Origin of the sequence: Flavobacterium hydatis, assembly GCF_000737695.1 — a bacterium.
Lineage (GTDB): Bacteria > Bacteroidota > Bacteroidia > Flavobacteriales > Flavobacteriaceae > Flavobacterium > Flavobacterium hydatis.
Genome location: NZ_JPRM01000030.1, coordinates 1 through 47807 on the forward strand (window position 1 = coordinate 1; position 47807 = coordinate 47807).

Below are 47807 nucleotides of genomic sequence, written 5' to 3' on the forward strand. Positions count from 1 at the left end.
ACTTGTAATATAATTATAATATCTTATTAAACTATGAATTGCATTATTATTGATGACGAAGAAATGGCAAGATCCATAATAGAAAAAATGATTGAAAATACATCTCAATTAAACTTGTTAAAAGAATTCTCAAATGCTATTCATGCCATAAAGTATTTAAATGAAAATAATGTCGATTTAATTTTTCTAGACATCCACATGCCTGATTTTACAGGTTTTGATTTTATTAAAACAATTAAAAGTCCACCCAAAATTATACTGATAACTTCTGATAAAAATTTTGCTATCGAAGCTTTTGAATACGAATGTATTGTAGATTATTTAGTAAAACCAATTACCGAAGATCGCTTTCAAAAAGCAATTCAAAAAGCGAATACTACAACAACAATTTTAAATAGAAGTGCTAATGAAGATAATGCAAACGAATTTTACATCAATATTGATCGCCGTCTGATCAAAATTGAATTTGCTTTCGTCAATATTATAGAAGCTAAAGGAGATTATATTCATATCAAAACGGAAAACAAAAACTATGTGGTCCACTCAACCCTTAAAAAAATAGAACACAAATTACCTAAAGATTTGTTTTTGAAAGTGCATCGTTCCTTTATTATCAATACAAAAAAAATTATTGACATTGAAGACAATAGTGTCTTAATTGGCAAAGACGTCATTCCTGTAAGTCGCGCCAATAGACCAGATTTAATGAAACGACTGAACTTATTGTAGCATTTTTATAAAAGAAAATACTACTTCTTTAATACTAAGTTGAAAAAAGCTCTTATTTCTCGTTTTTCTTCACTTTGAATACTGGTTTAGATGTCAACATCCATCTAAGACGCAAACCTACTTCTGTATATTGAAACCCGGCAGCAGTAGCAGACGCAATATTACTTTTAACACCATAAAAATTCGCCAAAAAACGATCTGAAAATTTATAGCCAAATTTAGCTTGCACTCGATAAGTCGATTGCTTGCTATCATTTTCAATGTATTGAAATCCTGTTGCAGCACTTAGTGTGTAAAAGATAGCATTGTTTTCAGCCGATTTTTCATCTTTCAAAAAATCAACAAAAATCTCATAAGCATTAAATTTACTTGGACTAAAATAAATTGTTGGCAATTGTTTTTGAAAGGCAATAAATTGATAATTAAAGCCTGCTTTCAAAATTGGTTTTGATAAAAAATTATAATATAATGAGGTAAATAATAAGTTTCGCTGGTTACTATCACTTTGCGCGCTGTAATAATATTGTGTAAACCATCCTAATTTGAAGTTTGTGCCAATATTATAATTGAAATAAAAATTATTAGCTGTTATCTCTCTACTTACCAGATCAGCATTGAAGTTCTGAATATCTCGCTTATACCCTAATTCTAAATCTTGCAATTTTAAGGGCTTTATTTTGAAAAATACGTCTACTAATAATTGACTATAATTACTAACGAAAGATCTTGCATTACTTGAACCTACTAAAACATTAAAATTTATTTTGGGATGAAATTGCCATTGTGCGCCGACCTTGAAGTCATTAGAGACTGCCGAATTTTTAGTGACTGTATTTTCAGTTTTTCTGTATTGATACATTCCTAAAAAAGCCCATTTCGTCGATATTGGAAAATTCAAAACTGTATTATTAGCGTAGGCTTCATTCTTTCCATTATCAAATGAATAACTTATTATCTCCTCTACACTTGGTGTGAAATTTTCATTTAATTTTTTTAGAAATCCAATAGCATCTTTTTGGTTTTCAAATATTTTCAAGGTAGTATCAACTGCTTCATAAGCTTTTAATGGTTCGCCATCTGCAAAGTAAGCATTCGATATTCCTAAGTTTCCATCAAATGATTTTGCATCGTTGACCAATATATTTTGGTAGTCAGCAATACTTTCTTTAAAATCACTACGATACATTCCTAAAGTTGCAGAAAGCGCTAATACCCAATTTTCATTGGGATTACTAATTTGGTATTCCTTTATTTTTGCTGCTGCTTCTTTGTACTTTCTATTCCAAATTAGTGCCTGAACATAGCGTTCTTTTGTTTGATTTTGTAATTTTATGTCCTCAATAAATTGGCTATTTTTTAATGCTTTTTTGGCTATAGATAAAGCTTCGCTATCTCTTTCGGCTATATGCGAAACTAATGACAATCCGTTTAAAGAAAACAAGCTATCCTTTTTGGATACTGCTAATTCTCGATATACCTTGGTTGCATTTTTTTTATCCTTAGTGATTAAATAAATATTAGCTTTATTCATTAATGTTTCCTTGTCTTTCGGAAAATCCTCAAAATTTTCATCTAATAAAGAAAGTGCAGTTTTATAATCTTGTTGTTGTACCAATTGATTGGCGTATCCCATGCGAATGTATTTCTTAGAAACTAAGGCATTTGGATTTTTAACAGAAACTGCCAAAGCTTTATTTACATAGATTAAAGCCTCCTCATATTGTTTTAAATTAGACAAAGTATTTGCATAGCCTAGTAAAGCCGGAAAACTTTCGGGATGCTTTGCTATCAGGCCAAAGTAATAAGGTTTTGCCTCAGAAAAATTTTTATTCCATAACATGCATTCAGCATAATTCAACTGGATTTCAAAATCATCTGGATACTTTTTTAGTAGTTCAGAAAAAATTACTGTGGCTTTTTCAGGACTTGAATTTAAACCGACAGCTCTACCGTAACATAGCTTTGCCGTTTTATTATCTGGATATGTCTTTAAAATTTTGCTGAAAAAAATTTCGGCTTGAGCAAATTCTCCTTTCTCTAAATTGGTAAAACCCTCTTGCATATCTTGCGCTTGAATTGATAATCCAAGAAGAAAGCAAAAAACTAAGACTATTTCCTTTTTAATGTTCATTTTTAAACATATCTTTTGTAATTAACTGCAAGTTAAGTATAAACATTGATTATTCGTCTACAGTAAAGTGCGGATAATCGAAAAAAAATAAAAAAAAATCTTATAACGAACGTATATTTGTATCAGAATTAAGAAACAAAATAGTAAAATTAATTATGAATAACAGATTTAGCTTGCTGAGTATGTAATACTATTAAGAAAAGAAAGAATTTTAAGAGCTGTCTGAAAGATGACAAACTAAAACACTTTTTTTTATTTCATTTATGTCACTGCCATTAACCTGTTTGTACCAATATTATGCGACTACTTAGAGAATTACATTGCCCTTTATTGTTGGACTTTTGCCTTTTTAAAAATCAATTTTAAAATTGCCTGCAAATTCAAAAAAGACTTGCTAAGTATCAAAAATATGATCTCCTTTTTTGCCGCAAAAGCTATACGTTTTTTTAAAATTAAAATCAATAAAGGCGATGTAATTCTAGTGAAGTACTATTTTAAAAGTTAATTCAATGTCAAATAAAAAGACTTAATTGTTTTTATTTAAAAATTAAAATCAATAATTTATATACAAAAAAGAAGGTTTGTTTTTTCCTTCTGAATCGATGAATCCAAACTGTTTTTGTTTGTTTTTTATCCACGGCCATTTTCCAGCAACTTTATCTGGAACTTTCGGAAAATCATATAAAGTCCAGGAAACAAATGCAAGTTGCTTCTTTTTGAATATAGATTGCATTTTTTTATGATAATTAGCCTGCTTTTCTTTTGAATTACCAAACCAACTCCACAGTCCTCGATTGGACGAAAGCCCAAATTCTTGCATTACCAAAGGCTTTTTGGCTGCTTTTTCTAAAACAGCAAGTTTGTCTTCAAAAAGTGAAATATCTTCATAATAATGATACGATACAAAATCTACCTTATCTTTTAGTATCTCTGCCGATGCAATATTAGAATATCCAATAGTGACCAAATGATTAGCATCGAATTTCTTGACTGCTGCAATCATTTGTTCCAACCAAGGCTTTACATTTTGTTCCCCACGTGATTCAAAATCTAAATCAGGTTCGTTTTTAATATCCCAAGCAATAATATTTTTGCAGTCCTTAAAAGTCGTTACAATTTTCTCTGCATGTCGATGAGTTAAAGTCCAGCTTTCTGGAGCATAATCTCCATAAAAATCGAATAATGTAACGATTACAGCTAGTTTTTTTTCTTCGGCCAAGTCTAAAACTATTTTTACCTTATCTAATTTCTCTTTTGAAACCTCTGCTTTACCAAATTCTTCATAAGGAACAAAAATCCTAATCGTATTGAGTTTTGCTTTTGTTATTATATCAAAATCAGCAGCTATAGTATCTTTATTAAATTTATTTCCAAACATATCCCAAGCAGAATTTTTAGGATAATAATTAATACCTTTTATGATATAGGGAGCACCATTTTTTAAAATTTCATTTCCTTTTACCGTGTATATTTTTTTATTCAATTCTACAGCAACCAAACTCTTTTCTTTTTGCATCCGAACATAGTGTCGAATACGCCAAAAACCATCCTCTAGCAACATTAAAACCTTATAATTTGCAGTATCCCGAACAGAAGTTATAAGCTTGTTATCTTGATAAATATTTTGAAATTCAACTACATTTTTATCGGTAATAACGACTTGTTGGCCGTCTTCGCTATAAAAATCTAACGATGCATGATGTTCTATTATTGTACTCTGGATCGAAATTTTTTTGGCCTTATTATAGGCTATAATTTGTTCTAATTGCTTTCTCGAACTTTCTGTAAAATAATCGTCAATTCCATCATTGACATTGTTTTTAAGAGCATTATTTTTTATTACATAAGAAAACAAATAATGCTTCTCAATTTTCTGGATGGTTTGATTTTCCATCCGTCTACCTTGATTTTTGAAGGTTTCCCACGTTACTTTGGGTAAATATGTATCTAAAGTCTCTTTCTCTAAATGCAGCATCGAACTTCTATCTGCTCCCGAATTTAAGTAGCCCAAAATTTCACTCATTCCAAATAATACCAAAATATTAATCGCAATAAATGAAACTATTAAAATTGCCCGATAATTATTTTTATTGTTAATTACTATCATAATTTTTTTCTTCTACTTTTTGAATACTTCCTAAGGTTGAAATTTCAAATGAATATTTTTTTTCTTTATAATATTCAGATGAAATAGTAAAAACAGCATGGCCTTTTACGCTATCTTCTTGCAAAGTCGCTATGAGTTGATTATGATGATACACTTTTAGAGTCACTTTAATTCCGTCTGGAACTAACTGATTTATAAAACTACGCAACGGGCCGACTATTATAGTGCGCTTATCTTTTGAAAATTCAAATTCAATTTTCGGATTAATCGGTTCGTAGTTAATTGCTATAGAATTACTTTCTGCTATTCCCGCTACATACGCTTTTGCAGTATAAACATCTTGGTGATCAGGATGCAAAATCTGAGCAGTTGCAACTCCGTTTATAGTTGTGCCAAATGATTTTAAAACCATATTATTAGCAGTAGAAATCACAAATGAGACCATGGTTCCGTCGCTTACAACGTTACCAAATTTGTCTTTAATAACAGCTGTTTTTAAGGTCGTAATTTGATTTCCATCAGCATATTGATGATTTCTAGTAAAAGAAATTATGAAATTTGTAGCGATTCCAGGAAAAATTACAGCGTTAAATTCTTTAGTAATGGTAGCATTGCATTGAGCAGAAACCAAAACTATTCCAGATTTTGTAGGAGCATCAATTATTTTCCAAGCAATGAGATTTTTCGTTTTTACCGTTTGATTTGTAATAGTATTTAAAAACTGACTTCTAAAAATTACAGGAGTATTTTCTGGTTTCGGATTATCAAAGCCATCTGTCGGAATGGTAACGTACATTACAAAATGACCATCACCTACCAATGTACTTGGTGGACCTAAATAATTTTCGATATCCGTTTTAGTGTCGTTATTGGGCAAAATTTCAAAGTTTCCCTGTAGTTTATTTTCTCCGTTTACAACCAAAAACCAATCAATACGACCCGATTTTTTAGCATAACTTTTAGGGAGGGCAAAAGTTAATTTATCATTTTTAACGGTGGCATCTAAAAGTGTTTTTCCTAAAGAATGAATTAAAAACAACTGCGGTCTATTTGACGTATTGACCTCAAAATCTAAAGCTATTTTGGCACCTGCTATAAAAGTCTTTTGTTGCGTAATTAGTATAATAGCGCCCGTTTGTTTTTTAGGCAATAAAGTGACTGATACCAATAATATGGTAAACAAACAAAAACAAAATATATAGATTTTATTCTTCATTATCTAGGATTTCCAATGTAATTATTAATTTCAATTTTAATAAACGAATACCCTTTATGTCCTTTAACCCTTTGCATTTGTGCACTTTCTTGTTTACTGTTTCGTACCGGAATTACCGCACGAGCAAGAGCTTCTGATTCTAAACCATTTACAAAACAATTTTCTGTTGAAGATTTTATAATCACAGGATTCAAATCTCTTAGCAAATTATAGGTAAAATATTGCTTACGCTGAATGCGAACACCCTCTTTTATAAACTGGTGATCAACATAAACCAATTCTTTTTTATCATTGTAATACGAAATTAAGAGCTCTGGAATGGTTACTTCTTGAATTCCGTAATTGAATAAAGTACCTTTGATCTGGTTGTTATCTATCACTAAATCTGAAATAGCAACCGAATTATACAAGTCGGTGGTTGCGACATTTCCAGCACTTTGAATATCAAATGTAGCGGGAATATTTTTCAATTCTTTTGGTGTAAATTCATTGGGGTTAAAAGTTGTTGGCTTTACATCAGTTGGCTTTAACCACGCAATATCTTCAAAATTCACCTTAAAACTCGTGACTTCTTTTGGCATCAATTTATGTTTAATAGTATACTTTGCGTTGAATACGGCAATCGATTTATCATTTCTGTCATATAAAGTAGCTTTCAAGACCACATCTGCAGGAACATTATCTATATTTTGAACTTCACCAATCACTATATATTGACTGTCAATTTTTACCAAACTTGCCGATATAATTTCTAAATCTGGTTGGCGCAGTACATCTTCATGATAGGTCTGCTGGGTAGTTATCTTTCGTCTCCCTTGCTTGTAATACGAATTAATATTCTCTGACATGAATTCGTGCGGAGGAATATCGGTATCTTTTTTATCTGGAATGATAAACCATTTCCCGTTTATTTTCTGAACGTCATGTATGTACTTTTTTTCAATTAATTCTAATGGTGTAACCCACTTGGTCGTTGCAATAACTCTAGCTTTGTCTTTACTTTGCTGAACAATTTTAGTTTCGATAGCATCTAACTTGGCGTAAGAATTAAGAACACCATCCGAAACAGAAATTTCCAGCATAAACTGAGCCACCGAGTATTCTTTATTAGGAACAACATAAGAGTGCGCTTTATTATAAAACTTAAAATCTAGAGCATCATAATATGCTTTTACAACATTTTCAGGACTAATCTGTACAGCATTTTTGATATAAATGCGATATGCTCCAAAGCTTATAATTAGTAGTAAAATCCCTGTCCAAATGTGTAGAAATTTTATCATCGCTCTTGGAAAATTAGCATAAACAATTCCATACTTATTGAAAGAAGGTTTTTCTAAAGGCTTTATTTTTAAGGCCTGCAACCAAATCATCTGAACATTAAGTATAAAAGCCAGAAGAATGGTTAACATCGGAATAATTCCCCACATTAATTTCAAATAGATCGGTACTTCATCTTTTGGAAGAATTTTAGACAAGGGCTGCACATTTAGTTTTTCCCACACCATTATACCATTTTCTAATTGTGATAATCGATGCCAACCGCAGAAATAGAGAATTGGATCGTAAAATTTATCGTTAGAAAAAACATATTTCAAATTATATTTTTCAGGAACCGTTAGAAATTGCTGCAATGAACCAATACCTTCAAGTCCTCGAAATTTGGAGTTTTCCAGCCGTTCTACTGCACGAGAAGTCAATTCTGGTAATCTTCTTGCCGAATGGTAATTTCCATCAACCGTCATTGCCTTTGTTTGTGTCGATAAGTAGGCCATCTGATCACCAAAACCTAATGGCAAAAACCTCCAGTGATCGTGTTGATCCTGATTTAAGAAATTGACAATTGGTAAAAAGTTAATTTTTTGCGGTTGCAATGGTCTAAAATACCCTAACGTCATGGTAAACACTGCAAAAAACAAAAAGCAACCAGCAAATAATCCGCCTAGGATCCTCCTATAAACACTCCCAAATTTTACTTGCAAAGCCGTTCTTAAGTCACCTTCAACTAATCGGTACACAAATTCACCAAAAATGGGCAAACTCATTATAGAAGCCCAAAGTGTAAAGCGATCCAAGGTTAGGATATTAAAAGCATTTTCTCCTAAAATTGCTAAGGGAATTGGAGTTGTGCCGCCCGTTCCTAAAACAGTGAGCAAGGTTAAGGATAATCCGAAAAAAATATACCTTTTGCTGTAATATCTATAAAATATATAAGGCAATATAAAAAGTAATATTCCCCAAGGTATCAAGAAGAACATCAAGCCAGAAGAGGTTACTTCTATAAAATTGTCGCGACTTCCATGCGGAATAGGAACCTGAGTGATGGGATTGGCTTTAGAATTAATCCAATACGGCAGTATACAAAATACTAGCAGAAAAACGGCGCTACCACAGAAAAGAATAATCCGTTTTAATAATGATAGAAATGTTTTATAGAATATTTTGAATGTGATTTCCTTGAATGAATTGACATTTTCGCGAGCGGTATCCATTACTATCATACCGATTAAAGGCGAAACAAAAAATACCATTCCAAATAAAGGTGTAACATGATGCGAACAAACGGTTACGGCCATCAAAGACAGAGAGGTGAAGTAATATTTCTTTTTGCCTGTTTTGATAAAAAGATAAATCTCTGGAAGTGCATGCATTAAAACAGAAACTCCAATAATACTGGGAAGCTGTCCAAAAATATGCAATGTTTCTACAAAAGAAGAAGAAACCACTGCCAGAATAGCAGAATAACCTGCAACGGTTCTATTTCCAGTTATTAAAAGTGAAAATCTAAAAGTTCCTGCAATGAATAAAATAATCCCAACGATGGCAACAGTAAACATACCAAATTTCAAACCTCCAATTAAAGAAAGTAACCCAATGGTTTGGTGCACTAATGGAGGATAACTCATCACATTAAAACCCGTATACCAACTATAATTCCAAGGTTCAAACCAACTGTGGGCATAATGATTTCCGAAAAACATGTGAATTAAAGCATCATAAGAACTTTCTAAAGTAAAAAAAATAGCGCTGCCATGGAAAGTCAATCCAAAAAGTAAGGCTACTATCAAATATTTATTAGAAGTTTCTTTCAATCACTCTTATTTTACATTATTGTTTTTGTAAATATAGGGATATCGTCTTATAGAAGAAAACGATATAACTGTACAAAATGTCCTTTCATCGAAAGAAACAGTACCAAACATCTAAAATATCAAAAAAAGTCATACAAGAGCTCTAATTTTACATCAGAATAATATTCTAAAATAAGTATTGCCAGAATCATGTAATTAGAGCATCACAGTGATGTTATTTTCAAAAAAACAAAACATCTTTTGTTTAAATCTCTTGTAGAGACTTTCGTTGAAAGTACTTTTTAATTTCAAAAATTACAATTCATAATAAATATGTTGATTTAGTTAATTGTTGCCGAAAAGGAATTTATCTTATAAATTCCTTTTCATTTTTGTTAAAGTTTTCTTATTTTTCTTATATTTGTTTATAAGAATAAGCTTTTTAAAATTTCATCATACTATTTTTTTAATACTACACACTTGAATTGAATATTAAAAATACTTATAAAAAGATCACTGCGGAAAAATTTTTTATGCTTACAATTTTATTTGTAAATGCAGGAAATTATTTGTACAATTTGCTATTAGGAAGAATACTTGGTCCTTCTGAGTTTGCTGACGCTGCGATCTTAATAACTTTGCTTTTAGTATTGTCTTTTGTTGGAATGACATTTCAGGTTACTGCGGCTAAATATGCCGTTTTGCTAGAAGGAACGCAATTGCATGTTTTTTTAAAATTTATTTTTAAGTATGCACTCCTCTTCGGTGTAATACTGGGATTTACAGTAGTAGTATTCAGCCATCAATTGCAAGAAATTTTTAAAACCAAAACCTCACTAATGTTCGTTTTGTTTGGTTTGGGACTTCCAATGTATTTTATAATGAGTATTAATAGGGGTTTATATCAGGGGAAAAATGATCTGAGAAATTTGTCAAAAACCTACTATTTTGAAATGTTATGTCGTTTGATTTTGACACTTTTGTTACTCTACCTTTTACCTCAAATTCAATCTTCTATTATCATCGCAGTAGGAATTTTAATTTCTTTTGTCTTTGGTTTGATTCCCTTTCAAAAAATAATTAACAGCAAAAACAAACAGACTCTAAGTGACAATTTAGATACAAAATCCATTATTACATTTTTCGCTTTAACAGCCTTCTATGAATTAACGCAAATCATCATTAACAATAGTGATATTATTTTGGTTAAACATTATTTTGATAATGAAAAAGCGGGCTTATATGCTTGTTTAGCATTAATAGGCAGGGTAGTATATTTTGTCGCTTGGATGTTTGTAATGCTCCTTTTGCCCAAAGTAATACAGTTAAAAAAACAGGGTGAAGATACACTTCCGATTCTATTAAAATATGTTTTATATATTGTTTGCTTGTCTACAATAATTGTTCTAAGTGCACTCTTATTTCCAGAAATTGTAGTGCGATTAATGTTTGGCGAGAAATACCTACCCATAGCTTTTTTGTTGTGGAAATATGCATTGGCAACTTCAATTTTTGCTATCGCAAATATTTTTGCTTACTATTTTCTTTCTATAAATAAGTATGTGCCTGTTGTAATATCAGCCTTTCTGGGACTTACACAAATAATTCTAATAGTCCTCTATCATAATTCACTCGAACAAGTGGTTGTTATGCAAATCATCGCGATGGTGGTATTATTATTATTTCAATTGTTTTTTTTCTTTTTTAATAACAATAAAAAGTAACATTTTAAATATGAAAGTAGCTGTAGTCACTGCATTTCCGCCAAGTAAAGTTACACTAAATGAATATGGTTATCATTTGGTAAAAAACTTTGTTCAAAACTCAGAAGTATCCGAATTAATTTTATTATCCGATAAAACATCTGAAGCGAAACAATTAGACTTTGACCAAAAAGAAAAGGTAAAAGTAAAAGAATGTTGGAGATTTAACAGTTACACCACTATTTTTTCTGTTCTTAATGCAGTTCGAGAAGAACAACCAGATGTGATTTTGTTTAATCTTCAGTTTGTAAAATTTGGAGATAAAAAAACACCTTCTGCCTTGGGATTATTGTTACCCATGATTTTGAGATTTTTTGGATACAAAACAGTGGTTTTATTACATAACATTTTAGAGCAAGTTGATCTAGAAAAAGCAGGATTCACAGAGAGTAAATTCATGCAGAAGATCTATAATTTTATTGGAACTAACATTACCAGATGCATTTTGAAAGCCAATAAAGTTGCTGTAACTATTCATAAATATGTGGATGTTTTAAATGCTAAATACCATACCAAAAATGTAATGCTAATTCCACATGGGACATTCGAATCAGTCAAAAATCCTAATTTTGAAATTAAATCTGGCCCTAAACAAATTATGGCTTTTGGTAAATTTGGAACCTACAAAAAAGTCGAAATTTTAATTGATGCAGTCGAAATTGTTAGAAAAACAAATCCAGAAAAATTAGAAGTCGTGATTGCTGGAACAGATAGTCCAAACACACCTGGATATTTAGATGGAGTACAAGAAAAATACAAAAACGTTGAGGGAATAATTTTTACCGGCTATGTTGAAGAAAATAATGTAGAACGAATTTTTACTGATAGTACAATTGTGGTATTCCCTTATACATCTACTACTGGTAGTTCTGGAGTTTTGCATCAAGCAGGAAGCTACGGCAAAGCAGTTATCATGCCTGATTTAGGTGATTTGGCCTTGCTAATTAAAGATGAAGGGTATAAAGGAGAATTTTTTAATCCGGAAAGTGCCGATTCTTTAGCTATAGCGATTGACAAAATTATTTCAAACGATACCTATCGAAAAGAATTAGCAATTGCTAATTTTCAGGCTGCAAGCGCCCTATCAATGGACAAAATTATAATGATGTATATAGAATGTTTTAAATCAATACAATAAACTTAAATGTAATATTATGAAAATACTAATAGTAGATGATCAGCAATTGGTCTTGTTGTCTTTAGAAAAATTGCTAAGTGGTTTAGGATATGAAGTTATAAGTACAGACAATATAATCGATGCCATAGCTAAATATGACAGTGAAAAGCCAAATTTAGTTATTGTTGACATTAATATGTCTAATCTCTCTAATACAGAATCTTTAAATGAGCATCAATCTGGTTTGGAGGTAGTCAAACATATCAAGCAAATCAAAAAAGACAACACTCCTGTAATGGTTTTATCTGGTAATACTGATGAAGAAGTCATTATAAAAGGTTTTGATTTAGGTATTGATGACTACATGAAGAAGCCTTTGAGTTTAAGCGAAATTGGTGCGAGAGTAAAAAGATTAATAGGCTCTACTATTGAAAAAAGTGTTACGGAAAAACCCAATTCGAAAGAGCGATATATCCAAAACAAGTGTATTGGAGTTGTTATTCCGTGTTATAACGAGGAAACTCGTTTGTCTAGTGATGAATTTAAGTCTTTTGTACATAAAAATTTAGGTTACCATTTGTGTTTTGTAAACGATGGAAGTAAAGACAATACACTAGCTGTATTGCATGAATTAACAAAAGGAAAAGAAGAATATATTAGCGTTTATGATTGTAAAAAAAATGGTGGAAAAGCCGAAGCTGTCCGTCTGGGAATGTTACACTTGGCCAAGCAAAATCAATTTGATTACATCGGTTTTTTAGACGCCGATTTATCGACCAATTTCGATGATTTTCAAGATTTGGCAGATACAATTTATAACTCTAAATACAAATTGGTTTTTGGCTCCAGAATTTCAAGAATGGGAGCTGATATTACCAAACAATCCGCAAGAGCTATTATTAGCAAAACTATAAATTATATCATTAGAAAAATTCTTGGAATGGAAATTAACGATACACAATGTGGCGCCAAAATAATGACAAAAGAAATTATAGAAAAAACCTTTAATGAAAAATTCATAACAAAATGGGTTTTTGATGTAGAGATTTTTATGCGGATGAAAAAAATATATGGCTCTACGAAGACTCAAGAGTTAATTTTAGAAAAACCCTTAAACAGATGGATTCACATGGATGGTTCGAAATTGTCATTTAAAGATTCCATAAAAATTATTGGTCAAATTGGCCAAATCGCACTTCATTACAGGTAAAAAACTACAACCAGTAAAGTATAGAGCAAGTTAAAACCATAACTTGCTTTTCGCTTTTTTTATTAAAAAAGTACTTTTATGACAAACGGTTAAAGATTATTTTGACTCTATTTGTTTTTTAATATCTCTGACATATAATAGGAGAATGTAAAGTATCATAATATATGTATTAACTGCCAATAATAATACCATTCGTAAACTAAGCTTTTTTACAAATCGTTTACAAAATTTTGCATTAACTGTAAAATACTTTCAAATTTGTCTTCAGATCCAAGTGTGCCATTTAATAAGTAATTTTCGTATTCATGAGTAATATCATAGCTTTTTTCAAGGCCTAAAATAGATATTTTATGCTTTAATTTATGAACACACTCTGCTGCCAGCTTATAATGCTGCTCTTGCATACATTTATGATAGGAATCTATTTCAAGAGGTAGTTCTTTTTTAATAATTGCAATCATTTTTTGCTTAAATGCATAGTCTTCTCCGCAGAGTTGGTCAATATAATTTAAATTAGGCTGTTCCATAGTTTTTAGGTAAGGTAAAATAAAATGTTGTTCCAATGTTTTCTTTACTTTCAAGCCAGATCGAACCTTTATAATACTCAATAATTTTGTTAACTATAGAAAGCCCTACTCCTGAATTTTGATTGTTGCTTTCTAATTTTGTGAATATTTTAAAAATTTTGTCGTGGTATTTTTCAGCGATTCCGATGCCATTATCTTTGATGTAAAATTCAAAATCTTGCTCTTTTTCTCTACAACCAATTTCAATTTGGCCTTGAGACTTATCATTATAATGGATGCTATTTTCAATTAAATTTTGCATTAATTGTTTGAATCGCCATGTATTTCCTTTTATTTTTGGTAAATCATTGATTATCGAAATTTCAATATTTTTCGGAATATGAATATCTCTCTTTATTTCGTCAATTACCTCATTAAGATCAATTAATCTTTCTTCAGATTCTAACTTGTCTACAGTAGAATAATCTAAAATTCCTTTGATGAGCAAATCCATTTTTTCGACATTAAAAAGTACCTGATTAAGCGAGTTTAAGCAACTTTCACCCATTTCTTTATTATCCTCAATGACCCAATTAATAAGGGTGTCTATATTTCTGAGTGGTGCTTTTAAATCATGAGAAACAACATGAGCATATTCGTTAAGTTCTTTATTATGATTTTCTAAACTCTTTAGTAATTCTTCTCTTTGCTTATTCATAGTCACAATTTCTATAGATTGTTTTTTTAAGAAATCGGATTGATTAAAATCTTTTTCATTACCTAATTTTTCAGCATCCAAATTCATAGAATTCAATATTTCTGTCAAATTTGAATTTATTTCTTTTAAACTATTGGCTTCATCGCGTAGTTTTTTATTGGCTTGGAAAAGTTCATCAGAACTAATTTTCATTGCTCGCTGCAACATGTTCATCTGATCCTCGTGATTATCATAAGATTCATTGACTGCCTGCAAAAAATGCTTTAAATCTTTTAAGTGCTCAGGGTTTATAAATTTAGCAATTTGCCTTTTTAAAAGAGTATTCATTATTCGCTGATTAGGGTTAAAGTCATGGTTTGATTATGTAATTCACAAAAAGTATTCTCGCTAAATGGAGCCATTTCGCCATACGAGTAAAACCCGGTAATTGCTACTTCATTTCCTATTATTTCTTGCACTTGCTCTATTTCCTCTTCAACCCGTTGATTCATAACTAATTTTCTTCCTACGCAACTCACTAGTAAAGCAAGTTGTGGGTGATTTATTCTATTTTGCATTGCTAACATTGCCGCTTGTGAAGCTCCCTCGGCGATAGCATCTACAGAAGCCATCATGAGCTGTACTTTGGCATTTTCAGGCACTTCTCCAGCTAAAATCATCGACTGATCTTCGTTATTGATATTTAAAATGGTACGAACTACAGCTTGTGATTTACCTTCGGGCGTAACATTTAAAGGATATAACAAAGAAGCTTGCGGCAACTCATTGGCTTTGTCTCCTAAGTATTTTTTATACAAATCTAAAGCAGGTTGTCCATCGATTTCATACAATACATTGGCTTCTGATCTGGTAATAATTCTTTCGGGACCAAATGAGCTCCATCCTCCAAAACTGGAAAACGAAATTTCTAAAGTTTCTCCATAAAACCCAATTAAAACGACTTCTCCTTCTTTTGGATTTTCTTTATAAGAAGCCAATGTCTTCTCAAATTTTGCATCGTCTCCACACATTCCTCCTGAGATAGGCACTTTATTTTGAATGCCATTCTCAAGACCCTCAATAAGTGAGCTTCCGTTTACGAAACTACCTTCTGAAAGTACAAATAAATGCTTTAAGTTTTCTTTGGGTATTTGTTGGTAAAGAGATTCCCCTAAAGCATTTGCATCTTTATTATGATTAAAAATATTATCGGTTTTAATTGCAAACGTACTTTTTTCAAATTCTATAGCACTAACAACAATAGAATCATCAAAGACATTTGCATCTAAAATTTCACCCGCTGTAGAGCCAAAAACCAGATGTTCATAAGGAAACTCGTTTCTAATAGCATCAATGACTTCTGGAAGCTCTAATTGCATCCTATTGGCAAAAACAAGTACCAGCGGATTTTTTAGTTTTTCCTTATTTGTTAGGTACTGCCAATTTTCATTCTTTTTTTTATAAGCTTGAATTATTTTCATAGTTTCTATTTTGGTAATTTAATAAAGAAGGTTGTACCTTTAGTCAGTTCACTTTCTATCCAAATGTTTCCTTTGTAATTCTCGACTATTTTTTTTACAATAGACAATCCGATACCTGTTGATTTTTTATTAGATGTAAAAGACTGAAATATTTTAAAAATTTTTTCCTGATTCTCTGCAGCAATTCCAGGACCATTATCCTTAATAGCAAAAATATAATGCTTTTTTTCCTCTTCAAAACTTATTTGAATAATTCCGAGAGGCTTATCAATATAATTCACCGCATTGCTGATGATATTTAGAAACAACTGTTGCATTCTAAATCGCTCAGCTTTGATTGTCGGTAGTTCTTTTTTTACTATAACTTCAATATTCTTAGGTATATGAATAATATCAATTATTTTATTGATTTCAACATTCAAATTAATATTCTCAGTAATCATCTCAATATCATCTACTTTAGAATAAGTTAGAATTCCTTCAATCAAATGATCCATTTTCTCGACTTTGTCTTCAATCATATCAAGATATTGACTCGTTTGCGCATTAAACTCTTTATCATTATCTTCTTTAATCCATGTAACTAAAGAATGTATGCTCTGTAGTGGTGACTTTAAATCATGCGATACAATTTGAGCATAATCATTGAGCTGCTCGTTCTGTTTTTCTAATTTTTTAAGTAATTCTTCTTTTTGCAATTCTAGGCTCTTTTGTCGAGTTATGTCTAAATGTATAACTATCGAACCAATTACTTCACCATTTACATTATAATTTGGAGCGCCGCTAATTAACCAATATCTTGTCTCTCCTTTTTTATTGATAGAAGTAACTTCATACGAATCTGACTTACCTTTAACCCGTTCTTTATTTTTAAAATTTACTAATTTTTTATCCTCAGGATGCAACAAAATTTCAGATGCATTGTTGCCTAACAAATCAATTAAAGAGAAACCACTCATATCACAAAAAGACTGATTGGCTAATTGTATTACGTCATCCATATCTACTTCCAATAAACCCATATTCATATTGGCAATAATATTTCTATATTTTTCTTTTTCTGCTTCTAGACTTTCTTTGTACTTTTTCTTGATGGTAATATCTTCAAAACTCCATAAATGACCATCATTTTTCTTGCCTTTGGCTATCGGAATAAAACTCCTTTCGTAAACGCGTCCATCGGCCAATTCAATTTCTTCAGAAAAGACGTTTTTTTTATTTCTTAAAATTTCTTCTACCCTTTCAATAAATTCATCTGATCTTTTAAAAAAGTGTTTATTTTCTTCAGTAGCCATTTTAGAATCAAAACCTATCATCTCTTCTGGTTCTCCTTTAAAATCGAATAAATTACAAAACCTTTTATTGGCAATTAGCACCTTTCTATCCTCATCTTCTAGTAAAATGCCTGATTGAAGATTGGTTATTAATGACGTTAAACGATTCTCAGAATCTATAAGCTGTTGATTGAACTCTTTTTCTTGGCTTATATTTTCTTCGATAGCAAAATATTTAATCACCTCTCCTTGTTTGTTATGAAGCGCCTGTCCTTGTACTCTAACCCAGTATTTCTTTTTATATTTTGTATAATTTAAGATCTCACAAGTAAAAGGAAGTCCTTGTTTTATTTGATTCTTTAAATAAGCAATCGTTTTTGGATTGGTTGCTTCACCTTGTAATAAACGACCAGGACTCTTACCAATCAATTCTTCCTTGGAGTAGCCAGTCATTGTGGTAAAACTACTATTGGCCCACTCAATTTTACCTTCACTGTCGCAAATAATGACTGCACTAATATTTTTATCTGCTATCGAGGAAAGTAATAAAAGTTGTTCTTCTTTTTGTTTATCTTCAGAAATATCCTCAATCATTGCAAAATATTGAATCACCTTTTTGGAGGAATCAAAAATGGGTTGTCCCACTGTTTTAGACCAAAAAGTGCCACCGTTTTTTTTAGCATGCAAAATTTCTACTTCAAAAGTATTTCCCTCGTAAAATGCATTGATCATTCTGTGGATCTCCTCTTTATTCGATAGAGCGTCCGAACCTACTTCAACAGGTGTTTTACCAATGATTTCATCGTTCTCATATCCTGTCAATTTAAGATATGCATCATTACACCAAAATATCTTTCCATCCGGATAAGTGAATACAATGCCGTTTTTATTCGTTTTTGCTACCAAGGACAACTTATTTAGCTCTTCTTGATTTCTTTTTTGTTCTGTAATATCTCGTCCATAGATATTTACACAGCCCTCTTGTTGCAGACTTTTACAAACAAAAGAATAGCACTTACCATTATTCTCCGCCTCAAACATCCATCTTTCTTTTCTCTTATCAATTTGATGAATGATAAATTTTAAAAAATCCTCAATTTCATAATCAATTCCCTGAAATATAAGATTTTTTAAATCTTCGGCTGCTGGATTCATTTTTAATAGATGTCCCTCAAAATCAATCCGAATTAATGGATCTGGACTTTGAGTAGTAAAAAGAGCAATATCAACAATTTTCTTATTGGCTTCTTTTAATTGATTTTCTTGCTGATGTATTGTATTCAAAGAATTTTGTAATGCTGCATCGTAGTTAGCGAAATCATAAAGAGAGATTTTTTTTTCTTCAAAATAATTCAAGGAAGTATGCGATAGGCTACCTATAAATAAATAGCCACTTTCATAGTTTTCAAATTGTCCTCGAAGCGAAATTTTATCTTTAACAGATTCTATTATAACTAATTGATTGGTAACTTTATAAAAATTGTCAACATTTAGCTCTTCGATAAATGGATTGGTAATTGTAAATGATCTCAGGAAATATCCTCTGCATTTTAAGTCCGGAAGTACTTTGATTAAACCTTCACCTCGGTCTTGAATAAGTAAGTTGTGGTCTAGTAAAACATAAAAAGGGAAAATCCTATTGAATGTTTCACTATCAAAATGAAATTGAGAATTTTCCATGTTGTTACCTCCTTAGTTTTAAAAATTTCATGAATACGGCATCTGGATACATTCTATTATTTCGAATGTTTTTGATTACGAAAAGTAGATAAGACTACTGCTAAACCCAACTCAAATTCCAGCTATTCAACTCTTTTAGAATTGTAACGTAAAGTACTACTTTTTTTCTTACACTACAAATGTTTTAAATCTCAAGTGGTTTTCAATTTGTTTATGACATAAAAAACAAAAAATATTTTAAAGCTTTAATTCTTATCTCTAGTACTAGATTCAAAAAATAACGCTACTTATTTTTACTGAGAAATTAATTCATTCGTGCTCCAATAGTCTAGTATTTTTTTTATCCTATCTACATAATCCTCATATTTCAAAGGCTTTAAAATGTAGCCCGCAATACCTATTTTATAACACTCCATCACGTCTCTATGATTGTTAGAAGTAGTTAAGATAATTGCTGGTATATATTTTAATACATCATCTGCTTTTAAGATAGATAAAAACTCGATACCGTTTAGTTTAGGCATATTAAGGTCTAAAATAATAACATCTGGTATTATTTCTTTCCTTTTTAATAGATCAACTGCTTCTTCTCCATTATTTGCTTCAATGATTCGATGATTGAGTTCTAAACTTTTTAGTACTCTATTGAATTTCATTACTTCAATTGCATCATCTTCTATTAATAGTATATTCAACGATTTTGCCATTTTATTAATTTTAAAGTTTGATGCATACTTATTCAACTTCAAAGGTATTTTATTCCTTTTAAAGCAAGAGTCTTTTTTAGTTAATTCATAATATAGTGTAGACAACTGCAAAAAAAGTGTCGACGAATGGTATTTTATATGTAATTCATTCATAAAAAATATCCGGAAGCCAGTAAAAAACGACATCTAAAAAGGGATCCTAATACTTCAATCTAATTTTTATCGAATAGCCATTGCATCTGATTTTTAAAATTTCTTATATATAAGTAGAACGTCTGTAACTATATAATAAGTAAACTGAATATTAAAAAAAACAAAAAAAAGGACGATTTCCATTTTTAATATTAATTTATCGACACAAAATCATAATCAACTGTAATTCAAGCATAAAGATTGATTATTGATCGACAACAAACTGCTATTCATCGAAAAAACAAAAAACAATTCTTATAATCGTCTTAGATTTGTGTCAGAATTAAGGAACAAAAAAAATAAAAATTAATAAAATAATTATTTCCAAAAACAATTTAACAATGTCAGCAGTGATTGCAACTTCGATAGATAATCTATTCGATTTAGTAAACACTCAAAATTAAAACTATTTATCAACAAGAAATGAAGTTTCATTCAAATACCACTGAAAAATGAAAACAGCAATTACTTTAGCAAACACAATTCCTATTGGAATCAAATCTGAGCACTATTTAGTATTCTCCATGATTATTATAACTATTGGAAAAAACCTAGAGCCAAAGATCCCTATCGAAGCAAACACTTTGATTATGATTTTTTTAGCCATTTCATTAATCGGAATAACACTTCAAATTGTTAATAACCGTTTAAAAAAGAAAATTTTATTCGATACATTTCAAAAACGGTATTAGTTACCATAAGTTATAGTATCAAGCAAAGAATTTTTTATAAGTTATTTGAAAAATGACAAACTAAAACTAATTTTTGTTTCATTTTTGCCACTGCCATTACCCTGTTTGCGCCAATATTGTTCCACTATTGCAGTTACTTCCAGAATTACATTGCCATTTATTGTTGTACTTTGCGCTTTTAAAAATCAATTTTGAAATTGCCTACACCTTCAAAAAAGACTTGCTAAGTACCAAAAAATATTACCACCTTTTTTGCCCAAAAAGCTCTGAGCTTTTATCCAAATTAAAATCATTAAAAGGCGATGTAATTCTAGTGAAGTGCTATTTTCTTGCTTCACAAACAAATTTTCGATACTACTTTTATTAAAAGAAAAAGTAAAATGCTTGTTGTAGGCTGATAAAATCTTCCGTCAAAAATTAACAGTTATACTCTTTTGGTAAAACAAAACAAAAGCAAGCACCTTTTTTATTATCTTCTCTATTCTTCAAATAAATAGTACCCACTACTCGATCTACTATGGCTTTTATTGTTGACAAGCCAATACCGGCATTTTTACCATATTTTGAGTTAACTGTTTCAAACAACTCAAATACTTTTAACCAATATTTTTCTGGTATACCTGGCCCATCATCTTCATAAACAAAAGAATAATTAGTTTCATTTTCTGTTAGTGAAATCCAAACATTACATTCTTCTTTGTCGGTATGTTTCGTTGTATTTGATAAAAGATTTTGAATAATTTGAACAAAACCTATTTTTGAATGCCTTATAAAGGTATCGCAATTCCTAAAATTTATATGAGTCGGAATATGTAAAGCACCATTATTAACTATATATTGAATAGTGCTTTCGACATTAAAATCTTCAAAACAAATTTGATCGTTACTAACTTTTGTATATTCTAAGATTCCATTAATTAAGAAATCCATGTATTCATTTCGAGAATAAATTAAATCGATGCAAGCTTCTAATTCTGTGTCTTCAAGGAGTGTTTTATAATCTTCTTTTATAAAAATTAATAATGAATTTATACCTCGTATTGGTACTTTTAAATCATGAGTAAGCCGATAAGCAAATTGGTCCAACTGCACATTTTTTTTAATAATTTCATCATTCAAATCTTCTAAAAATCTATTTTTTTTACGAAGTTCAAATTGCGAAATCACTTGATTGGCCAATGCCTTTAATGATTCTTGTTGGTTCTCTGTAAGACCTTCTCTTGGTTTTGTATCAATAACACAAAGCGTCCCTAAAGAATAACCGTCTTTGGTATTTAACGGAGCGCCTGCATAAAACACTACGTTTGGGTCATTAATTGTTAACGGATTATCATGAAACCTTTCGTCTTTAGTGGCATCCGGAATAATAAATAATTCATCCGGTGTGTTTATTGCATGTGCACAAAAAGCAAAATCCCTTGGAGTTTCGGTTGCATTTAAACCATGATGCGATTTGAACCATTGTCGATTATGATCAACTAAAGTGACCAATGCGATGGGTGTACCACAAATTTGTGCTGCTATTTTGGTTAAGGCATCATACTCATCTTCAGGCAATGTATCTAGTATTTTATAAGCATCTAAGGCTTCGAAACGAAGATGCTCGTTATCAGGTATTTCAGGTTTTTGCATATAACTGAATTTTTATTTTTTTCTATTATAACAAACGTAATTATGTAAGGAAGTTCTATTTCTTTTAACGATAAAAATAACTAATTTTCCTTAATAATATACCTAATTATTTTAAAACTAGCCTACATATAAAATTCAATCTTGTTCAAAGCGAATTTGTTTGTATCAAAATGAGGCTTCATTTTGTTCTTACTATCCCGTTTACCCTAATGCTAATTTAAATATATTAGTTTTTTTTTCTTACAAATTATCAAAAGGTTTTCTATTTAATCGGATATATATTCCTTCAATAACTCAATTCTACATAAACAGGCAAATGGTCGGATGGATATTTTAAGTCTTTTGAATCACTTAAAACAGCAAATTTTTCTACTTTAAAACCAGTATCTTTAGATATCAAAATATAATCCAGCAATCGTGTTACGGGTTCATTGTGCTTAAAACCGTTAAAAGTTCCAGAAGGACCAAAAGGTAGTGTTTTTGAAACTTCTCTGGTATCTTTCATTTCTTTCTTTAGAAGAAAAATGCCCTCTGATTCAGGCTCTGAATTTAAATCTCCAGTAAAAATGACCGAATAATTTTTATTATTCACTTCTTTAATTTTAGCAAGAATAAGTTTTATACCATTTATTTTTGCCTGTTCACCAACATGATCTAAATGGGTATTGAAAATCCAGAAAAGCTGCTTTGTTTTTAGATCTTTAAACAAAGCATAGGTGCAGACTCTTTTATATGCCGCATCCCAACCCAAAGAAATTTCACCGGGTGTTTCTGAAAGCCAAAATGTGTTATTTAAAAGCATTTTTAAACGCTCTCTATTATAAAAAATAGTAGAGGATTCCCCTTTTCCAACACCTTCTCTTCCTATACCAACAAAACTGTATTGAGCAAGGTTACTTGCAATATCATTTACCTGATTTGGTGCCGCTTCCTGAATTCCAAATACATCGGGCTGATAAAACTGAATTTGGGATGTAAAAAAATCTTTGCGGTGGCTCCAGTCATTATCACCATCAACTGCTAGGTCTACACGAATATTGTAAGTCATTATTTTTAAATTCTGTCCATTGATTTGCATGGCCAAAAGAATCACTATCAAAAATTTTACTTTTCTCATAACTTTATTTTTATTCTGTATTGAATTAATTTATTTTTAAATCTTTAAAATTGATTTCTTATTTTCTATTATTTGCCAATAAAAACGCTGCTCTAATTATAAAGAGCAGCGTTCAAAAAAATAAAAAAACAAAACTAATCAATATGACCTTTTTGCTAATTTGCTAAAAGCCACATTGTCTTATTAATTTCATCATAACCTCCAAATTGACGGTTTAAGGCCTCCATCAACTTTTGACTGTTATAATTCAATTCCGAAGAAGGATATAAATATCTTATAGGCATACTAGTAGGACTATTAACGTTTAGGTTTGTTGTCGGGTCAATATTAAAATCCGGGTATTTATTTCTTCTGTATTCAAAATACGCAGTTTCTGCATCAACTAAAAAATTGAGCAAATATCGCTGCATCCAAACTTGCTTCAATTGCGTAGCTGCATCTGCCGAAAATGCTGCTTCACCGATAAAATAAGTATCAATATCATTTTGCACAATAGGATTTCCATGTGCAAAAGAAGCATCTGTACTCATAAGATTTTTTAAGGCAGCTTTCACTCCATTTTCATAATAAAGCTGTGCATTTGATGCAGTAATCCAGCCTTTAATGCTCGCTTCGGCCAAAATCAGTTCCTGCTCTGCATAGGTAAGCAGCCTTCTTGGATCGCTATTTTGTTTGGTTTGGTATCGCAGGTTTATTTTAGAATATTTGCCACCTGCATAATTAGCGTTCATTAGTCCATAATCTAATGAAGTTTTTACACCAGTATAAGCCATAAAGCTGTTTTGAGCTAATCCTTTTGCAATTTGATCTGCTGAGGGTTCTGCAAAATAAAACAATCTTTTATCGTTTAGTCTTTTTAGATTGTCTACTACAATATCACTTAAAATAGTTCTTCCGGTAAACATATCATTTGTACTGTATAATGGATGAAGGTTTACGGTATTATACTCTAAGCCAAAATAATCAGAATCATCTTGAAGAAGTATATTTTCATTAACTATACTGGCAAATTTCTCTTTAATTTTTAAATCAGCATCACTCTCTTTTGCACTGAGAGTCATTAGAACTTTAAGTTCAAATGCATTGCAGGCTCTTCTCCATCTTTGAGGATTTCCTTTAAAAATGGTTGGATCTCCATCAAAAGTCAAACCTTGTGAGAATTCAAGACGTGCTTGTTCCAATTCACCAAGAATCCCCATAAAAACTTCTTTTTGAGCGTCGTATTTTGGTTTATAATTGCCTTGCAGTCCAAGATTTGCTTCACTGTATGGAATATCTCCCATCTTCATGGTAAGGATATAAAAAGTATACGCTCTTATAAAATGACCTATTCCTTTATATGAGTTTTCTGCCGGGCTGCCTTGAGCAGCAAGTAACATTTTATCAATATCAGGTAAAATGGTCATTTTGTTAAAACTTGAATTGGCTATTAAGTTATATTGAGTTCCTAATTGTCCTTCATTAGCATAACCAACATATTTTGGCAAAGCATTTTCAGAAATATATTCTTTTGAATCAGTGCCTTGATATTTAGCAATACTCAGAATTATATTTGTAGCTAATAGTGAAGCACTTACCTGGGTAGGCGTATTAGGGTTGGTATTGATTTCATCAAAATTACTACAGCCAGAAAACATTAGCATACCTGTAATTGCAACGATTATTTTTTTCATATCAATAATTTTAAATTATGTTTACTTTTAAATTTAGAATTCAAGCTTAATATTGCAACCTACAAAACGCTGTGAAGGATCGCTAAAATTATCAACTCCTCCATCTGGATCAGAATATTTAAAATCTTTTGCCCAAAGGAATAAATTTTGACCTATTGCTGATACTGTAGCATTTTTTGCTTTTATAAAACTATATACTGACTTAGGAACACTATAAGTAAGTGAGACTTCTCTTAATTTCAAAAAAGTAGTGCTGTAAGTATCCGCAGGAGATGAATTACCTCCCCAGGCTGTACCTTTATGAATTCTTTTTACATAGTTCTCATAAGTAACAGGAACATCATTTGAAGCATATTGTCTGGTATCACTGGTAATATTTCCGTAAGCATTATAAGTTACTGCACCTGAAATTACTTTTACTCCATCTCCTACATAATTACTTGTACCGGTAGTAATATCTTTGTAACGAATATCATTTACAGAGTCAGGATGGTTTCCAGACTGCCACATATACATTTCGGTTGTAGTTTGTGCCAAACCTCCTACCCGTCCATCAACAGAAATATTCAAAGTGAAATTTTTATAACAAAGTGAAGATGTCAGCCCCCAAATCCAATCAGGATCACCATATCCATAAACGGACTCATAAGGAGAATAGACCGGTAGCCCATTTTCATAAATAACAGCACCATTTACACTTTTCTGAAAATCGTTTAAAACAAAAGCATCAACTCTGTTTCCAACTTTTACCCAGGGTCTATCTGCCGAAAATTCTTTGTCCAACTTGGTATAATAGCGTGCATATTTAGACCAGTTTGCCATTACATCCCATTGCCAGTCTGAAGTTTTTATTGGTGTAAAGTTTAGTGTAAGTTCAACTCCTCTTCGGGTAATTTCCTGATCTATATTGATATAATTTGAGCTAAAACCTGATGCACTGCTGACATTGGTAGCGGTTAAAAAGTCGTACATTCTCTTTGAATAATAAGTAAAATCAAATGACAAACGTTTTTTAAACAAATTGGCAGCTGTTCCCATCTCCCATGTACTGGCTGACTCGGGTCTAACTTCGTTTCCACGGATAACATCAGGATAAGATGCCGAGTTTAAACCTCCCCAGGAATTGGTTGTAATATTGTAAACCGAATTAATATCATAAACTCCTGCCGGGGTTTTAGATGAAGTCCAGGAACCGCGAAGTTTCCATAAAGTTAACCAATCAAATTTTGGTAAAACTTCTGAGACTAAAAAACTGCCTGAAACAGATGGATAAAGATAAGAACGTGTAGATTCAGGAAGAGTTGAACTCCAGTCCTTTCGTAAAGTACCTTCAAGAAAAGCCATTCCCTTCCACGATCCGGCAAGTCTTCCATAAAAACTGTTTACCTGTCTTTTATAAACAGAAGAATTCACAACAGCATTAGTAACAGAAGCCTTTAAAGAATAGAACCCAGGAACAGAAAGTCCTCCCTGGCTTCTGGCCTCAATACCTTCGTCCTGTGTATAATAAATAGTTCCTCCAAAAAGACCGTCAATATCAAAATCATTGATCTTTTTATTTCCATTTAAGATAAAATCAGTATTAGAACTATAACCACTTCCTAGGCCTTCATTATAAGATCCTTTTAGAGATTCACCCCAAATCTCAGTCCCGTTAAGAATAACTGTAGAGACACCGGCACCAACCAGAGACCCTTTTGAAACCCTAACTGTCTGTTTGTTATTATAGGTATCAAAACCAGTTCTGACAGTAGCATTAAGCCAGGGCGCTATTTCATAACTTGCCGAAACAAAACCGTTAAAAACATTGCGGTCTAAACTGTGTAATCTTTCAAATCTGTCAAAATAAGGATTATTATTTGTACCGGTATAACTGTTATTTTGCGACTCATTTTTTACAAGCCAGTAATCTTTATATTTTCGTATGTCGTAATCCGGAGATGACCAAACCAGAATATTATACATTGGATCATAGCCTTTATAACCATTAAATCCAATATTTGGCGAACTTTGCTTATTTATCGATATTGAAGATGATAATTTGAATTTATCTACACTAATATCTCCACCTAATGCATAAGTATATTTATCATATTGAGAATTTGGATATTGCCCTTTATTGCTAACCCAGGTTGCAGATGATCTAAGATTCCCGAATTCTCCTTGCTGTGTTACACTTAAGTTATTATTTAAAATGTAACCCTGATCCAGAAAGTTTTTAAAATTATCCTTTCCTACTGGTAAATAAGGCATCGATTTATACGATTTACTAACCGGATCCCACTGAACAACTTCTTGTCCTTCCATTGGTACTCCCCAAGAGCCTGTTCCCTTATACATATTGGTAGTAGCATCTATCTGTCTTCCAAAAGTCGTTTGGGTTTCGGGAATTGCCAGATAACCCGCTGTAAACATCGTACTGCTGTTTAACGATACCGTAAGGCCTTTTTTAGAACTTCCTTTTTTGGTTGTTACAACAATAGCACCGCTGGCGCCACGATAGCCATATAAGGCTGATGCAGTTGCTCCTTTGAGTACGCTTAAAGATTCTATATCATCAGCAGGAATGTCCCTGAGAGTCATGTTTCCATAAGGTACTCCATCAATAACTAATAAGGCACTTTCGCCTCGAATTTCAACAGTAGGGGATTCTGCAAATTCAGTACTGTTTTTTACAAGTAAACCTGATACTTTACCAGTTAATGACGTTGCAACATCTACACCTTTTACCGTTTGTACTGAAGAGCCATCGACTTTTTGTACAGCATATCCAAGAGCCTTTTCTTCTCGTTTAATTCCTAAGGCAGTAATTACTAACTCGTTTAGTGCTTCAGCTTCCTCTTCAAGGGTAATATTGATTGTCCTATCTTTTTCAACTTTTTGTTTAACGGTCTTAAATCCCATATAAACAAAAACTAGTATTTCTCCTTCTCCGGCCTCAATACTGTATTTTCCGTCTAAATCCGTTTGCACCCCTACTGATGTTCCTTCAATCAGAATTGTAGCTCCGGGAATTGGTTTACCTAAATTATCCGTAACTGTACCTGAGATTTTTATTTGCTTTGCGACATTTACTGCCTTTTTACCTTTAGCAGGATTATTCATTTTAAAAGTAATCAAACCATCATTTATCTGATAAGCAACTTTAAATTTAACAGCAGCTTCCTTAAGTAATGCTGCTATTGTTTGTGTTCCTGAACTAAAAGGAACTTGAGTTTTAAGTTTTGCAACCTCATCAGAATAAAGAAGTGAAAAATCAGTTTGACTTTCAATAGCTTTAAATAAAGCTTTGAGTTCATAAACATTTTTTGAAACTGATACTGGAGTAGATTCTGTGCTTTGCGAGGTAAATGCTGACGCAAATGTCACTTGTGTCCATAACGTAACCAAAAAAAAGAAAAGTATATTCTTTTTATTATTGTTTTTATTTGTTACAAGATACATAATTTGAATATATTTGTTTTATGTTAATTATTTGCAATTAATGTGACCCGATGATTGGTGGCCGCCATGTTCGGGTTTTTTTTATATTTTTTGAGTAGTTTTTCAGTTTTGCATAGGCGCTAGTTTTTACAGGGTTTTAGTTTAATTTTTATGGTGTCATTTTTAATTGTGCTATATTCCATATCATTAATGAAACGAATACTGCTTAAGATTTTTTCGATGTCATTGCCTGAGAAATTTCCACTAATAGTATTGCATTGATAAGGTTTTGAATCCAGTTTCAGTACCACATTGTATTTTCTCTGTAGTGTTAGCAATACCTGATCTATCTGAGCGTGATCAAAAAAGATTCTTCCCTCTCTCCATGCCAGGTAATTTGATGATTCGATATTATTAGATCTTATAAAAGCCCCTGAAACATCATCATAACTCACTCTCTGATTTTTAGTGATAATTTCGGATTTAGATGAATGCTGATCTGTAACTTTTACCTTTCCGGAAACAACCGTTACTGACGCAAGACCTTTTTCATAATTGGTTACAATAAATCTGGTTCCCAGAACCTGCGTTTTAAAATGAGCTGAAGAAATTATAAATGGATGTTTTTCTTTGTGTACAACTTCAAAATAAGCTTCTCCTTTTAAAGTAATTTCTCTGGAATCTTCTCCAAAGTGTTCCGGATAAACTATACTGCTTCCTGAGTTTAAATAAACCACTGAGGAATCAGGTAATCGTACATTTTTTTGCTCACCAAATTGTGCAGCAACAGTAATAAAATGATTCGTTTTAAAAATAGAATTAAAAGTAAACAGCAACGTTCCTAAAAGTATAACAGCCGCAACAGATGCCGAAATTCTATAATAATAGGTTTTCTTTTTTCTTTCTAAACGTTCTTCTATTTTAAGCAAAATACGATCTCCCAAAACATTATCAATATTCTGTTCTGTAATACCGTTATATTGAATTTTGTTAAAATAAGTATCTATTATTTTTTTTTCCTTTTCAGAAGATTTCTCTTCACTGTATCTTTTAAAAAGATGCTTGTACTGTTTTTGCATATGACTATTTAATAAGGTCTTTATTATATAGTACACGAAAAGCAGGCAGCACCTATAAAATTTTTAAAGGATTACAATTTGTTAACATTCTTAACAAAAAGCTTGAAAAGAACTCTAGCTAAGAACAAAAAATAAGGATGTCCAATAATTTAATGAAGTAATCATTTTCTGTCTTTAACATTTTTAAAGCCTTATTAATTTGATTTTCAACTGTACTTACTGATATCTTTTTATATTCAGCAATATCTTTAATGCTCAGCTTTTCATAAAATCTAAGATTAAAGATATCAAGGCACTTAGGAGGTAAAATTTCATGTGCCTTTTGTCTGACTTGCTCAACGATCTGCTCTTTTGGAAATTCAAAAAATTCTTCCTCATCTATCAATTGTATAGATTCTTCTAAAACTTGTAATTCAAAAACTGTTAGTTTCTTATATCTAAGCCTTTTAGCGCATTGGTTTCGAACTGCCTGAAACAAATATGCTGTATAATTTTGAATATCAGTATCATTCATTCGTACCCAAAAGTCAATAAATATTTCCTGAATAATATCTTCTGTTGATTCTTTATCACGCAAAATATTAAAAGCAAAAGAATAAAGGGCTTTCCAGTTCTGCTGGTAAACTTTATTGAAAACAGGTTTTTTGTCTAAAAAAGTATTGTATTCTGCGTTCACTACATTAGTTTTAGTTTACTGCAAAACTATATGGCCCTTACCTAACTTTACTATTTATCAATATGATATTTTTATTAAATTTTTAATTAATCAGAAAACAGGCTTGATAACTTAAAAATGATCTTGATAAAGAGGTAAAATGTTATAATAATAAGTTCTATAGAATCTGTAAGCATAAAATATAAGCCTTTAAGTAATTTTAAAATTAAACTATTAATTTACAGAATGATATAAACATAGTTATCCATTATCTAACCTCCTGAATCTTTCTAGGCATATGGATTTTAATCTTTGAGAATGACTTTTTTGTTAAATACTTTTATGACTGCACTTTATTGTATTAAAGATGCTGGACACTCAGATTTGGATCACAAAATTGAATTAATTCCATTCGATAAGTTAGAGTCATTTTAAAAAAAATATTTATATTAAGAAATCTTAAGTTTTTAAAAAGTATAAATGAAGTACTGTTAAAGGAACTACAATTAAAACTAAATGAAAAGACAATTAAATAATTTAAGCTCATGAATTTTTACATCAATCCCCAACGGAACATCCAAACCAAATTCATAAAGCCAATGGAAGAAAGACACTAAATATAGTAAGCTAATCTCTTCAAACCTCCATAAATTTTGTTGAAATTTATCCCGTTCCTGTCACCACACTGCCAAAAGGCGCCAATTGAAGACAATTGACGCCTTTTTTATTATACTTTATAAATTTATTAGTCTAAAGAGCCGCACTATGCTATATTTTATTGCATCAGTATTAAAAGGTGCGTATTTAGTAGTTCTGAAAGATACGTTCCAATGTTTAGATTCTTCATTTATTCTTTGCCGAAAGTACTAATAGCTTTAAGAGAATTGCAGCGTATGATATTAAAAAAAGTGATAATTTACAAAAAATACAACAATTGGCTTCGAATATGCATTTTTCAAAAGATAAAATAGGACCTTTAGGCGGCCCTTAGCCCTGATAACAGTGAAAATCTTTTTGTGCCAGTGTTCTGCGCAAAAGATTGGAACATAAAGCGGTAAGAGCTCCAAATAATAATAATAATAATAATAATAATAATAATAAACCTAAAAAATAATATTATCTACAATTGACGATGCTCACCACTCCAAAATAAATTCCGCCAACAACTCTTAACGCCTGATTAACTCAATACTCGATTACTCAAGCCCTGCAGAACGCTCCCGGCTTTTGTACAATCAAAAATAGAAAAACTTTATTTTTTCGACAGCAAAACAAAGATCCCTAAATGTCCGAAAATAGCTATTGCGTGCATTTAAATCGGCATAAGCGCAATGTTGAATCCTAGCATAAACCACAATCACAGCCCTTATCTTCATTATTTCTTCAATATCCCGATAACTTAAAGTAAACCTAACTTTAAAATATACTGCCAGCAGAATAATTGACTGAGGATAACAATGAACTTCGGTATTCATTTTTCGCTAGGTTTAAAATTATAAAGATAAAGTTATCCTAATGCGACAGAACCATTTTTTTCGATTTAAGACATTGTAAAATAAAAAAACAGCGCGAACGGCTGTTTTAATTTTTATGCGATATTACTATAAATCTATGATTTTCTTTAAATGTTAGATAGAATAATTAACCATCAATACATCTGGTATATTATCATAATACATTTTCTTGAGATTAAAATTTTTAGATACTTAAACTTCTTCCACTATCAATAATTTTCCCAGAACCAGCTGTGTGATCATTTAGAAAAATTTGGGCATCATTTTCAGTGTTGCTAAATCAGCATTATCTTTAGAAAGTTATACTTTTAAAATTCCAGAATTAAGGCCTATTATTTTAGAATTTTTATGAAAGTTTAATTTTATATTTTTCTTCTGCTGATGAAGGGCTTATTTTCTGCGTAAACTGTCCAATTTGGAACACTTTTTCAATAAACTCGATCTTTTGATCCAAGGAATTATTTTCATTTTTTAAGTGGACTGCAAAATGGTTTGTTAATTTTTGAATAATTCTGGAACTGATTAAATCCATTTGAACTTCATCAAAATTGATTATTTTCTTTTTTTGAAAAGCAAATTCAGCCGATACAATATCATTTAGTTTCGCTTTCAATGCATGGATGGTTGGCGCACATTTTCGGCCGTTTACCCAGGTATTCAGTTCTAATTTCAGATCATCAATAATAGCTTCTGCAGCTGGAATATGCTGTTTTCTTCTTTCCAGCGTGTCATCAGTAATTTGAGATAAATAATCCAGATGTATTAAAGTTACACCGGGTATTTCTTCTACATTAGTATTTACATTCCGTGGAATGGATAAGTCCAGAATCAATAATGGTTTATGTAAAGCAAGCGATGTTTTGTCAATAGTCGGGTTTTGTGCTCCTGTAGCTACAACCAGCACATCTGCCTGCTGTAGTTCTTCTTTCAAATCGTCGTAATCTTTTACAATAATATTGAGTTTTCCTGCCAATAATTCGGCTTTGTTTTTTGTTCTGTTTATAAGAGTAATATGGCTGTTTTTAGTATGTTTTACTAAGTTTTCACAAGTATTTCTTCCTATTTTTCCTGTTCCGAATAACAAAATATTTTTATTTTCAATATCTGCCACATTTCGTATAATATACTGCACTGATGCAAAAGAAACGGATGTTGCACCAGAAGAAATTTTAGTCTCTGTTTTAACTTTTTTGCTCGCTTGAATAACAGTATTTACCAAACGGTCCAGAAAAGTGTTTACCAAACCTTCTTGTTTACTATGATTAAAAGCGATTTTAATTTGGCTGATAATTTCGAAATCGCCCAGAATCTGACTGTCTAAACCTGTCCCTACCCTAAACATATGATTAACAGCTTCTTCATTCTTATATATATAAGCAGCCTGCTGAAACTCTTCAACAGAACCATTGCTATTTTCGCAAAGCAATTTGATGAGTTCATAAGGATGATGGGCAAAACCATAAATTTCAGTTCTATTACAAGTAGAAGTCACGATTAATGATTCTAAGCCTTCTGCTCTGGCTTGCATCAATAAATCAGATTGTGCTTGAGTATCTAAACTAAATTTTCCTCTAATTTCTGCATCTGCTTTCTTATAGCTTAGCCCTAATGCGTAAAAAGTGGTGGAACTGGACATATTAAAATTTTCCATATTTATGCTTTCCTTAAAAAGTTCAAAAAATTATTACTGACTAATTTATATATAACAACGCTAGAAGGACTTAATATATCGCTGTGGAATAAATTGATTCAAATTGGCAATTTTATATAATTTCCTGCCATTATACATTACATGAGAGTTTCAAAATATTTATATACTGATTCTATAATATTGTAAAGAATCCGGCACCGTAATAGTATTGAAATATAAAACGCTGCCTTTTTCAGGCAGCGTTTTGAGAAGAAAATTATTTTTGAACTATAGGAGTTCTCAATGATTCTAAAACAGCAACTATATCAGTATAAAGCTCTGTATTTGAAGCAACACCATTTGCATTGGCTGCAGCTCCAACATATCCTTCAAATTTTGTATAATCTGCACTGCTGGATTTTGTTCCCATACGAGGGTTTTTTGCAGGATCATGCGCCGCTGACATACTCAAGCCTGAATATGTATTTACAGCATTGGTACCTCCAGTGTTAAATGAAAAGAAATCAGTCAGATTATCTGATAATTTAGCAATATTGGTAGACTGGGTAGTTCCCGTTTCTGCTAATAAAGGAGCAAAATGTGCCTGCAGATTCCCTGAAGCATTCGATTGGATATCAGCAACAATCAATCCGATAGTTGAATTTACCACTTTGCGGAAACTCAAACGTCCCTGCTCAATCATCTGGCCGGAATTATCAGGATCAGAAACCATTTTAGTCCCGCCTAAGCGTTCATAAATTGATGCCTTTACAGGAGGTGCAGGGGTTTCGTCGTCATTACTGCTGCAGGAAATCATAGCTGCAGATGCAGCAAGCAATACACTAAGTGTAAGTTTTGAATAAATTTTCATAAATTTAAGGTATTAAAGGGTTAATTAAAAAAACGATTTATTTTTTGAGATAATTTATAACTCAAGCTATTTTGATTCATTGGGCAGACTTCTTTGTTTGCTAAATTTGCAGGTAGAATATAACGCTTAGCATCATAGTGTCTTTTAGACATCAACTCATTGAAAACTTTCTGTGAGTTTGTAATTTTATTATTGTGGAAATACACCACAACATTTCTTTTAACTATTATAGAGTCAGATGTCAGGCCTTTTATACTTCTTAAATCGGCACAGATTTGTCTGGCCTGCAGAGAATCGATATCTGATTGAAAATCGATTCTGCTTACCTGCAGATTTGGCGTATCATAAACGGGTGGTTTTACTGTTATAATGTGAAAAAGCAAAATGGCAATAAATAGCCCAAATATTCCGCTTAGTATAAAAAGTCCCTTTTTGATTATTTTATTAATTTTCATAATTTTTATGTTTTTAAAATTATCTACGTCTACTTAATCGCTGCGGTTTTAGAAATACTTGCAAATTGATCAATTTAGAATCGTTTTAAATACAGAAATTACCTAATAATTTAATAATAAAGGAGATACTAGAAAACTCTGGCAAGATTAAATCCAAAAAATATATCTCCTTTTCTCCAATCGCCTGTTGTTCTTCCCAGATATCCAGCTTCATCAATTGCCTGTGAACTGGTAAAATGCATCTGGAAAACATGCCCGCCTGTTTCTAAATCAAAACCGATAGACAGCGGGTTTTTATAAAGAGAATTCTGTGCCCTGTTTAAATGCGCTGCATAATCCATATTTAAAGACCAGCGTTTGGCGAATTTATATCTTCCTCCAAAACCTATAGCATATTGAGTATTGCTTTGGTCAACGTCGTCAACAAAATTCTGGTGAAAGAATGACGGCACAATTTCTAAAGACAGCTTTTCAGAAAATTTTCTGGAAATCAGCAGCTGTGCTACATAAGTAAGCCTGTCTTTAAATTCAAGTTTAGGGTACAAGCTTTCTTTTAACGTGTTATTAATAGACAAACTATTGAACCCGGCTATAGTGACGGGAAAACCATCTTTTATTTGAGGTAATAGCATATACTTTGTTGCAAAGTCATATGCAAATTCACTTCTGGCCGCACTTACATTAAGTCCATTTGTCAAACCGTAAATAAATTTAATTTGTGTATTGGCATTATCCAGTCCGTAGAAACCTTCAAAACCATCTTTAATGGATCCGAATCGGTGTGCAACAACAAAATACAAATCACCTTTTGCGGCCAATTTTGTAGACTCAAGATTAACAATTTTCAGGGCTTTGAATGCAGATGTCACTTTTTCTTTTGTAGAAGGAGTTTCTACTCCAGAGAGCAAATCGGTTTGGGAGAAGCTTAACAGCGGAAATAAAAAAAATAATAGAATAAAGTTTTTCATGAGGTTAGTTTTAAATTGTTATTTGTATTAGTGTACAACTGAAGATTGGTCTATTTTAAATTCCTGGAGCAATTCGTCATATCCTAAAAAACGCCCTTTAATCTTGAGAGTTTTCCCGGATGTAATATTTTGAGGCAAACGGTTTTTGAATGTCACAAATATTTTTTCGCTCATAACAATTCCATTACCAGCTTTATCAATACTTGTTACTGGTGCAGATAATTCAATTGTTTTGTCCTGATATTTGATGTAAGCCAGACTATCGTTTGAAGCAAACTCTCTTTCTAGTTCGTTAACGGTTACAACATAATCGGCAGTTTCTGATTCTATATCCCTATGCCCTTTGTAGATGTAGAAGAAAGACAAAATTCCGATTATTATAAAAAGGGAAATTGTAGTTAGTATTTTTTTTCTCATAACTGTTTTTTAGTATTTGGATTATCTACGTTAAAAAATACCTATTGGATTTAAACCATTAAATATGCCTTTTGTTAAATCTGTATTATGCTTTTCAACGTATATGATTTTGAAATGCCTGATGATTCTTAAAATCATGCCTTTATTTATAACTAAAAACCAATCTTATGAATCTAAAAACACTTTTCGTTATCTCATCATTAGCTTCAATCTTTGTAAGCTGCGCCAACGATGATCCAAGCACCTTAATGGACCCCACACCCATTAATGGTCTGGCAACGTACAGCCAAAATGTAAAATCTATTATTGATAATAACTGTGTTGTATGCCATGCAGCAGTTCCTAAAAATGGAGCGCCTATGTCCTTAGTTACTTATGATCAGGTGAAAAATGCAGTTTTAAATCGAGGATTGCTTACACGAATTTCTTTAGAAAATGGAGATAGTTCCTTAATGCCGCAGGGCGGACCAAGATTACCTCAAACCACTATAGATATTATAAATAAATGGAATCAGGATGGATTATTAGAAAAATAATCTAGAACAAGATCATGAGGAAAATCATAATAATGCCAATGCTATTGGCTTCTTTTATTGTTTTTTCGCAAGAAAAAATAGTAACTAAATCTGCAGCAATAACGCTCGAAGCTTCAGTACCTTCTTTTCAGCCGGTTGCAGGAACTAACAGCAATGTAACTTTTGTTTTAAATCCCGCAACAGGAGAAGTGGCAAGCCTTGCTTTAATGAAAGGATTCCAATTTGAAATGGCTTTGATGGAAGAACATTTTAATGAAAATTACATGGAAACCGATAAGTATCCAAAAGCCGTTTTTAGAGGCCAAATTGAGGGGTTCGACATTAAAAGTCTAACAGAAGATTATAAAGATTATATCATAAAAGGGAAGTTAGAACTTCACGGTAAATCTAAAGATATAAAAGCCGCTGCAAAAATTACCAAGACGGGGCCGCGAATCACCATCATTTCTGATTTCGCCGTAAATGCCAGTGATTTTAGCATCCCTATCCCATCGCTTATTAAGTATAAACTGGACGATAAGGTAAAGGTTCAAATTATTGCGGTTTTAAAATAAATGCTAAACCAGATAAATCTTATCCACTAAAAACAATGTAAAGCCAAAAAACTATGAAAAAAAACATACTCATTGCAATGCTATATGTCTGCGCTATTGGCCTCTCACAAGAAAAAATGATCAGTAAATCAGGAAAAATTACTTTTGAAGCATCCGTTGCTTCTTTTGAAGAAGTCAAGGCCACAAATACTAATGTTACTTTTGTCCTGAATCCTGCAACGGGCGAAATTGCAAGTTTAGCCTTAATGAAAGGATTTCGATTTAAAGTCGCTTTGATGGAAGAACATTTCAATGAAAATTATATTGAAAGTGACCGCTATCCAAAAGCATTCTTTAAAGGAAAAATAGAAGGATTTGATCTTCAGAGCCTAACGGTAAATCCTAAAGATTTTATCATTAAGGGTAAATTGGAACTTCACGGAAAATCTAAGGATGTAAGCACCACAGCAAGGATAAGCAAATCAATATCAGGAGTTAGTATTTTATCTGATTTTAGTGTAAATGCCAGTGATTTTAATATTGCAATACCAAGCCTTGTTAAAAGCAAAGTTTCTAATAAAATAAACATTCAAGTTGCAGCAGTATTAGGAGCAAACAGACAATAACTACCAAAAAAACTTAAAAAGTCAATTATTCATTATATCAAAAAAAATGGAGGAAGAAACGAAAATTGAAGACGACTTTACCCTTATACGCTTTCAGAATGACAGTTCAGAGCCTTTTTTTGCCAACCGTGAGCTGGGAAGTGATATGATTCAGTTTCATTTCGGACTGAAAGGCAATAGCAATTTTTTGTTCAGTCAGGGTAGTTATACTTTAGAATTGAAAGAGGAAAAATCCCTGCTTTTGTATAATCCTAAAAAGCAGACATCACTTCATTTAGAACTTGCTCCAAATTCATGGGTGATTTCTATTATCGTCTCGATTAAGAAATTTCACGCGCTGTTTTCTACTCAAGCAGATTATATTACTTTATTAAGTGCTGATAATAACAACCAAAAGTATTCTACTGAAGCAAATATCAGTCCCCCGATGGCAATTGTTTTAAGCCAGCTGTTTCATTATAACTTTCATCCTTCTATAAAAAACCTTTATTACAAAGCAAAAGGATATGAACTGCTGAGTTTGTATTTTAACAGGTCTGAGAATCCAAGTGCACAACATTGTCCGTTTTTAATTGATCAGGACAATGTTTTGAAAATCAGAAAAGCCAAAGAAATTATTATTGCAAATATGAATGAACCCCCTGGTTTACAGGAATTGGCAGATGAAATTGGCCTTAATATGAAAAAACTAAAAATAGGTTTCAAACAAATATACGGTGATACTGTCTATGGTTTTCTGTTTGATTACAAAATGGATTGCGCCAGAAAACTGCTTGACAGCGGCTGCTACAATGTAAATGAAGTGGGCTTAAAAATAGGTTACAGCACCGGAAGCCACTTCATTGCGGGATTCAAGAAAAAATTTGCCACAACTCCAAAAAAATATCTGATGTCGATTAATACCAATTTTAAAACAGTATCGATTTTGTAAATTGCAGTATAAATAAAAAATAATATTACTCATATTTCTAAATGGCAGCAAATGCTACTTTTAGAAAAAATTCAAACAACAAATACTTAAAGCTTAAAGCTTAACTAAAAAGCAAAAAAATAATGAAAGGCGTATTAATAGTAAATTTGGGATCTCCCGAAAGTCCAACACCAAAAGATGTAAAGCCGTATTTAGATGAATTTTTAATGGATAAATACGTGATCGATGTTCCGTATTTATTGAGAGCTTTATTAGTCCGAGGCATCATCTTAAGAAAAAGACCCAAAGAATCGGCACATGCTTATGCAAAAATCTGGTGGGACGAAGGTTCGCCCCTTGTAGTGCTTTCAGAACGAATGCAGAAGAAAGTACAACCATTGGTAAATGTACCGGTTGCACTGGCAATGCGCTACGGAAGCATGACCATCGAGAAAGGCCTCCAGGAATTACACGATAAAGGCGTTAGCGAAGTAATGCTTTTCCCACTGTATCCGCAATATGCAATGGCTTCTACTCTAACCATTTTAGTAAAGGCAGAGGAAATCAGAAAGAAGAAATTTCCACAGATGACTTTTACCAATGTTGCTGCTTTTTACAACAAACCGGATTATATCAAAAATCTGGCAGATTCAATTCAGAAACATTTAGCTGGATTTCCATACGATCATTTATTGTTTTCGTATCACGGAATTCCAGAACGTCATATACGAAAAACCGATGTAACCAAATCGCATTGCAAAATTGACGGTTCTTGCTGTAACACACCTTCACCAGCGCATGATTTCTGTTATCGTCATCAATGTTATGAAACGACAAAACAAGTAGTAAAATTATTAGGTCTCCCAGAAGATAAATACAGCTTAACTTTCCAGTCCCGATTGGCTGGAGATAAATGGCTGGAGCCTTATACCGATATTGAAATTGATAAAATGCCGGCAAAAGGAATTAAAAATCTGGCTGTGGTAACACCGGCTTTCGTTTCGGATTGTTTAGAAACGCTCGAAGAAATTGCCATGCGTGCCAGAGAAGATTTTGAGAAAAATGGAGAAGAAAATTTCTTGGCCGTTCCTTGTTTGAATGACGACGACCAGTGGTGCCAGACTGTTGGTAACTGGATTAATGACTGGGCTGAATAATACTAAAATAGCAATATCGAGATATTGGACCTCCCATCATTCATATATCCGTTCGCCTCTTTATACAAATGAACTTCGATAATTCTTCTGTCGAAGCATTCAGTGATTCGGCAGATTGAATAATCAAAAGTAAAATTTCTTTCAACTCATTATTTCCAAGATTTACATCTTCACACAACAATTTTGAAAGACCCAGGATATTGGCAACGGACTTTCTAACCTTGTGAGAAATTGCAAACATCATCTGCTCTAAACCACTGTTAAATTCTTCCATGTTCAACTCCTTTTCTTTTTCTCTGATGTTCAAATTTACATTAGCAATTTTTAAATCTTTAGTACATCTTTGCAATTCTTCGTGATTAAAAATAAGTTCTTGCTTCGCTTTTTTTAACTTATCTAATATAATATCCTGATCCATAATTTACGATTAATAAAGTTAGTTAAAAGTATAACATTTAAAACGACTTTTCTTACCTAAGTACGTCTAACATCAATTAGATTCTAAATTCCCCGCTTTTTATTTCGATGTTTTGTTATTAATTGATTTTGAGAGTTAAAAAAAAATATTTTAAAAAGTAAATATTTACTCTGGAAAGTAATTTTGTTTAATATTCTAATTCTGTACTAATTATCTTGGTAACTTTTTAAAGTTTTAAAATAGAATTATTTTGCATAATTTTAAGTAAAACTATTTTATGTATAACAAGTTTACTATTTCTGAAATCATTCTTAATATACTGGCACAAAGCCCTGAAAAAACTTGCCCTTTTGAAGATTTAACCAGTATGGTTATTGCTTGTTTGAATGAATCCCTACAAGAGAGTTTATTTATCCAAAGGTCAAATCAGGCAAAAGTCTTAGATGCATTAATAATGCTAGATAGTGAAGGTCTTATTATTTTAGATTCAGCTACAGATGCAAGCATTATAACTATTAAGGGACTAATAAATATAAGAAGCAAAAGCTTTCTAAATTGATAAACAGTCTTTTTTGACTTTCTTAAATATATTACCCATTAATACCTTTGTTAAAGAACTAGTACCAGTATAAATATCATTTATCTGCTTATTCTGCATTTATCACTGCAATATTTCACTTCGTCCCAGATTTTTTCCCATTTTTTTCTCCACGCAAATGGGCTCTGGCAAACAATGCAGATTTTAGTGGGCAGGTTTTGTTTTTTAACTCCTCTCATTTTTTTGTTTATTTCTAAAACTCCAAACAATATCACTGGCGTATTTTCGAGTTTGTTCTATGTCAACTATAGGCTCTGGATAATCTCTACCTATTTCGCATTTGTAAAATTGCTGCTCAATAAGATTTAATTTCCATGGTTCATGAATTAATTGTGGTGGAATTTCAGCCAGCTCAGGCAGCCATTTCTTTATAAATATGCCCTCTGAATCGTGCTGCTGTGAATTTTTTACGGGATTATAAATTCTAATGGTATTGCCTGTTGTTGTACCGGCCTGCATCTGAATCTGCGGATAATGAATTCCGGGTTCATAATCTAAAAACTGTCTTGCCAAGAAATGAAGGTCCCGCCAGTCCTGCCACAAATTGAATGTAAAAAAGGAAACCAGCATGGCACGCATTCTAAAGTTGATATAACCTGTCTGGACTAAACATCGCATACAGGCATCAACAATAGGAACGCCGGTTTTACCTTCCTGCCAGGCTTTTATATAGATTTCGTTTTTTGGCTTGACCAAGGAATCGTAATCTTTGTTTATATTTTCAAATTCAATTTGACAGTCATTTTCAAATTTTTGCATAAAATGGCAATGCCAGTGAAGTCTGGAAACAAAATTTAGCATGGCTCTTTTGTTGTATGATGTTTCATAAAACTGATTGGTATATTGATACACCATTCGCATGCTTATGTTTCCATAGGTTAAATAAGGCGATAAACGGCTGCAGCCTTTTCGACTTAAAGCTGGTTTGGAAATGTGCTTGCTGTAATTTACGTGTCTTTCTTTTGCAAAACTTTCTAAATATCGCCAGGCCCAATATTCGCCACCTTGTTGAAAATTTTTATTTCGGTTTGTAATTTCATTCGAAAGTACTCTTCCTTTTAGTTTTTGATAAAAATCAGGATCTAAATTTTCAAATTTAAAAGTATTCAGGTCAATCATTTTAGGAATTGCGCGCATTGTTTCTTCCCAGCGCTTATCCCAATCTTGTTTTGATCGCAGCTTTCTGATAACACCATGGAGCTGAGATTGTTTCCAAAGAATTTTATGATCATCAAAAAAAAACTGCATGGCAATATCCCTGTCAAAAGTGACTTTGTTGCCAATTTCCTGATGCGAAAACACTGTTTGAACCTCATAAAGACTGCATAAGTGCTCAAAAACAGTCTGGACTTGGTTATGAAAATAATAAATCTGCGCAGCAAATGATTTTAATTTAGACTGCATTTCCTTTAAGGATTCATAAACAAACCGCCAATGACGGACATCAGCATCATCGCAAGTCATTATTGAGGGTTCAAAAAAATAAACCAAAAGAAGAGGGATATTTTCCTGCTGTGCCATAAAAAGAGGTTCGTGATCTGTAAAACGCAGATCACGTTTGAACCACATAATATTTATCTTTTTTTTATTCAACTTTTAAGCAGTGATTTAATTTCCTTATCGGGCTTTGCATAGCTAAATCGGTCTAACTGCATGGTTTTATGATAGCTGTCCAGACCGGAACAAGTAACGGTATTGGCTTTTTCTAAATCGAGGAAACCATCCTCAGACAAGCAGTCTTCGGGAATAAAAATCTGGACTATTTCCCCGATAATCATAGTAGTATTATTGATTGAAATGGCTGTTTTTTCTTTAAATTTAATGCCTAACTGTACGTTGCTTTCGAGTACAAAAGGAGCTGGAAAGTTATTTTTATATTCCGCACTGAGTCCTGCAGCATCAAATTCTGAAATTTCTTTATTGTATCTCGCTGATGTCTGATGTGCCTGCTTGTAGATCTGTTCATTGATATGATTAATGGTATAGAATCCTGTATCTAAAATATTTCTCATGGTATCACGCTCGGGCGGGCTGGGGCGAAAAATCATACCTATTAATGGAGGATTTGCTCCAATATGAAAAAAAGAACTAAAAATGGATAAATTAGTATTTCCCTGTACATCAGAAGTTCCTACCAATGCCACACTTTTAAAACCGCCTAAACTATTGATTAAATGCACGGCAGTTTGCTTTTCCATTTTTTCCAGATCACTGGTTTTAAAATTTATTTTGTTTTTCATTAGTAGAAATTTATTAAAAAATGCAACTTTTCAATTGATGAGTATCCATTTTTTATCACTGTTAAGTCTAAAAGTAGCAATATGTTCCTTATTCCATTCTTTGGGTCCTATAAGTGAGAGAAAATCAAAACCGTCTGCATCTTTATATAAGTGATATATTTCACCTACAATAGGTTCAAAAGAAAATCTGGCATTGTATACCAATTCATTCCATTGGAATTCTTCGATTAAATCCTGGTATTGCATTTTTAGTTCATTGAATTTACTTTCAAACTCTTTGTTTACCTTATTTAGGCCCATGCCTTTCCATCCTGCTAAATCATCTGCTTTTATTACCGGTGCGCCAACATTTGTAGCATATGGCAATAGGCTTGCATTATAACCATGCTCAGAAGAAAATACTACATTATCGGGTTTATCTTTTTTTATCATCTTCGAATATTTTTATTAACGCTTAGATATTTTATTATTTGAAATTGCTCTTTGCCTGTTACATTTAAATCTTTCTATTGTTTCGGCTCTCTTTGCAGCGTGTTTTGTTTTACAATTTTCAACTCGAATGCGCCATAATTTATAACTGCTGAATTTTAGCTCTTTTTTCATTAAAGCTTTCACATCGGCTTCTGAAAGATGAAATTGAAATTTTATTGCATCAAAAGGTGTTCGGTCTTCCCATGCCATTTCTATAATTCTATCGATCTGAATTTCATTCATTACACCATTATCGATTTTTACAATGATTGACTTTATCATATTTTGTTTAACAGTTATTAAATAACATTAAACAAAAATAATACTTTTAAAGTTATGAGAGAATTGATAATACATTAAATCTTAAACCAATAAATATAATCTAAAAGATGGGAAGAAATTCTATTTTATAAATTGATAAAAAATCCAGGCCACAATTCTTTATTTCTAGAATTCCAGCTTTTAAGTACTTAAAAGGGCTAAAAGAATAACATTTGATTTTTAAAGTTTATAATCAATTGATTAAAATTACTTAATTGAAAACTTGGAGTACCAAAGATAAAGAAGAAGAAATTTAGGCTATACATTACATGTTTGCTTTGATTTTGAATAAAACAGCGAAATTATTTTGACAAAAGTAAATTGCGCAAAAAATATTACTTCAAAATACTCATCCATAATACCTTTTACTTAGTCCGATTTTATTTTACTTTATTTTTTGACTTCTTTTAAAACCAAAAAGAATATTAAAGCGTAAATGACTTTATAACTTAAAAAAAGTAATTATGAAAACTAGAAAATTTTTAGCAGCGGCAATCCTGGCATTAGGATTTGGATCTACATCATTTGCACAAAAAACTGTAATGGTTGGTGGAGCGGCTATGTATCCTAATAAAAATATTATAGAAAATGCTGTAAACTCAAAGGATCATACCACCTTGGTAGCAGCAGTAAAAGCAGCAGGATTAGTTGAAACTTTACAAAGTAAAGGGCCATTTACTGTTTTTGCACCAACAAATGAAGCATTTAATAAATTGCCGGCTGGAACTGTTGAAACATTATTGAAACCTGAGAATATTAAATCATTACAAACCATATTGACATATCATGTAGTGGCCGGTAAAATGAATAGTTCTGATATTGCAAAAGCAATAAAAGCTGGTAAAGGAAAAGCTGCTTTAAAAACAGTGAGCGGCGGAACTCTAACTGCCTGGATGGATGGAAAAGATTTGTACATTAGCGACGAAAGCGGCAATAAGGCTAAAGTTACAACTTCAGATGTAAATCAATCTAATGGTGTTATACATGTAGTGGACACAGTACTGCTTCCAAAAATGTAATTTGCTAAAAATAAATTACAATTATATAAAAAGCTCTGAAATTTCAGGGCTTTTTATATAATTACTATGCGATACAATAATAATAGTCGATTGTAAAAGAGATTCTGCTTAACATTTTATTGCCAGCTCAAAACTTTACATATATGGAGCTGATATCTTTTTTTACAAAAAAATTAAGGGCTATCTCATTTTACTTTAAATAAATTAAAATTATAAGATTGCAATTTATGGTAAAATCATATATAAAACTATACATTTTTTCATCAATCCCCAACAGGACATCTAAACCAAATTGTTGAAGCCATCTTAAGACAGGTCCTACATCCAGTAAGCCAATCTCTTCAAATCTTCCATAAAATGTATAGAAATTTGTCCCTTCGAGGTCCCCCGACAGGACATACAAATCGCTTATTTTTTATAACTAGGTACTAGTTAAACAGTAAAAAAACGAATAAAAAGAGTCAGATTAGAAATGGACTTAAATTAAGATAATTCAATATTATTAATTACATATCCAGAAATTAAATTTCCATATTGTAATCACCCAATCTTTAAAAAAAAACTTCAAAAAATTGGTATATATATAATTTTTTCCTCTTGAGTTTTCGTTTTCAAATCTTGAAATAATGTAATCATATTTAAAACTGTAAATATGTTTAATGAAAAGTTCAATCTGAAAAATCTGTGTAAGTGACAATTCTATTTAACCGTAAATATTAAGTATTTTTGGTATATTTGTAGTACAAAAAAGAATAATAGTACTGTCAGTTATTCGTTAGTGTTTTAATTTTTGTGCATGATTTGTTGAAATAGTAAAATTGAATTTGGGTGCAGAATCGGTGCATTAGGTTCAAGACATTTATAAATACGTAGCAAAGACGGGATCTAAACACATAAAGTTCGAATCCTGCTCTCCCCACGAAAAGGGGAAAAGAAGTGAAAAAGGCAACTTTAACAATCTTTTCAGAAAACCCGAAAACGTGTTAAAACCTGCAAATCCAAGGATTCGCAGGTTTTTTTGTTTTAAAGCACTTTTCAATCTTTATAAAAATACTCAAAAGTTTTGTGGCAAAATCGTGGCACATTTGGGTTGGAGGAATCGGAACATGATTACTCCTGTTCCGATTTAATTCGCTCATTTTTTTGACACTTCTGGGAAAAATTCAACCAGTGTCAAATGAAATTTCTATGCTATAGTATATTTTTTTTCTGTAATAGTATTAGTCGTTTCAGTTGTTACATTATCTACAAATCGCCATTCAGCTTCAGAACCAGATAAGGTAAATTTAAGATATGTATATCCTCGCTTATATAAATTTGCATATTCTAAATCATCTATCAGCACTGTAAATGCCTGTGCTAATTCTACAGCCTTTTTAGGGTCGGATGTAATTCCAAGATATGCCTCCAATCCTGGCGATGAAACTGAACTGCAAGCTATTTCAGTACCTATAAAATTTCCTTGCATATTGGTAAGTTTACCCATCCACGCATTATGAGTATCTCCAGCCAGTACCACAACATTTTTTCCAGAAAGTATACTATACAATTGTTCTCTTTCTGCAAAATAACCATCCCAGGCATCCAGATTATATGGCAAAGTTGTCGTGACTCTCGCAATTTCCTGAGCCGTTAAAGATGGATCACTTTGTTTATGTCTCATTTTAATAACAACAAGTTCGGAGATTGCACTAATAAGAGCCTGCATAGTTGCTGGCTGTGCACTTCCGAAATGATCTACTTCTGCCAACACTTGGTTCAAAAGCAGCAGCAGTTCTGCAGGAATCAGCATTTTTGTCATCAGGATCTGCTGACCTAATACTTTCCATTTAGCAGTATCTGCATTGATCTGCGATCCCAGCCATGTCATTTGTTCGCTTCCAATTAATTTTCTGCTTGTGCTTAACAAATCTGTTCTAAATTTTGTCTGATTAAAACTTCCACCATTATCAATATAATCAGAATAACTCATCTGCTTATCTCTTGCTATAACTCTAGTATCCATCATATAAAGTGAAAGAATATTACCGAAATTAAAACTTCTATAAATTCTAAGATCTTTTCCTGTTTTAAGCGGAATATATTCGCTGTAGGCCTGAAAAGCCGCCATTTTTCTCATCTGAAAATCTCCTTCATTAGGCTGATGATTTTCTGCACCTGATTTATAGGTATCATTAGCAAACTCATGGTCATCCCAGACACATATAAAAGGTTTTTTCTGATGAAGAAGCTGAAGGTTTTTATCTCCTCTATATTGTCTGTAACGTTCTCTGTAATCACTGATACTTATAATCTCTCTAGCTGGTTTATGTTCTCTGCCCAACGGGTTGGTAAAGGGATTTGTTCCATACTTTCCTGGCGCATATTCGTAAATATAATCTCCAAGATGAACCACTACATCGGCATCTGAAGAAGCAATCGCACCATACACATTAAAAAGTCCTGCCGGAAAATTAGAACAGGAAACAACAGCCATTTTAACATCACTTACCATATCTGTTTTAGACGGCAGCGTTCGTGTTTCTCCAGTAACAGTTGCCTGTTTGGTTTTGGCATTATAAAATCTATAATAATATTTTGTATTAGAGGTAATATTCTGAACATCTACCGCTATTGTAAAATCATTCGTGGAAGATGCTCCGGCCTGTCCTTTTCTTAATACGTCCGAAAACCCGGCATCCTTACTGAGCTCCCAGGTAATTTCAGCGTCTGAACCTGTTGAATATCTTGTCCAGATAATCACTCCGGTTTCAGTCGGGTCAAAACTGGCTACTCCAGTCTCAAACCCTTCATTTTTCATTCCATCTGGCGCACCGCTATTATCCGATTTATCATCGTCACTACAACTTTCAATAAGTGGGGCGATGAAAACTCCTCCAGCGGCCAATAAAGAATTTCTAAGAAACCTTCTTCTGCCTAAATCATTGTTATTTTCCATAAAAAAATTTTTATATCAAAAAAACAATGTAAT

39 protein-coding genes and 1 pseudogene are annotated in these 47807 nt (G+C 32.0%); 12 read left to right on the top strand and 28 right to left on the bottom strand.

The window, feature by feature from the left end:
• The first annotated feature begins 33 nt into the window (after positions 1–33).
• Complete coding sequence (locus IW20_RS17730; protein ID WP_035625416.1) at positions 34–729, top strand: LytR/AlgR family response regulator transcription factor; 696 nt, start codon at positions 34–36, stop codon at positions 727–729.
• 52 nt (positions 730–781) lie between these two features.
• Here IW20_RS17730 and IW20_RS17735 read toward each other — a convergent pair whose 3' ends face one another.
• The 4 genes from IW20_RS17735 to IW20_RS17750 form a co-directional block, all read right to left on the bottom strand.
• Positions 782–2860 (bottom strand): tetratricopeptide repeat protein, encoded by a 2079-nt coding sequence (locus IW20_RS17735; protein ID WP_035625418.1) that lies wholly within the window; start codon positions 2858–2860, stop codon positions 782–784.
• A 553-nt stretch (positions 2861–3413) separates the two neighbouring features.
• Positions 3414–4967, bottom strand: coding sequence for a cellulase family glycosylhydrolase (locus IW20_RS17740; protein WP_089052222.1), 1554 nt, complete (start codon positions 4965–4967; stop codon positions 3414–3416).
• Complete coding sequence (locus tag IW20_RS17745; protein ID WP_089052223.1) at positions 4954–6183, bottom strand: Ig-like domain-containing protein; 1230 nt, start codon at positions 6181–6183, stop codon at positions 4954–4956. Before IW20_RS17745 ends, IW20_RS17740 begins: the two co-directional genes overlap by 14 nt.
• Positions 6183–9275, bottom strand: coding sequence for a membrane protein (locus IW20_RS17750; protein ID WP_035625420.1), 3093 nt, complete (start codon positions 9273–9275; stop codon positions 6183–6185). The genes IW20_RS17745 and IW20_RS17750 overlap by 1 nt, the downstream gene beginning before the upstream one ends.
• A 464-nt stretch (positions 9276–9739) precedes the next feature.
• Between IW20_RS17750 and IW20_RS17755 the strand changes: the two genes are divergently transcribed.
• The 3 genes from IW20_RS17755 to IW20_RS17765 are packed head-to-tail and all read left to right on the top strand — an operon-like array spanning position 9740 to position 13344.
• Entirely contained in the window at positions 9740–10978 is a 1239-nt protein-coding gene (locus IW20_RS17755) for an MATE family efflux transporter (RefSeq protein WP_035625423.1), read from the top strand.
• A 10-nt stretch (positions 10979–10988) separates the two neighbouring features.
• Complete coding sequence (locus IW20_RS17760; protein WP_035625426.1) at positions 10989–12155, top strand: glycosyltransferase; 1167 nt, start codon at positions 10989–10991, stop codon at positions 12153–12155.
• Positions 12156–12171: 16 nt separating this feature from the next.
• Positions 12172–13344: a response regulator gene (locus IW20_RS17765; protein WP_035625429.1), complete on the top strand. Its 1173-nt coding sequence runs from the start codon at positions 12172–12174 to the stop codon at positions 13342–13344.
• Between the two features lie 209 nt (positions 13345–13553).
• Here the strand turns inward: IW20_RS17765 and IW20_RS17770 are convergent, their stop codons facing one another.
• From IW20_RS17770 to IW20_RS17790, 6 genes and pseudogenes are all read right to left on the bottom strand, one after another.
• The gene (locus tag IW20_RS17770) at positions 13554–13871 is read right to left on the bottom strand and encodes a hypothetical protein (protein WP_035625432.1); all 318 of its coding nucleotides are present in this window, start codon (positions 13869–13871) and stop codon (positions 13554–13556) included.
• Positions 13858–14895 carry a sensor histidine kinase gene (locus IW20_RS17775; protein ID WP_035625434.1) on the bottom strand — a complete coding sequence of 346 codons (1038 nt, stop codon included), beginning with the start codon at positions 14893–14895 and terminating at the stop codon, positions 13858–13860. Before IW20_RS17775 ends, IW20_RS17770 begins: the two co-directional genes overlap by 14 nt.
• Positions 14895–16028 (bottom strand): FIST signal transduction protein, encoded by a 1134-nt coding sequence (locus IW20_RS17780; protein ID WP_035625437.1) that lies wholly within the window; start codon positions 16026–16028, stop codon positions 14895–14897. The genes IW20_RS17775 and IW20_RS17780 overlap by 1 nt, the downstream gene beginning before the upstream one ends.
• A gap of 5 nt (positions 16029–16033) precedes the next feature.
• Positions 16034–18658, bottom strand: coding sequence for a PAS domain-containing sensor histidine kinase (locus IW20_RS25465; RefSeq protein WP_240478510.1), 2625 nt, complete (start codon positions 18656–18658; stop codon positions 16034–16036).
• 87 nt (positions 18659–18745) lie between these two features.
• Positions 18746–18982: pseudogene (locus tag IW20_RS26950) on the bottom strand (hypothetical protein); the annotation flags it as partial.
• Positions 18983–19275: 293 nt separating this feature from the next.
• Positions 19276–19689 (bottom strand): response regulator, encoded by a 414-nt coding sequence (locus IW20_RS17790; RefSeq protein ID WP_035625496.1) that lies wholly within the window; start codon positions 19687–19689, stop codon positions 19276–19278.
• Positions 19690–20333: 644 nt separating this feature from the next.
• Here IW20_RS17790 and IW20_RS17795 point away from each other — a divergent pair.
• On the top strand, positions 20334–20573 hold the full coding sequence (locus IW20_RS17795) for a hypothetical protein (protein ID WP_035625440.1): 240 nt from the start codon (positions 20334–20336) through the stop codon (positions 20571–20573).
• Between the two features lie 417 nt (positions 20574–20990).
• Here IW20_RS17795 and IW20_RS17800 read toward each other — a convergent pair whose 3' ends face one another.
• The 11 genes from IW20_RS17800 to IW20_RS17855 form a co-directional block, all read right to left on the bottom strand.
• Positions 20991–22205 carry a sensor histidine kinase gene (locus IW20_RS17800; RefSeq protein WP_035625441.1) on the bottom strand — a complete coding sequence of 405 codons (1215 nt, stop codon included), beginning with the start codon at positions 22203–22205 and terminating at the stop codon, positions 20991–20993.
• 286 nt (positions 22206–22491) lie between these two features.
• Positions 22492–23322 carry an endonuclease/exonuclease/phosphatase family protein gene (locus IW20_RS17805; protein ID WP_035625443.1) on the bottom strand — a complete coding sequence of 277 codons (831 nt, stop codon included), beginning with the start codon at positions 23320–23322 and terminating at the stop codon, positions 22492–22494.
• A gap of 155 nt (positions 23323–23477) precedes the next feature.
• Positions 23478–24995, bottom strand: a complete 1518-nt coding sequence (locus IW20_RS17810) for a SusD/RagB family nutrient-binding outer membrane lipoprotein (protein ID WP_035625445.1) — start codon at positions 24993–24995, stop codon at positions 23478–23480.
• A 33-nt stretch (positions 24996–25028) separates the two neighbouring features.
• Positions 25029–28439: a SusC/RagA family TonB-linked outer membrane protein gene (locus tag IW20_RS17815; RefSeq protein WP_081912508.1), complete on the bottom strand. Its 3411-nt coding sequence runs from the start codon at positions 28437–28439 to the stop codon at positions 25029–25031.
• Between the two features lie 119 nt (positions 28440–28558).
• On the bottom strand, positions 28559–29497 hold the full coding sequence (locus tag IW20_RS25470) for a FecR family protein (RefSeq protein ID WP_051885885.1): 939 nt from the start codon (positions 29495–29497) through the stop codon (positions 28559–28561).
• Between the two features lie 118 nt (positions 29498–29615).
• A complete protein-coding gene (locus tag IW20_RS17825) occupies positions 29616–30173 on the bottom strand; it encodes an RNA polymerase sigma factor (RefSeq protein WP_051885890.1) in 558 nt (185 codons plus the stop codon).
• A gap of 1839 nt (positions 30174–32012) precedes the next feature.
• Positions 32013–33317, bottom strand: coding sequence for a glutamyl-tRNA reductase (hemA, locus tag IW20_RS17835; RefSeq protein ID WP_035625447.1), 1305 nt, complete (start codon positions 33315–33317; stop codon positions 32013–32015).
• A gap of 256 nt (positions 33318–33573) precedes the next feature.
• Positions 33574–34167, bottom strand: a complete 594-nt coding sequence (locus IW20_RS17840; protein ID WP_035625449.1) for a globin family protein — start codon at positions 34165–34167, stop codon at positions 33574–33576.
• 20 nt (positions 34168–34187) lie between these two features.
• On the bottom strand, positions 34188–34622 hold the full coding sequence (locus tag IW20_RS17845) for a hypothetical protein (RefSeq protein ID WP_035625451.1): 435 nt from the start codon (positions 34620–34622) through the stop codon (positions 34188–34190).
• 128 nt (positions 34623–34750) lie between these two features.
• Positions 34751–35590, bottom strand: coding sequence for a DUF5777 family beta-barrel protein (locus tag IW20_RS17850; protein ID WP_035625453.1), 840 nt, complete (start codon positions 35588–35590; stop codon positions 34751–34753).
• A gap of 27 nt (positions 35591–35617) precedes the next feature.
• On the bottom strand, positions 35618–36007 hold the full coding sequence (locus IW20_RS17855) for an OB-fold protein (protein WP_035625455.1): 390 nt from the start codon (positions 36005–36007) through the stop codon (positions 35618–35620).
• Positions 36008–36174: 167 nt separating this feature from the next.
• On the opposite strand from IW20_RS17855, the gene IW20_RS17860 reads away from it, so the two are divergent.
• The 5 genes from IW20_RS17860 to hemH all read left to right on the top strand — a co-directional run bounded on the left by IW20_RS17860 (position 36175) and on the right by hemH (position 39769).
• Positions 36175–36543 (top strand): hypothetical protein, encoded by a 369-nt coding sequence (locus IW20_RS17860; protein WP_035625458.1) that lies wholly within the window; start codon positions 36175–36177, stop codon positions 36541–36543.
• A gap of 14 nt (positions 36544–36557) precedes the next feature.
• Positions 36558–37097, top strand: coding sequence for a YceI family protein (locus IW20_RS17865; RefSeq protein WP_035625460.1), 540 nt, complete (start codon positions 36558–36560; stop codon positions 37095–37097).
• Between the two features lie 53 nt (positions 37098–37150).
• Positions 37151–37702: a YceI family protein gene (locus IW20_RS17870; RefSeq protein WP_035625463.1), complete on the top strand. Its 552-nt coding sequence runs from the start codon at positions 37151–37153 to the stop codon at positions 37700–37702.
• 46 nt (positions 37703–37748) lie between these two features.
• The gene (locus IW20_RS17875) at positions 37749–38633 is read left to right on the top strand and encodes an AraC family transcriptional regulator (protein WP_035625466.1); all 885 of its coding nucleotides are present in this window, start codon (positions 37749–37751) and stop codon (positions 38631–38633) included.
• A gap of 122 nt (positions 38634–38755) precedes the next feature.
• Positions 38756–39769 carry a ferrochelatase gene (gene hemH / locus IW20_RS17880; RefSeq protein ID WP_035625470.1) on the top strand — a complete coding sequence of 338 codons (1014 nt, stop codon included), beginning with the start codon at positions 38756–38758 and terminating at the stop codon, positions 39767–39769.
• Between the two features lie 40 nt (positions 39770–39809).
• Here hemH and IW20_RS17885 read toward each other — a convergent pair whose 3' ends face one another.
• Positions 39810–40187, bottom strand: coding sequence for a hypothetical protein (locus IW20_RS17885; protein ID WP_035625474.1), 378 nt, complete (start codon positions 40185–40187; stop codon positions 39810–39812).
• Positions 40188–40464: 277 nt separating this feature from the next.
• On the opposite strand from IW20_RS17885, the gene IW20_RS17890 reads away from it, so the two are divergent.
• Entirely contained in the window at positions 40465–40746 is a 282-nt protein-coding gene (locus tag IW20_RS17890; protein ID WP_035625477.1) for a hypothetical protein, read from the top strand.
• 80 nt (positions 40747–40826) lie between these two features.
• Here IW20_RS17890 and IW20_RS25805 read toward each other — a convergent pair whose 3' ends face one another.
• From IW20_RS25805 to IW20_RS17910, 5 genes are read right to left on the bottom strand one after another with little or no spacing between them, the layout of a single operon-like run.
• A complete protein-coding gene (locus tag IW20_RS25805) occupies positions 40827–40964 on the bottom strand; it encodes a DUF2256 domain-containing protein (RefSeq protein ID WP_081912509.1) in 138 nt (45 codons plus the stop codon).
• Positions 40951–42378: a cryptochrome/deoxyribodipyrimidine photo-lyase family protein gene (locus IW20_RS17895; protein WP_081912510.1), complete on the bottom strand. Its 1428-nt coding sequence runs from the start codon at positions 42376–42378 to the stop codon at positions 40951–40953. The genes IW20_RS25805 and IW20_RS17895 overlap by 14 nt, the downstream gene beginning before the upstream one ends.
• Positions 42375–43025, bottom strand: coding sequence for a flavin reductase family protein (locus IW20_RS17900; protein WP_089052224.1), 651 nt, complete (start codon positions 43023–43025; stop codon positions 42375–42377). Before IW20_RS17900 ends, IW20_RS17895 begins: the two co-directional genes overlap by 4 nt.
• A 30-nt stretch (positions 43026–43055) precedes the next feature.
• Complete coding sequence (locus IW20_RS17905; protein ID WP_313771877.1) at positions 43056–43457, bottom strand: DUF2452 domain-containing protein; 402 nt, start codon at positions 43455–43457, stop codon at positions 43056–43058.
• 15 nt (positions 43458–43472) lie between these two features.
• On the bottom strand, positions 43473–43778 hold the full coding sequence (locus tag IW20_RS17910) for a TIGR03643 family protein (RefSeq protein WP_051885892.1): 306 nt from the start codon (positions 43776–43778) through the stop codon (positions 43473–43475).
• A gap of 503 nt (positions 43779–44281) precedes the next feature.
• Here IW20_RS17910 and IW20_RS17915 point away from each other — a divergent pair.
• Positions 44282–44836, top strand: coding sequence for a fasciclin domain-containing protein (locus IW20_RS17915; RefSeq protein ID WP_035625480.1), 555 nt, complete (start codon positions 44282–44284; stop codon positions 44834–44836).
• Between the two features lie 1186 nt (positions 44837–46022).
• Here the strand turns inward: IW20_RS17915 and IW20_RS17920 are convergent.
• Positions 46023–47774: an alkaline phosphatase D family protein gene (locus tag IW20_RS17920; RefSeq protein ID WP_035625483.1), complete on the bottom strand. Its 1752-nt coding sequence runs from the start codon at positions 47772–47774 to the stop codon at positions 46023–46025.
• Positions 47775–47807 lie beyond the last annotated feature (33 nt).

Excerpts from the sequence above, each read along its gene's own strand:
- IW20_RS17730 (WP_035625416.1), top strand. The coding sequence starts at position 34 with ATGAATTGCATTATTATTGATGACGAAGAAATGGCAAGATCCATAATA.
- IW20_RS17735 (WP_035625418.1), bottom strand. The coding sequence starts at position 2,860 with ATGAACATTAAAAAGGAAATAGTCTTAGTTTTTTGCTTTCTTCTTGGA.
- IW20_RS17740 (WP_089052222.1), bottom strand. The coding sequence starts at position 4,967 with ATGATAGTAATTAACAATAAAAATAATTATCGGGCAATTTTAATAGTT.
- IW20_RS17745 (WP_089052223.1), bottom strand. The coding sequence starts at position 6,183 with ATGAAGAATAAAATCTATATATTTTGTTTTTGTTTGTTTACCATATTA.
- IW20_RS17760 (WP_035625426.1), top strand. The coding sequence starts at position 10,989 with ATGAAAGTAGCTGTAGTCACTGCATTTCCGCCAAGTAAAGTTACACTA.
- IW20_RS17765 (WP_035625429.1), top strand. The coding sequence starts at position 12,172 with ATGAAAATACTAATAGTAGATGATCAGCAATTGGTCTTGTTGTCTTTA.
- IW20_RS17770 (WP_035625432.1), bottom strand. The coding sequence starts at position 13,871 with ATGGAACAGCCTAATTTAAATTATATTGACCAACTCTGCGGAGAAGAC.
- IW20_RS17775 (WP_035625434.1), bottom strand. The coding sequence starts at position 14,895 with ATGAATACTCTTTTAAAAAGGCAAATTGCTAAATTTATAAACCCTGAG.
- IW20_RS17780 (WP_035625437.1), bottom strand. The coding sequence starts at position 16,028 with ATGAAAATAATTCAAGCTTATAAAAAAAAGAATGAAAATTGGCAGTAC.
- IW20_RS17790 (WP_035625496.1), bottom strand. The coding sequence starts at position 19,689 with ATGGCAAAATCGTTGAATATACTATTAATAGAAGATGATGCAATTGAA.
- IW20_RS17795 (WP_035625440.1), top strand. The coding sequence starts at position 20,334 with ATGAAAACAGCAATTACTTTAGCAAACACAATTCCTATTGGAATCAAA.
- IW20_RS17800 (WP_035625441.1), bottom strand. The coding sequence starts at position 22,205 with ATGCAAAAACCTGAAATACCTGATAACGAGCATCTTCGTTTCGAAGCC.
- IW20_RS17805 (WP_035625443.1), bottom strand. The coding sequence starts at position 23,322 with ATGAGAAAAGTAAAATTTTTGATAGTGATTCTTTTGGCCATGCAAATC.
- IW20_RS17810 (WP_035625445.1), bottom strand. The coding sequence starts at position 24,995 with ATGAAAAAAATAATCGTTGCAATTACAGGTATGCTAATGTTTTCTGGC.
- IW20_RS17815 (WP_081912508.1), bottom strand. The coding sequence starts at position 28,439 with ATGTATCTTGTAACAAATAAAAACAATAATAAAAAGAATATACTTTTC.
- IW20_RS25470 (WP_051885885.1), bottom strand. The coding sequence starts at position 29,497 with ATGCAAAAACAGTACAAGCATCTTTTTAAAAGATACAGTGAAGAGAAA.
- hemA (WP_035625447.1), bottom strand. The coding sequence starts at position 33,317 with ATGGAAAATTTTAATATGTCCAGTTCCACCACTTTTTACGCATTAGGG.
- IW20_RS17840 (WP_035625449.1), bottom strand. The coding sequence starts at position 34,167 with ATGAAAATTTATTCAAAACTTACACTTAGTGTATTGCTTGCTGCATCT.
- IW20_RS17845 (WP_035625451.1), bottom strand. The coding sequence starts at position 34,622 with ATGAAAATTAATAAAATAATCAAAAAGGGACTTTTTATACTAAGCGGA.
- IW20_RS17850 (WP_035625453.1), bottom strand. The coding sequence starts at position 35,590 with ATGAAAAACTTTATTCTATTATTTTTTTTATTTCCGCTGTTAAGCTTC.
- IW20_RS17855 (WP_035625455.1), bottom strand. The coding sequence starts at position 36,007 with ATGAGAAAAAAAATACTAACTACAATTTCCCTTTTTATAATAATCGGA.
- IW20_RS17860 (WP_035625458.1), top strand. The coding sequence starts at position 36,175 with ATGAATCTAAAAACACTTTTCGTTATCTCATCATTAGCTTCAATCTTT.
- IW20_RS17865 (WP_035625460.1), top strand. The coding sequence starts at position 36,558 with ATGAGGAAAATCATAATAATGCCAATGCTATTGGCTTCTTTTATTGTT.
- IW20_RS17870 (WP_035625463.1), top strand. The coding sequence starts at position 37,151 with ATGAAAAAAAACATACTCATTGCAATGCTATATGTCTGCGCTATTGGC.
- IW20_RS17875 (WP_035625466.1), top strand. The coding sequence starts at position 37,749 with ATGGAGGAAGAAACGAAAATTGAAGACGACTTTACCCTTATACGCTTT.
- hemH (WP_035625470.1), top strand. The coding sequence starts at position 38,756 with ATGAAAGGCGTATTAATAGTAAATTTGGGATCTCCCGAAAGTCCAACA.
- IW20_RS17885 (WP_035625474.1), bottom strand. The coding sequence starts at position 40,187 with ATGGATCAGGATATTATATTAGATAAGTTAAAAAAAGCGAAGCAAGAA.
- IW20_RS17890 (WP_035625477.1), top strand. The coding sequence starts at position 40,465 with ATGTATAACAAGTTTACTATTTCTGAAATCATTCTTAATATACTGGCA.
- IW20_RS25805 (WP_081912509.1), bottom strand. The coding sequence starts at position 40,964 with ATGAGAGGAGTTAAAAAACAAAACCTGCCCACTAAAATCTGCATTGTT.
- IW20_RS17900 (WP_089052224.1), bottom strand. The coding sequence starts at position 43,025 with ATGAAAAACAAAATAAATTTTAAAACCAGTGATCTGGAAAAAATGGAA.
- IW20_RS17905 (WP_313771877.1), bottom strand. The coding sequence starts at position 43,457 with ATGATAAAAAAAGATAAACCCGATAATGTAGTATTTTCTTCTGAGCAT.
- IW20_RS17910 (WP_051885892.1), bottom strand. The coding sequence starts at position 43,778 with ATGATAAAGTCAATCATTGTAAAAATCGATAATGGTGTAATGAATGAA.
- IW20_RS17915 (WP_035625480.1), top strand. The coding sequence starts at position 44,282 with ATGAAAACTAGAAAATTTTTAGCAGCGGCAATCCTGGCATTAGGATTT.
- IW20_RS17920 (WP_035625483.1), bottom strand. The coding sequence starts at position 47,774 with ATGGAAAATAACAATGATTTAGGCAGAAGAAGGTTTCTTAGAAATTCT.